Raw genomic sequence first — 57,671 nt, forward strand, 5'->3', positions numbered from 1 at the left:
GTATGCAGCTCAATTAAACCCGGCAGCAGCCAGCCGCCTTCGCCATCCAGCGCCTCAGGGTGACGGCTCTGACTTTCCGCAAAGGCGCGGATAATCCCATCCTGCATTTCCAGCGATCCCTGCACCACTTCGTCTTCCAGCACCAGCTTTACGTTGTTGATAATCATGATGTGGTTCCCATCAGATGCAAACGATCCGCTACGCGATCGCGTACGGTTTGATCGTGAAAAATGCCGACAATCGCCGCGCCGCGCGCTTTGGCTTCTTCAATCAGCGCGACCACGGCGGCGCTGTTTTTGGCGTCCAGCGAGGCGGTGGGTTCATCAAGCAGCAGGATCGGGTAATCGACGATAAACCCGCGCGCGATATTCACGCGCTGCTGCTCGCCGCCGGAAAAGGTGGAGGGAGCGAGATGCCATAGCCGTTCCGGGACGTTCAGGCGCGTCAGCAGGTTCGAGGCTTTCGCGGCGCACGTTTCGCGGGCGACGCCCAGATCCAGCAGCGGCTGCATCACCACATCCAGCGCGGAGATCCGGGGGATCACGCGCAGAAACTGGCTCACCCAGCCGATCGTCGAGCGACGCACTTCCAGCACCTTGCGCGCCGGGGCCTGCACCAGATCGATCCACTCATCGCTATGACGAATGTGGATGTGCCCTTCGTCCGGCAGATAGTTGGCATATAGCGAGCGCAACAGCGTCGATTTACCGCTCCCGGAGTGGCCGTGCAGCACCACGCATTCACCGTTTTGTACCTCCAGAGAGGCGTTTTGCAGCACCGGCAGGCGCACGCCATTTTGCTGGTGCAGCACAAAGGTTTTACTGACGTTTTCTACGCGAATCATTTTGGCCTCTTAATTCTGATTGCCGGATGGCGGCTTCGCCTTATCCGGCCTACAGGTGCGCTTTTTGTAGGCCGGGTAAGCAAAGCGCCACCCGGCAAAACAAAAAATCAGCAAAACAAAAAATCAGTTCTGCAATACCGACGACACCAGCAACTGGGTATACGGATGATGTGGATCGTCGAGCACGCGGTCGGTTAATCCACTTTCCACCACCTGACCCTGCTTCATCACCAGCAGACGGTCTGCTAACAGGCGCGCCACGCCCAAATCGTGGGTGACAATCACCACAGCCAGATCCAGTTCCACCACCAGGCCGCGCAGCAGGTCCAGCAGCTTTGCTTGTACGGAAACGTCCAGCCCGCCGGTGGGTTCGTCCATAAACACCAGCTTCGGGTGAGTGACCAGGTTGCGGGCGATCTGCAAACGCTGCTGCATCCCGCCGGAAAAGGTGGTCGGCAGGTCGTCGATGCGCGAGGCCGGAATTTCCACCTCCTCCAGCCAGCGCTTCGCCGTGGCGCGAATTTCACCATAGTGACGCGCGCCGGTGGCCATCAGGCGTTCGCCGATATTGCCGCCCGCCGAGACCTGGCGGCGCAGTCCGTCCATCGGATGCTGATGCACCACGCCCCATTCCGTGCGCAGCAGGCGGCGGCGGTCGGCTTCGCTCATGCCGTACAGTGAACGGTTCTGGTACAAAATGTCGCCGGACTGCGGCGTCAGGCGCGAGGAGATGGATTTCAGCAGGGTGGTTTTGCCGGAACCGGACTCCCCGACAATGCCCAGCACTTCACCAGGCCACAGGTCAAAAGAAACATCGCTGAAGCCTTTGCCCGGCGCGTAGAGATGGGTCAGATTATTGACTGAAAGCAGCGGTTGCGTCATTTGCTGAGTGCCTCGCTCTGTTGGCGGCAATAATCGGTGTCGGAGCAGACAAACATCCGTTTGCCGCTGTCATCCAGCACCACTTCGTCGAGATAGCTGTGCGTTGAACCGCAGATGGCGCAGGGCTCATCCCAGGTTTGTACGGTGAACGGGTGATCGTCGAAATCGAGGCTTTCCACGCGGGTCCAGGGCGGCACGGCATAGATGCGTTTTTCGCGCCCCGCGCCGAACAGTTGCAGCGCGGGCATCATATTCATCTTCGGGTTGTCGAATTTCGGGATCGGCGACGGGTCCATGACGTAGCGGTCATTGACCTTCACCGGGTAGGCGTAGGTGGTGGCGATATGGCCGAAGCGGGCGATATCTTCGTACAGCTTCACCTGCATGACGCCGTACTCTTCCAGTGCGTGCATGGTGCGGGTTTCGGTTTCGCGCGGCTCGATAAAACGCAGCGGTTCAGGGATCGGCACCTGGAAGATAATGATCTGATCTTCGGTCAGCGGCGTTTCCGGGATCCGATGACGGGTCTGGATCAGCGTTGCGTCTTCGGTGCGTTCGGTGGTGTTCACGCCGGTCACGCGCTTAAAGAAGTTGCGGATCGACACGGCGTTGGTGGTGTCATCCGCCCCCTGGTCGATCACTTTCAGAATGTCCGGCTCGCCAATCACGCTGGCGGTAAGCTGAATGCCGCCCGTACCCCAGCCGTAGGGCATCGGCATTTCACGCCCGCCGAACGGCACCTGATAACCGGGGATCGCCACCGCTTTTAAAATAGCGCGGCGGATCATGCGTTTGGTTTGCTCGTCGAGATAAGCAAAGTTGTAGCCGGAGAGGTTAGTCGTCACGGGCGGCCTCCTGTTGCAGGCGTTTGAGCAGTTCCAGTTCAGCCTGGAAATCGACGTAGTGGGGGAGTTTGAGGTGCGAAACAAAACCCGCCGCCTCGACGTTATCCGCATGCGCCAGCACGAACTCTTCGTCCTGCGCTGGTCCCGTGACCGTTTCATCGTATTCGGGTGCCTGTAGGGCTCTTTCCACCAGCGCCATCGCCATTGCTTTACGTTCGCTCATGCCGAACACCAGTCCGTAGCCGCGGGTAAAGTGCGGCGCGTCGTTTTCCGGTGCGACAAAACCGTTGACCATTTCGCATTCCGTCATCAGCAGTTCGCCGACGTTCACGGCAAATCCCAGCTCCTCCGGCACCGTTTCCAGCCCGACGTAGCCGCTGCGGATCTCACCGGCAAACGGGTGGTTGCGCCCGTAGCCGCGTTGCGTGGAATACGCCAGCGCCAGCAGATACCCTTCGTCGCCGCGCATCAGCTGTTGCAGGCGTGAGGAGCGCGAACAAGGGTAAACCGGCGGCGTGCGGGTGATGTCATCCGGCACGGCGCCGCTGTCTTCTTCACGCTTCGCCAGCCCCTGGTTCGCCAGCAGAGAAAAAACGTGCGGCGCGGCGTCCTGCATGGCGTCAGCGGTACGCAACGGCGGCGTTTCGCCGTTCGCCAGCAGGGTAAAATCGAGCAGGCGATGGGTGTAATCGTAGGTCGGCCCCAGCAACTGCCCGCCGGGAATATCCTTGTAAACGGCGGAGATACGGCGCTCTAAACGCATCTCTGCGGTGTTCAGCGGCTCACTGACCGCCAGTTTTGCCAGCGTGGTGCGGTATGCGCGCAGCAGGAAAATGGCTTCAATGTTATCGCCGCTGGCCTGTTTTAAGGCGAGCGCGGCCAGTTCGCGGTCGGCGATGCCTCCTTCGGTCATCACGCGGTCCACGGCCAGGTTCAACTGTTGCTCGATTTGCGCCACGCTCAGCTCGGCGAGGGTGTCGTCGCCCCGGCGTCGGTTTTCCTGCAACGCGTGGGCGTTGGCTATCGCCTTTTCGCCCCCTTTGACGGCTACGTACATCAGCACACCTCCACATGGGTGGTTCGCGGAATCGCCAGCAGTCGCTCGCCGCAGGTGAGGATGAGATCGACCCCCAGCGGGAACGGGTGCGGGCGCTCAGTCAGTTCATGGATGAGGCACTCCGGCAGCTGCGGGGCAATCATGCGTTCTTCGGCGATACCCGCCCCGGTCAGGCGCAGCATACGTCCACCGCTCAGGCTGGCGACCTGGACGATCAGGGTGGCGCTGGTTTCCGGCGCGACGGCGCTTCCGGCGGAAAGGGCGTTTAGCTGCTCGCTGCTGATACGTTCATCGGCGACGGCAAAGGCGGCCTGCTGCGGCTGTTCAACCAGCGGCGCGCTGGTGTGAAAGCGCAGGTTCTGACTGGCAATGTCGTTGTTGATGGACGGCGCGAGCCATACCGGCGTGTCGCCGTCGACCAGAGTGAGCAATACGCTGGTGGTGGCCAGATTCAGCGGCTGCCAGCCGTGCTTCAGTTGATGCAGGGCGACAATCACCCCCGGCTCGCTCATCGCCTTCAGCAGGCGACGAAAACTCTGTTGCGCGTCCTGAACGGGCAGGGTAAAGGCGGTTTGTAGGGTCATGCGTTATCTCCGCGTACCAGCGTAAAGAAGTCGACCCGGCTGGCGTTTACTTCGGCGCGGCGAGCGGTAATGTGTGCGTCGCGTTCCGCCTCCAGCGGGGCAATTAAGGTTTCCATTAAGGTCTGGAAGTGAGTGTGCTCCTGCAACAGCGCGTCGATGACGGCGCACTGCTCGGCGTGGTGTTTGTTGCGCCCCAGCAGGTAGCTGTAGCCCAGCGTGCCGCTCTTAAGACGCACCACCGCACGGGTCAGCGTGGTATCTCCGGCGAAAAAGCGGTTGCCGGTGCCGCCCATGCGGGCCTGAATCTGCATCAGCCCGGTTTCCGGGGCGCGAATCAGTTCGTATTCCGGCGTGAGTTTCAGCGCCTGCATTTTCACGTTAAGCGCGTCGGCGTTGCTGTAAGCCAGCGCGCGCATCCAGCGCTGGCGAGTGGCGGTATCGAAGTGCATTCCGTCAGTGCTCCATAGTGAATTCGATCATGTCGGCGCGGGTCAGGCTGACGGAGTACTCCGTCGCGTTTTCCTCGCCGTCACGGTGGTTCAGCGTGCGCACGCACAGCAGCGGCGCCATGTTGGGAATTTCCAGCACCTTGCTCTCTTTGGCCTGCGCACGGCGGGCGCTGATGCGCGTCTGGGTGCGCTGTAGCGCCAGACCGCACTGCTCGCGCAGGTAGTCATGCAGTGAACCGTGGTTAAAGCCCTGCAACAGCGGCCAGAGGGCGAGGTCGGAAAAGTAATGGTCGATCAGGCACAGGGCGATGCCATTTACCCGGCGCAGGGTGCGCAGGTGGATGACGTTATCGCCCTCTTTGACGCTCAGCGCATCGGCGATGTGGCTGGATGCCGGGCGCAGCACCGCCAGCAGTTTTTCGCTGGTGGGATGACTGCCTTGTTCCAGTAGATTCTGGCTAAAGCGCGCCTGGGCATTGAGCGGGTAATCGAACGGGCGCATCAGCACCAGCACGCCGACGCCCTGGCGACGCTGCACCCAACCGCGCTCCACGAGCTGGTCGATGGCGCGGCGCAGCGTGTGGCGGTTCACCTCATAGCGGGCGGCAAGCTGATGTTCCGCCGGAAGGTAATCGCCGCAGCGGTAATGTTGGCGAAGCTCCTGCTCAAGTCTCGCGGCAATCTCCTGATAGCGCGTTGGATAACTGGTCGGATGTGTAGACAAGTGCATAGCCATCAATGCCTCGCTAATCAGATAAAGTGCTTACGCAAACGCTGGGAGAGGAAATCCAGCAGGCTGACGGTAATGATGATTAACACCATCAGGGCGCAGGTCTGCGGGAACTGAAAGCCGCGAATCGCTTCCCACAGCGTGACGCCGATGCCGCCTGCGCCCACCATGCCGACCACCGTGGCGGAGCGGACGTTGGACTCAAAACGGTACAGCGAGTAGGAGATGAGCAGCGGCATAACCTGCGGTAGCACGCCGTAGAGGATCTCTTCAATTTTGTTGGCGCCGGTGGCGCGAATGCCTTCAACCGGGCCGGGTTCAATGGCTTCCACCGCTTCGGAAAGCAGCTTGGAGAGCACGCCGGTGGTGTGGATAAACAGCGCCATTACCCCGGCAAACGGCCCGAGACCAACGGCGACCACGAACAGCATGGCGAAAACCATTTCGTTAATCGCGCGGCAGGCGTCCATCAGGCGACGCATCGGCTGGTAAATCCACCACGGCACGAGGTTATCGGCGCACATCAGGCCGCAGGGAATCGACAGAATGACCGCCAGCGCAGTGCCCCAGACGGCGATTTGCAGGGTGACGGCCATTTCGCCCAGATAGTGCTGCCACTGGCTGAAGTCCGGCGGGAAGAAGTCGGCGGCGAAGGTCGCCATGTTGCCGGAATCCTGAATTAGCGTGAGTGGGGCCATTTCGGCGCCCTTCCACGAAACGACCAGGACGGCGAGAAGGATGGCCCAGCTCAGGAGCGAGAACCAGCTACGCTTTGGCGGGGCGACGGTGATGCTTTGCATGTTTAGCTCCGTGCGTCGGTTATTGCCGGATGGCGGCGCAAGCGCCTTATCTGGCCTACAGAACATCGTAGGCCCGGTAAGCGAAGCGCCACCGGGTATCAGGTTTACTGCACCGCTTTGGTGACGCTGGTCATCGCGCCCAGCGCGGCGGTCAGGCGGTCGAGATCGTCCAGCTGCGCTTTAATCGCGGAGGTTTTGCTGGTTTTTTCGCTCTCGTTCAGCCCTTTGTTGTCCTTCACGCCCTGCATTTCTTTAAACAGCGCCAGCTGGCGAATCGGCACCAGTTGCAGGTCGCTGGAGGGGCGGAATGGCGCCCAGCCCAGGCGTTCCAGCACGGTTTTCTCTTCCGCTGTTTTGCCGTAATTCATAAAGAAGTCGTACACCTTGTCCTTGGTGGTTTCGGAGAGATTTTTACGCCAGACGATCGGATCGCCTGGGATCAGCGGCGACTTCCAGACAACCTTCAGTGCTTTCAGCTTGTCTGGCGCGGAGGTTTTCAGTTTGTCGAGGTTTTCGGTGTTATTGGTTGCGACATCCACCTGCTTGTTGGCGACGGCCAGCGCGTTGGTTTCGTGGCTGGCGTTAACGGTGCGTTTGAAGTCGCTGGCGGAGATGCCGTTTTTGGCGAAGACGTAATAACCGGGGACGAGGAAGCCAGAGGTAGAGTTCGGATCGCCATTGCCGAAGGTGAGATCTTTACGTTTGGCGATCAGATCGTCCAGGTTATTGATCGGGCTGTCTTTGTTGACGATCAACACGCTCCAGTAGCCCGGCGATCCGTCTGCGGCGACGGTCTGGGCAAATACCTGACCGTTAGCGCGATCCACGGCTTCCATCGCCGAGAGGTTGCCGTACCAGGCGATATCCACTTTGTTGAAGCGCATTCCCTGAATGATGCCCGCATAGTCAGGCGCGAAGAAGGCGTTCACTTTGACGCCCAGTTTCTTTTCCATATCCTTCAGGAACGGGTCCCACTGCGGCTTCAGGTTTTGCTGTGATTCGGTCGAAATAATGCCAAAGTTCAGTGCTTTTTCCTGTTCTTCCGCATGTGCCGGGCTTAACAAGGTGCTGATGCTGAACATGCTGGTGAACGCCAGCGCGGCAACGGCTTTGTAGCTCATTTCCATTCCTCATTGTGGGGATGTTAAGCAGCCTGCGCGTTCTGTTCGACGCGGTTCATGCTGCGGTAGAGATGGTCAAAACGATCGTTATCAAAGTGCTGGCTGCTGCCGTCATAGAACACATGCCCCTGACGCAACGCCACAATGCGTTCGCAGTAGCGCAGGGCGTAATCCACCTGATGCAGCGTGACGACCACGGTGATGCCGTCGGTCTGGTTAATGTCGCGCAGGGTGTCCATCACAATGCGTGCCGACTCCGGGTCCAGCGAAGCGATCGGCTCATCGGCGAGGATCACTTTCGCCTGCTGCATCAATGCCCTGGCGATAGCAACGCGCTGCTGCTGTCCGCCGGAAAGCGTCGATACGCGCTGATGCGCGAAGTGCGCCATCCCGACGCGGGTCAGCGCCTGTAACGCGCGCTGCTTCTGCGCCTGGGTGAACCAGCTAAAACAGGTACGCCAGAACGGCGTGCTGCCGAGCGCGCCAATCAGCACGTTCTCCAGTACGGTCAGACGGTTCACGAGGTTGAACTGCTGGAAGATGTAGCCGGTGTGAGCGCGGCTTTTGCGGATGTCCCGCGCCAGTTTGCCCTCACGCTGTACCGTGCGGCCCAGCAGCTCGACATGGCAGCCCGGCGCTTTATCGCCGGTAATCAAACCGCTTAAGTGACGTAAAAGGGTGGATTTGCCGGAACCGGAAGGCCCAAGCAGAGCCACCATCTCACCGGAAGAGATGTTCAGATCAACCGCATGCAGCGCCTGATGCTGATTGAACGTTTTGGAGAGTTTCTCGACGCGAATAACCGTTTGCATGATGCGGCCTCCCTAAAAAAGTGGCCCCATCGTGGCGGATTAATGTGACGTTTTAGTTAAGGGATGGTTACTTGACGATGAAGAATTGAAGGGGCTTCGATGACAGCACGGGAGGGCGCGCCTCCCGTCGGTTTACTCTGTCGGCTGCGGCTGTTTCACCACATTGATCATCCACGGTACGCCATATTGATCGGTCACTTTCCCGAAACCGTGCGCCCAGAAGGTTTCCTGCCAGTCCATTTCGATTTGTCCCTGTGCGGCCAGGTTATCAAACCAGCGTTTCCCTTCGGCGACATCCTGCGTGTCGAGCACCAGCGTAAAGCCGGAGTAACTCGCGTTCCCCGACGCGACGGCGTCGCTCATCATGATGTCGCTGCCTGCAATGCGCACGTTGGCGTGGGCGATGGAGGTATCAGGGAATTGTATGCCTGACGGGCAACCGTCTTCGCTGCCCTGCTCTGGCGGGGGCATTTCACCGAAGGTGATTTTATAGAGGAGTTCCGCGCCTAACGTTTTGTGGTAGTACGCGATAGCGTCGGCACAGTGACCGGCAAAAGAGATGTAGGGACTTAACGGCATAATCGTGACCTCAGGTAAGAGAAGCCAGTTAAGTGTAGTTATCGTAGGCCCGGTAAGCGAAGCGCCACCGGGCAATAAATGCCGGATGGCGGCGTAAACGCCTTACCGGGCCTGGAAAAATCAGTTCTTTTTCACGAACTCAGATTTCAGCTTCATCGGGCCAAAGCCATCGATCTTGCAATCAATGTTGTGGTCGCCTTCAACCAGACGGATGTTCTTCACTTTGGTGCCAATTTTCAGCATGGAAGAACTGCCTTTTACTTTCAGATCTTTAACAACGGTCACGCTGTCGCCGTCTGCCAGCAGGTTGCCGTTGGCATCTTTTACGATCAGCTCGTCGCTGTCCTGCGCCGGTTCTGCGTCGTTCCATTCATGGGCGCATTCCGGGCAGATGAACATGCCGTTATCTTCGTAGGTATATTCGGAGTTGCATTGTGGGCAATGGGGTAATGACATGTCGATTTCCTCAAAAAAAGTCAGCAGGGGCAAAAGCGCCCAAAAAATGGCAGATTGCCGAAAAAGGCCGCAATTATACACAAAATCCTTAACGTTGTCGGGACTACTCGCAATTTAAGGATACGACAACCTGTGGCTGAAGGTTGCCGCCAGGGTAAGAAAAATGTCATGACTATTTTTTTAAGGGAAATTGCTACGTTTTACTATTTAAGATAAGGTGAGAGGAACGACCAGACGCGTTATAAATCTTTAACCCTCTTACTTTTACACAGTAAGAGAGACAGGTGTGGTTGATAAAAATACCTCTAATATTAACAATAAGTTATTTTAATAAAATTATTTCCACACGTAATTATAAAAGCCGAAAAGCAAACAAATAAAATCATCCGGCTAAATAAAAGTAATAAAGTTTGCGTTAAGGAAAGATTTTCCATGTACACACAGACAATATATGAATTAAGCCAGGAAGCGGAAAGATTGTTGCTGCTTTCTCTGGAACATCTCCGGTTATTGCAACAACTGCCTGTGGCTTCGCTGGATGGCGTCGCTCAGGAAGATGGGGAAGGGAATGAAAATACCCGGCCTCAGCATGTTAGCGGGCGTGACGTGGAGGCTCAGCACGGCACGCTCAATAATGAGCTACGTAAAATAACGCGCCTGGAGATGGTGCTGGCGATTGTCGGGACGATGAAGGCTGGGAAGTCGACGACAATTAACGCCATTGTCGGAACCGAAGTCCTGCCCAACCGTAATCGGCCGATGACGGCGTTACCGACGCTGATTCGCCATACGCCAGGGCAGAAAGAGCCGGTGCTGCATTTTTCTCACGTCGCGCCGATTGATACGCTCATGCAAACGCTGCAACAGCGTATGCAGGCGTGCGATCGCCAGCATCTGACCCAGGTGCTGGAAATCGATAAAGACATGAATGCGCTACTCCAGCGAATTGAAAAGGGCGTGGCTTTTGAGCGTCATTACCTGGGCGCGCAGCCCATCTTCCACTGTCTGAAAAGCCTGAACGATCTGGTGCGCTTGTCAAAAGCGCTGGGGGTCGATTTTCCTTTTGCGGCGTATGCCGCGATTGAACATATTCCGGTGATTGAGGTGGAGTTTGTGCATCTGGCGGGGCTGGAGAACTATCCGGGGCAACTGACGCTACTGGATACGCCCGGCCCTAATGAAGCCGGGCAACCGCACCTGCAAAAGATGCTTAATGAACAGCTGGCGCGCGCTTCTGCCGTACTGGCGGTGATGGATTACACCCAACTGAAATCCATTTCGGATGAAGAGGTGCGCCAGGCCATTGCGGCGGTGGGGAAATCCGTGCCGCTGTACGCACTGGTGAATAAGTTCGATCAGAAAGACCGCAACAGCGACGATGAAGAACAGGTTCGCGCGCTGATTTCCGGCACGCTGATGAATGGCAGCATTACGCCCGGGCAAATTTTTCCGGTCTCTTCCATGTGGGGATATCTGGCGAACCGTGCGCGTCACGAACTGCGGGTGCACGGGCGGTTGCCGGATCATCAGGAACAGCGCTGGGTGCAGGATTTTGCCGAGGCCGCGCTCGGCAGGCGCTGGCGGAGCGCCGATCTTGATGATATCGAACATATTCGTCATGCCGCCGATCTGCTGTGGGAAGATTCGCTATTTGAACAGCCCGTACAGCGACTGATTCACGCCGCTTACGCCAACGCCTCACTGTATGCGCTCCGGTCGGCGTCGCATAAGTTATTGAATTACGCACAGCGCGCGCGTGAATATCTGGATTTTCGCTATCACGGGCTGACGGTGGCGCATGACGCGTTGCAGGTCAATATTTCCCGCGTCGAAGAAGATATGCGGCAGCTTCAGGTGAGCCAGGATCGCGTGAGCGATGAGGTTGGCCATGAAGTTGAACGGATGATGGAGGCGGCGAACACGTTCCTGAGCCAGCAGCAGGCCGATATTTTGCACCGTATCGCGCCGCTTTTTCGCGAAGAGAGCGTGGTGGCGTGGCTGCCGCGCGATCCCCTTTCCCCTGAGCAGGAGGCGGTGGTCGAGGGTGAAACGCTGGTGCTGCATAACGAAAGGCAGGCGCAGGTCGTTTTAAGCAAAATGCGTGCGTCATGCGAAGCGGTATTACTGGCGGCGCAGGAGAACATTAGCCGCGATCTGGCGCTGCGCTTCGAACAGCTCGAATCGACGCTAAGCCGGGTGTTAAATGACGCGATGCGGCCAATTGAGGCGCGGGTAAAAGACGATCTAAGCCAGGCGGGGTTCCGGGCGCGAATCAGCTTCCCGACGTTTCATGCCAGTATGTTTAACTTCAATACTCAACCGTTGTTTAGCGAGGCGGTCGCTCAGGAGAACCCGCCGGAAGGCGCCGCGCCTCGCGCGGGCGGCGTGCGCGACACCTTTGCGCGCTGGCTGAATCAACCGAATTGGGGATGGAATGATTATGTGGAAGCCAGGACACGCTATGTCATTGATATAACGGCATTGCATAACACTCTGATCCAGCATGTCAGCCATTTCTTCCAACAAATTCATAAAGCTTTAGATGCCCAGGTCGATGTTTCTGTTACGGCAGGTATGGCGACCTTTTTTGCCGATTTTTCGTTGTGTCTGTCGGGATTGCAGGAGAGCTTGCGCGAGAGTCTGGTGACGCGCCAGCAACATGAATCGGTTGTGAACAGACTGAGCCAACAGTTACAGCACAGTATCTCCGCCACCCGGTGGATTCATGAAGATTCCCGCCTGTTACGTGATGATATCCAGACCCTTTTTGCAGCCGAGCACTCATGACGAACGTGTTACTGGAAGGCCCGGGACGGATGCTGGAATGCATCCACCCGAAGTTTATGGTCGATCTGGTTCAGGGAGAAGAGCCGAAGCGACCTGGCGGCAACCTGCAACAGCAGCAGCGTTTTCGCGAACGCCTGACGCAAGAAATTCTGAGCCAGACGCAGCTTCGCGCCTGGGTCATGGCGGGCGTATTCAATGAGCATCTGATGATGCGTCTTAAGCTGGTGGAAAAACTGGCGGGGATGCTCGATCCCGGCCATCTGGCGCTGACGCGCATTTCCCGGCAATTGACCCTTCTGCAACAGACGGAAAGCCCCAGAGGGCAAGCTATTCCTGGCATCACGCAGCAGTTAGCGGCGCTGAGCGACGGGTTTGCCCGGCGCAGCGAACATAAAGAGAAGGCGCTGACCCGGCGTGGATTGACGGTGCAGGCGGGCGAACACAGCGAGCAGATTTTTACCCGCTGGCGCGCCGGAGCCTATGACGGCTGGTCATTACCGGGGCGCTGTTTTGTCGCGCTGGAGGAGCTGCGCTGGGGGCCGTTTGGCGATGCCTGTCGGTTGGGCAATATGGAAGTGGTCGCGATGCTGAAAGATAATTTGCGCGCGATGGCTACCGATTATCTGGCGCACAGTATTCACGCCGCGCCCACCACGCGTCATTATTACCATCAGTGGCTTCATTCGCCCGCCGTGGCCGGCGCGGGGGAGCACAATGACATGTTGAGCTGGATTGGCGACTGGTGCGATCCCGATAAACATCCGGTGTGCTGGTCAGTGACCCAGCGCTGGCAGACGGTGGCGTTGGGGATGCCAAGGCTGTGTTCGGCACAGCGCCTGGTGGATGCGATGATTGAGGAGATTTTTGCGCCGTCCCCTCTCGTGGGCTGAGAGGGGACGTATGACGTTTAGTGATGGAGGGATTCCGTTGGGTTTGCCTCCGCGTTGCCCGGCGCCGGGACGTTGCCGAAACGTTTTGCATACAGGGCGGTGATAATCGGAACCAGAATCGCCGTCACAATCACGCTGGCGGCAACCAGCGCCGTGGCGGACGCGGCGACGGGTTCAAACGCCGGGTTAATCTGCGCGATGATCACCGGGTTCGCTACCGCAGCGCCTGCCGCAGAGGAGGCCGCGACGCCCGCAGTGCCGTTACCGCCGCCAATGACGCGGTCTGCGATAATCAACGGGATACCGGTAATAATGATAACCGCGACACCCAGCAGGATACCCAGCAGGCCGGTATCGACAATCACGCTCAGGTTAATGGTGTTACCCAGCGCAAAGCCGAAGAACGGGATCAGCACCGGCGTAGCTTTGCTGAAGAACGCGCGCAGGTCGTGGTCCAGGTTGCCTAATGTGAAGCCAATCAGGAACGGCAGCACGGCGCCGACAAAGTGATGCGGTTCGAAGGAGGCGAGGCCTGCGGAACCCAGAATCACCATCGTCATCAGCGGGCCAGATTCCAGAGACATCAGGACGAACGCGCCGGACTCTTCTTTGGTGCCGTACTGGTTCATCAGGCTGGCGTACAGGCCGCCGTTGGTCATGTCCATTGCGGAGACGATCGCCAGTACGGACAAACCGGCGAAGAAGCCGGTTTGAATACCGGTATCCGGGATAAACGAGGCGGCAATCATCGCGACCACCCACGCCACGGCTATTTTAGTAATAACCAACGTACCCGATTTACGTAATACCGTCCCGGTAGCGCGCAAATCAATCGAGGCGCCAATACAGAAGAACCAGACGGCCAGAATCGGCACGGTGCCGCTGATCATGCCTTTTGTAAATGAACCAAAATAGGCGCCGGTATCCGGGGCCAGGGTATTTAAAATTGCGCCGAGCAGCAGAGGGATCAACATCATCCCGCCAGGGATGCGTTCAATCGTGGCTTTAATTTTCATAAAAGTCCTCACATCTTGTCGCGCGGAACTAACGGACAAGTCGATAAATATTATTTGATTTCAATTTGTTATTTCACAAAGAGAACGGCGGGAAACCCTCTTTCTCCCTGCGTGATACATAATCGAATGTGGCATACGTCTGTTTGTCACAATCCTCAGGGATGTTGCGTCGGGTGTTATCTTGCATTCAGTGGAATATTGATTCAATCAAAATAAAACACTGTTTTAGTTATCTTCATCACATATTTTGCGTAAAGGCCCAGGAACGCGATGATTATTAAAAATGCTGTAAATTGTTTGTGAAGAGTTATGGCGGATTTTTTGCTAGCAGCATAATAGTGACGGACGTGATATTTCGGAAAGAATAACGAAATCGCCTCTCATTTATTGTCAATAATGCGCTTTGCTGACAATGTAAAAATACAGATAAAAATGCCCTTATTTACGCTCGCTGACGAAACGGCAATATATGTGTGAAGTTGATCACAAATTTAAACACTGGTAGGGTAAAGAGGTCATTAACCGCCCAATCAGGCGTCAACAGGTTCGGTTGTACAGACCTTGACCAGTCAGTGTAAGTAAACCTGCTACGCTTGTTCTACGAGGAATTGTGCCCGCACGATTCCAACGCTCGACGGTGACGTTAGCGCTTTGTGCGCCAATGAATGCAGTATGTAGCGAGACAGGGCTTAGTCTACGAGGACAGCTATGCTGAAAAGGAAAAAAGTAAAACCGATTACGCTTCGCGATGTGACCATTATTGATGATGGTAAACTGCGTAAAGCGATTACCGCAGCCTCGCTGGGTAATGCGATGGAGTGGTTTGATTTTGGTGTTTATGGGTTTGTCGCCTACGCGTTAGGTAAAGTGTTTTTCCCGGGGGCTGACCCCAGCGTGCAGATGATTGCCGCACTTGCCACCTTCTCCGTTCCCTTCCTGATTCGACCGCTTGGCGGCTTATTCTTCGGTATGCTCGGCGATAAATATGGTCGCCAGAAGATTCTTGCCATCACGATTGTGATTATGTCGATCAGTACGTTCTGTATCGGGTTGATCCCCTCTTATGCCTCTATCGGCATCTGGGCGCCGATACTGTTGCTGCTGTGTAAGATGGCGCAGGGCTTCTCGGTCGGCGGCGAATATACCGGCGCGTCGATCTTTGTCGCCGAATACTCGCCAGACCGTAAACGCGGCTTTATGGGAAGCTGGCTGGACTTCGGCTCCATTGCGGGCTTCGTGCTGGGCGCGGGCGTGGTGGTGCTGATCTCCACCGTTGTCGGCGAGGAGAACTTCCTCGACTGGGGCTGGCGTATTCCGTTCTTCATCGCACTGCCGCTAGGGATCATTGGTCTTTATCTGCGCCATGCGCTGGAAGAGACCCCGGCCTTCCAGCAGCATGTGGATAAGCTGGAGCAGGGCGATCGTGAAGGTTTGCAGGAAGGGCCAAAAGTCTCCTTTAAAGAGATTGCAACCAAACACTGGCGCAGCCTGCTGGCGTGTATCGGCCTGGTGATTGCCACCAACGTGACCTACTACATGCTGCTCACCTATATGCCGAGCTACCTGTCGCATAACCTGCACTACTCGGAAGACCACGGCGTGCTGATTATTATCGCCATCATGATCGGGATGCTGTTTGTGCAGCCGGTGATGGGGCTGCTCAGTGACCGTTTCGGTCGTCGTCCGTTTGTGATTATGGGCAGTATCGCGCTGTTTGCGCTGGCTATTCCGGCCTTTATTCTGATCAACAGTAATATTATCGGCCTGATTTTTGCCGGTCTGCTGATGCTGGCGGTGATCCTGAACTGCTTTACCGGGGTGATGGCCTCTTCTCTGCCAGCGATGTTCCCGACGCACATCCGTTACAGCGCGCTGGCGGCGGCGTTTAATATCTCGGTGCTGATTGCAGGTCTGACGCCGACCCTGGCCGCCTGGCTGGTGGAAAGCTCGCAGAACCTGATGATGCCAGCCTATTACCTGATGGCGATTGCGGTCGTCGGTTTTATTACCGGTATTACCATGAAAGAGACCGCTAACCGTCCGCTGAAAGGGGCGACGCCAGCGGCCTCGGATATCCAGGAAGCGAAAGAAATCCTTGGCGAGCACTACGATAATATCGAGCAGAAAATCGAAGATATCGATCAGGAGATTGAGGAGTTGCAGGCTAAACGTTCGCGGTTAGTGCAGCAGCATCCGCGTATTGACGAGTAAGCTTTAGCGCACCGCCTGATGGCGCTGCGCTTATCAGGCCTACAGACGGCGCAACACCTTTGCCTGATGGCGCTACGCTTATCAGGCCTACAGACGGTGCAACACCTTTGCCTGATGGCGCTGCGCTTATCAGGCCTACAGACTGCGTTTATCAGGCCGACAAATCTTAATGTTCGCTTAATCTTCGTCAGGCATACTCTCCTCCAGACCATCGGAGGAGAGTGTGATGAAAACGCGAATGTATGAAAGTCTGACAGCCCTGTTCAGTATGCTGATTGTCAGCAGTTTCCTGTATGTCTGGGTTACGACTTACTGATCTCTTTTCAACAGCACCCACGCGCGGGTTCCCGTCGTTCCCACACGGTTTTGCAAAAAGAATTGCCCGTGGTGCAGCTGCGTGATGCGGGAGACGATGCTCAATCCCAGCCCGATACCGCCATAGCGGCTGTCCATGCGGACAAACGCTTCACTTAACTCCCCGCATTTACTTTCATCAATTCCCGGCCCTTCGTCTTCGACGGCCATCATCGCGTCGCTTTCCGCATTATTGAGGATAATGGTGATGGTTGACCCTTTCGGACTGTAGCGGTGCGCATTTTCCACAAGATTACGCAACAGCATACGCAGTAGCGTGGCATCGCCGCGCACGGTGGCGTCTGCTGTGCTTTCCGGCAGTTGCAGCGTCTGCTGGCGTGTTTCCAGCATGGTGTTCAGTTCATCGTAAGAGGGCAGGATCACGTCATCCAGCAGCTTCACCGACTGGTAATTACCGGATGAGAACGACTGCCCCACGCGTGCTAATTGCAGCAGCTGCGAAACGCTGTCCATCATTTGATCAAGACGCGCAATCAACGGCGTGACGTTAACGTTGTGCGCTTTCGCCAGCAGTTCCAGATGCAGACGCACGCCCGCCAGCGGCGTGCGTAGCTCGTGGGCGACGTCGGCGGTGAACAGGCGTTCATTCTCCAGCGTCGTCGTCAGGCGAGTGACCAGTTGGTTAAGCGCCGAGACGACGGCTTCAATTTCAATCGTCGAGCTGTGAATATCGATGGGCGTCAGGTTATCGGCCGTGCGGGCTTCCAGCTCTTTTTGCAGGTCGGCAAGCGGGCGGGTGATGCGCCGGACGGCCTGATAGCAGATCAGCAGCGTCAGGCTGACCATAAATACGGCGGGAACGATCAGGCTGGCGACCGCTTCGCGAACCTCATGCCTGATGTGCCGATCGTTATTCCTGTCCTCCAGCAGCGCCTGCTCGAAAAGCTCAATCTGCTCGGTGCTCTCGTGCCATAGCCAGAAGGTGCTGATCAGTTGCAGCACCAGCAGGATAGAGCCAATGGTCAGCATCAGACGCTGACGAAGGGTCATCGGTCTGTGCAGAAAACGCGTAAGGTTCACTTAGTTTTCCTCAACGGCAACCAGCATATAACCAAACCCGCGCACCGTGCGGATACGTGATTTCCCCACTTTGTCGCGCAGGTTGTGAATATGCACTTCCAGGGTATTGGTTGACGGTTCGTTATCCCAGTTATAGATGTCGTTATACAAGATTTCACGGTGTACCGGGCTGCCTGCTTTGAGCATCAGCCGCGACAGCAGCGCATACTCTTTGGGCGTTAAGATAAGCTCTTGCCCGGCCAGCCACACCTGACGACGCCCCAGATTCAGCATCAGATTGCCGACGGTCAATTCGCTTTCACCCTGATTGTGATGACGACGCAGCAGCGCGCGAATACGCGCATGTAACTCCTCCAGCGCAAACGGCTTCACCAGATAATCATCCGCCCCGACATCCAGCCCGGTGATGCGGTCGTTGAGCGTGTCGCGGGCGGTGAGGATCAATACCGGAAGGGTGTATTTTTTCTGTCTTATTCGCGTCAGAAAGTGCAGACCGTCCTCATCAGGCAACCCAAGATCCAGCACGACCAGGCTGTAATGCCCTGTTTCCAGACAGTGTTCCGCCGCCCGGGCGGTAGAAACGCCGTCGCAGGCGTAACCCTCCGTTTGTGCAGCGAGTATCAGTCCCTGTAATAACAGCGTATCGTCTTCAACAATCAGAATTTTCATTCAGTTAGCCTCCTGCAAGGTTGCAGAATATCGTCTGCGGCCTGGTAGTTCCTGGTCTGTACGCCCGTTAATCCGAGCATGGTTGAGAAAAGATTGTCCTGCGAGAAATCCTCCTGGGCTGCCCGCTTTTGCAAACATGTCAGGTCTGTCCGGTAACGTTTCTGATAATCCTCCGAGAGCCAGAGGAGCATCGGGATATGCTTTTGCGCATCCGGCGCAATGGCGTATGGCAGCCCATGCAAATAGACGCCATTTTCTCCTAAAGATTCACCGTGGTCGGAAAGATAGACCAGGCTGGTGGTGAATTTATCCTGATGCGCTTTTAATATATTGATTGCCTTATCAACAATATAGTCCACGTACAGTACGGTATTATCGTAAGTATTCACTAACTGTTGCTGTGAACAGGTCTGAATTTCATTGGTGTCGCAGGTCGGGGTAAATTGCGCAAACTGCGGCGGATAACGGTGATAATAGGTCGGACCGTGGCTGCCGATGGTGTGCAGCACAATGACGCCGTCGCCCTGGAGTTTATCGATGTATTCCTCCAGCCCGTGAAAGAGCACTTCGTCGTAACATTCGCCGTTAATGCACTGACCCGGCAATTTCAGCGCGGTCATATCCTGATGCGGCACGCGATCGCAGGCGCCTTTACAGCCGCCGTCGTTATCGTTCCACAGCACGCTAACTCCGGCTCGTTGAATGATGTCCAGCAACCCTTCCTGATGGTGCGCCAGCCCTTCGTTGTAGTGTTTACGCTGCATACCGGAAAACATGCAGGGAACCGAGATCGCCGTTGCGGTGCCGCAGGAGGTGGTGTGCGGGAAGTAGACCACATTATCCTGCGCCAGACGCGGGTTGGTTTGCCGTGAATAGCCAGACAGCGAGAAGTTATCCCCACGCGAGGTTTCGCCGACGATCAGGATGGTCAGATTATGTCGTTTTTCTTTCAGCATCGCGGGATTGCGATGCGCATCTTCGCCAATGCGTACCAAAGGCAGGTTGGCGAGTCGCTCATGTGAATACCACGACCAACTGGCGACCAGGCTGTTCGACGGGCTGAGAGACTTGATCAGCTCTTTGTTATTGCGAAAAAGCGAGGCGTAATCTTTGTAGAAGCAGGCGGCGACCAGCACGATCAGCAGAAGCGAAGCCAGCACGTTGAGGGCGCGATACGCGCCGCTGCGTAATGTCAGAGAGGTCGGTTTGATTTTGATGCTACAGGCGATTACCGCCGCCAGAAGGCCGCTTAATCCCAGCGTAAGCGCCATTTGTGGCGTGACCAGCGCGAACGTTTCTGCCGGTGTGGTATCCATCATGTTGGCGATCATGGAGCGGTCCATGACGATGCCGTAGGTCATGATGAAGTATTGCGCGGCGGCGCCCGTCAGAATAAAGAGGCAGGCCAGCGGGCGGTTAAGCCACAGGAACGACGCCAGCGTCAGTACGATATTGATGACGCTAAACGCGACAAGCGGCATGGATAAAAACACCAGCACGTTGTGCATTGAATCCAGCGGCAGGGCTTGCATCACCTGCTTGTAGAAAGCGATGTTCAGACAGACGGCGATGTAGAATGAGAGGAGTAACAGCCAGGTAATGTGTCCGAGGGTCGGTCTTTTTAAAACGCGCTTCAGCATTATGGTATGTCCATCAACTAAGTGCGCCGATCCTCGCAAAGCAACATTAAGCCAACCTTAAGTTTTTAAGGTTGTGGGGCGACCTGCGATCGTCGCCACAGGACTGATAAACGTAGCGCCATCGGGGGGTAAACGGCGTATCCGCCATGCTGTAAATAAAGGGAAAAACGGCCCGACAGGATCGCCGGGCCGGGCAGGTTATTTCGCGCAGTTCGCGCACTGTTTGCTGACAATCTGCTGGAAGAAATCGTTGCCTTTGTCATCCACCAGGATAAACGCCGGGAAGTCTTCCACTTCGATTTTCCAGATCGCTTCCATACCCAGTTCCGGGTACTCCACGCACTCCAGATGCTTGATACTCTGTTGCGCCAGCACCGCAGCCGGGCCGCCAATGCTGCCCAGATAGAAGCCGCCGTATTTGTGGCAGGCGTCGGTGACCTGCTGGCTACGGTTGCCTTTCGCCAGCATGATCATGCTGCCGCCGTGAGATTGCAGCAGGTCAACGTAGGAGTCCATGCGTCCTGCGGTGGTTGGCCCCAGGGAGCCGGACGGGTAGCCTGCTGGCGTTTTCGCCGGGCCTGCGTAGTAGATGGGGTGATCTTTAATGTACTGCGGCAGACCTTCGCCGGATTCGATGCGCTCTTTCAACTTCGCATGGGCGATATCGCGACCGACGATGATGGTGCCGCTCAGCGACAGGCGGGTTGATACCGGGTACTGTGAAAGCTGGGCGAGGATCTCTTTCATCGGCCGGTTGAGGTCAACTTTCACCACTTCGCCTTCACCGGCCTGACGCAGGGATTCCGGGATGTACTGCGCGGGATTGTGCTCCAGTTTTTCGATCCAGATCCCTTCACGGTTGATTTTGGCTTTGATGTTGCGGTCAGCCGAGCAGGAGACGCCCATGCCGACCGGGCAGGACGCGCCGTGACGCGGCAGGCGGATTACCCGGATATCGTGCGCGAAGTATTTACCGCCAAACTGTGCGCCGAGGCCGAGCTTCTGCGCCTCTTCCAGCAGTTCCTGTTCCAGTTGAATATCGCGAAAGGCCTGGCCGTGTTCGTTACCTTCAGTCGGCAGACCGTCGTAATAATGCGTACTGGCCAGCTTCACGGTTTTCAGCGTGCTTTCCGCCGATGTCCCGCCAATCACAAACGCGATGTGGTATGGCGGGCAGGCTGCGGTGCCCAGAGTGCGCATTTTCTCAACGAGGAAGTTTTTCAGCTTGCCGGGCGTCAGCAGCGCTTTGGTTTCCTGATACAGATAGGTTTTGTTCGCCGAGCCGCCGCCTTTTGCCACGCAGAGGAACTTGTATTCATCGCCATCAACCGTGTAGAGGTCGATTTGCGCGGGCAGGTTGGTGCCGGTGTTGACCTCTTTGTACATATCCAGCGCGGCGTTCTGCGAATAGCGCAGGTTGTCTTCGATATAGGTGTTGAACACGCCTTTGGAGAGCGCGGCTTCATCGCCGCCGCCCGTCCAGACGCGCTGGCCCTTTTTACCGACGATAATCGCCGTGCCGGTATCCTGGCAGGTCGGCAGAACGCCTTTAGCGGCAATTTCGGAGTTGCGTAAAAATTGCAGCGCGACGTACTTATCGTTTTCGCTGGCTTCGGGGTCATGGAGAATGGAGGCGACTTGTTGCTGGTGCTCCGGGCGGAGCATAAAGGAGGCATCGTGGAAGGCTTGCTGGGCCAGGAGTGTCAGGGCCTGTGGCTCAACCTTCAGTATCGACTCTCCTTCAAATTCGCCAACGCTAACGTGATCGGAGGTCAGGAGATAATACTCCGTTTTGTCTTCCCCCATCGGGAAAGGCGCCTGATATATAAATTCTTTATTCGACATATGCTTCCAGCCTTTTTAATTATCCTGAATTATTTGAATTGTATAGATGGCGTGCCGCGCGATAACGGGCGGCACGCAAGGTGCTGTTACAGGAACCCGTACATGGCGGCGAAGATCCAGCCAAATACACAGGAGACGCTTACGCCAATCAAACCGGGCAGAATAAAGCTGTGGTTAATGACGAAGCGACCAATGTGGGTGGTGCCGGAACGGTCGAACTGAATCGCGGCCAGATCGCTCGGGTAGGTCGGCAGAATGTAGTAGCCATAGCACGCTGGTGCTGACGCCACGATGTAAGCCGGGTCTACGCCGATAGCCAGTGCCAACGGAACAATCGCCGCCAGCGCCGCCGCCTGGGAGTTTACAAACTTGGAGACCAGCAGCAGAACAATTGCATAGGCCCACGGATACTCTTTCACCATTTCGCCCAGCACGCTTTCGATTTCAGTCATGTGCGCGCCGAACATGGTTTCCGCCATCCAGGCAATACCGTACACCGCCACAATCGCGATCATACCTGAACGGAAGACTTCATTTTTTGAGATAGAAGCAGGATTGGTTTTTGTCAGGATAATAATCAGCGCGCCGGTCAGCAGCATGAACATCTGAATGACCAGCACCATCGACAGCGGTTTGCCGCCGAAGACCGGACGCAGTTCAGAGAAGGCGCCTAACAGAGCGACAACGGCGATGGCCGACAGGAAGATCCACATGGCCAGCCAGTTGCTTTTCGGCAGTTTTTTATCCAGCAGCGTGGCGGTGTCGCCATACACGTAGTGGTAGTTTTCCGGGACGGAGATGAACTTCTGGAACTCTTCGTCTTTATCCAGATCTTTACCACGGAACCAGCTGAAAATACCGATAGCCAGGATACCCAGCAGGGTCGATGGAATGGTGATGGAAAGCAGGTCAAGGAACTCCAGATGCTTACCGTTAAAGGTGAAGTTACCCAGCATCGCGACCAGCGAAACGACCGCCACAGAAACCGGGCTGGCGATGATCCCCATCTGCGCGCCGATAGAACTGGCTGCCATAGGACGTTCCGGGCGAATATTGTTCTTAATCGCGACGTCGTAGATGATGGGCAGAATGGTGTACACCACATGGCCCGTACCGCACAGGATGGTCAGCGTGCAGGTTACAAACGGGGCGACGATGGAGACGTATTTGGGGTTGCGACGCAGCAGCTTCTCGGCAATCTGCAACATCACATCCAGGCCGCCGGAGGCCTGTAGCGTGGCGGAGGCGGCGACCACGGCGATGATCACCAGCATCACGTCGACGGGCGGTTTACCCGGCTGGAGGTGGAAAACAAAGACCAGAATGACCAGACCGATACCGCCTAATAAACCCAGCGCGATACCGCCTTTTCTGGCGCCATAAAACAAACACACTAATATTATGATAAGTTGTATACTAAATAACATTTATCTACCCTCGCGATAAACCTGTTTAATTTTTGATAAATAGATCACAGTCATGTTCTGTTTTTTGTGAATTGTCCTCAGAGCCTGACGAATATTCGCTTTGTCTGTATTGATGATTAATCTCTAAACATGAAATAAGAATTTTTCAGTAAATCATGAGTCATTCTTGGCTTCTGTTTATGGCGTATTCAGAGAACGAAGCTCCCTGGCGATGGGCTGGTTGACAAAGAAGAGCAGGGCAGGTTGTGTGTTTTGTATTCTATGTTACTGAATTTCAGGAACATATCGTCTGCTCACAAAAATAGCGTTATTTTAATTTTTTTTATGTGTCCGGTGAATCCCAGACTACTCCTTTATAGTTAAAAATACACACTCTACGAGTCACATAATACTTAATTAACTTTTGTTACCGTTTTTGAAATTAAAAACAATGTGACGCTTCTGAATAATAAGCTGATGAATTAAAACATATTTGTGTTCATATTTGATCTGGCACAAATTCTCTATTTTTGAGGGTGTAACTTGTGCCTTTGTTATTTTTCATTATTGTAATAATTGTTACCTTTATATAACGCATAATGCGAAGCGGCTTCTTTTCTACTGGCAATATTGCTTAAGTAAAGAATAATGTTCGGCCTGAATACGATAACGGTAAACCGGTCTGCCGGTCACGCCATAATGGATGCTGGTAAACAGAATATGGCAATTGACCAGCCAGATAAGATATTTACGGCAGGAAACGCGGGAAATATTGACCTCATTCGCCAGCTCGTCAGTTGAAAATTCCTGGTCCTGGTGCGCATCGATCCACTGACACAGGGTGCGCAGCGTTTGCGGCGTCAGCCCTTTAGGCAGGCGTCGGGTATCCGGCTCATTGGATGAACTGCCGTGAATCAGCCGATCCAGCTCTGATTGTTCATAATACTGGTGCTTCTCCATCGCCGTTTTCTTTTGCAGCCAGCCGGTCAGCGCCTCTTCAAAGCGGGAAGCCTGAAACGGTTTGATCAAATAATCGACCACGCCGTAATGGAGCGAATCTTTGATGGTGGTGGCGTCGGCGGCGGAGGAGATAACGATGACGTCACATTTGCATCCGGCGCTGTGCAGGACGGGCAGCAGGTCCAGCCCGTTCTCCTTCTGCATGTAAATATCCAGTAAAATCAGATCAATATGGTTTTCGCCATCGAAGATAAACGCTTTTGCTTTCTCCAGCGTAGACGCGGTGCCGCAGCAGTGAAAGCCAGCGATCTGCGCAACATAGCGGCGGTTTAACTCTGCTACCATCGCATCGTCATCGACAATTAAAACATTGATCATATGCTGGTCCTCTCCCCGTCCCAGGGTATTTGAACAAAAAATTGTGTGAAGATCCCGGGTTCCGATTCGACGGTAATATTGCCGCCGATACTCTCAACTTGCTGTTTTACTATCGCCAGACCGACGCCACGCTCCGTTCCTTTTGACGAGACGCCTTTGTCAAAAATTTGCTCTATGCGTTCGGGGTCAATTCCCGGCCCGTCATCGTTGACTTCACAATGCAGCCAGCCATGCCGATAATGCAAGGATACGCTGATTTCACCGCCGGGTTGTTGACCTAGCGCCTCCAGCGCGTTTTCAATTAAATTGCCCAGAATGGTAATCAATACGGTGATTTGATCTTCATTACGGCTGTCCGGTAATCGACTTTCATTGCTAATCACTAGGCTGTGCCCTAAATCGGAGGTGCGATTAATCTTACTGAGCAAAAAGCCTGCGATAACGGGCGACTTTATTTTCCCCAACAGTGAGCCGATCTCTTCCTGATAGTTATTAGCCGTCTTAATAATATAATCTTCAAGCTGCTTATAACTCTTCAGATGCAATAATCCCAGAATGACATGTAATTTGTTCATAAATTCGTGGGATCGTTCACGGAGTGCATCCGCGTAGTTGACCATTCCGTCCAGACGCTGCATGAGCTGGCGGACTTCTGTTTTGTCCCTGAACGTGGAGATCGCGCCGATGATTTTTCCATTGCTGCGCACCGGAACGGTGTTGATAAGCAGCAGACGATCTTTAACGGTAATCTCTTCATCCCGGCGCGGCGTACCGTCGCGGAGCACGTCGTTCAGATTCACTACCTGCGACCAGGCGTGGCTAAGCGAGGATAAGTGCGCGTCATCCTGCGATTTGCGGTAATCAAGAAGTTCCTGCGCCGCCTGGTTGATTAATGTCACCTCGCCGCTGTCGTCAACGGCGACTACCCCCTCTTTGATGGATTGCAGCATCGCCTGGCGCTGCTCAAACAGCGTGGAAATTTCATACGGCTCCAGGCCGAACAGGATGCGTTTGAGCACCTTCACCAGCACGTAAGTGCCCAGCAGCCCCACCAGCGCGCCGAACAGAATCGACCAGATGATGCTCCAGCGGCTGTTGTTGATCTGCTCCGTTACTCTGCTGAGCTCAAGGCCAATCGCCACGACGCCGATCTGCTGATGATTGTCGTCATAAATGGGCGTGAAAACCCGCAGCGCTTTGGCAAGAAAACCGCGATTGATGGCGACGTTTTCATGCCCCTGTAGCGCCAGCAGGATGTCGTCGCCTTTAAACGGCTGGCCGATTCGCTGCGCTTCCGGGTGCGAATAGCGAATGCTCTTCATATCGGTAATCACGATAAATAACATATCGTTGCGTTTGCGAACCGCCTCGGCGATCGCCTGAATGCCGCTCTCTGTCGGCTTTTGCTTCATACGCTGGCGAATTTCCGGGGAGTCCGCCAGCGTACGGGCGACCGCCAGCGCTTTGTCTGCCAGCGCGTCGCGCGTCATGTGGCTGATCTGTGAGAAATAAATCAGATGGACGACGAGCAGCACGGAGAACAACACGGCGCTGACCATCAATATCACGGTCGTGCCGAGTTTCATCTGGCGTTTTCGTCCAGCGCGGCGTTGCAGAGAATGTTTCATCGCGATCCTGAGATTACACATTGTGTGGGTATTATCCCTGATGGGACGGGTAATTCAAAGGAGGTAGGGAAAGACAGGGACATAAGCACGCTATCGCCCGGCAAACAGGTTAACACCCCGCCGCAATATAATCACCGTTCGCACTGATGGGGATCACCGTCAGAAACAGAATGAGGGCAAACAGCACCAGCGCCAGCCCGCCGATGATACGGATAACCGGCCCCAGCCAGCGCAGGGGGGCATGGTTCCCGGCAAACAGCGCCTGGGTCTGGTTGCGTGCGTAACGTACCGCCAGCGACAGCCCCATAATCGACAGCGCCGTGCCGAAGGACATGGTCATGACGGCGGCAATCCCCCAACTGACAATGCCGAGCGCGTTGGAGAACAGTAAAATCATGATTGCCCCGCTACAGGGGCGGGCGCCTGTCGCCAGAATCACGCCGAGGCGTGTTTTCCAGTTGCCGTCGGTGAGTTCTGCGCCCACGCCGTGATGCCCGCAGCCACAGTGTTCGTCGTGGCTGTGCGGCTGGGAGAAACGCGAGAAAATGGGCTTTGGACGCAGGGTTTTTAACGCCTGGTAGATGATAAGTAGCCCGAACGCGCCAATCAGGACGGCGCTGATTTTCTCGACGTACCAGCGGCTGGTGCTGAGATCGCCGGCGGCCAGGTTGAAGCCGACCGCCAGAATAAACACGAACAGTATGGCGCTGACGCCCTGCATCAGGCTGCCAATAAAGGGTACGACCCGCGCGGCAAGCAGGCTCTCTTTCGTCGTGCTCAGCCAGGTGGTGACGATAAATTTCCCATGCCCCGGCCCAATCGCATGCAGTACGCCATAGAAGAACGCGCCGGTCAGCAGCCATAGCCCGCCGGTGTACTGGTGGTTATTGAGTTGCAGCAAATACATGACCAGATAGCGGTGCAGGGTGATCTGGGCGGCGAGACACCACTGGATAAACGCTTCCCAATGGCTGTGCACGGTGAAACCTGCCCACAGCAGCGTCAACATCAGGAGTCCTGCCAGCGGTAAACGCAGGGAGGGAAGCTGTTTTGGTGCGATCATGATTCCGCCTGGTGATGAGTTTTGCGGAAAGTATAGCCTGAGGAAAGCGATTCTCCGCAGAATTGTCTGCCGGATAAGGCGAAGCCGCTATCCGGCATTTTCCGGTTAAGGCGCGAGGAAGATCTGCGGCCCGCCGCTTGTCGGGTGTGTTCCGACGTGAACTTCCGCGCCGTACCAGCGGGTTAGCGTATCGGCTTGCAGAACCTCGGCGGATGCGCCTTCGGCAACGATGTTGCCGCCATGCAGCAGCACGATTCGATCCGCCCACAGGGCCGCCAGGTTGAGATCGTGCAGCACGATGCAAACATGCAGATGGCCCTTACGGGTCAGCGTTTTCAGCAACCGCAGTAAATGCTGCTGATGGAACAGATCCAGCGCGGAGGTGGGCTCATCAAGAAAAAGCCAGCCGCGTGGGGAGCCGTCGCACCATAGCTGCGCCAGCGCGCGCGCCAGCTGTACGCGCTGCTGTTCGCCGCCGGACAAGGAGGCGTAACGTCTTCCCGCCAGCGACAAACATTCGGTAAGCTGCATCACCTGATGAATCACCGCCGCTTCGGGCTGCTGCGTCCAGGGCATTCGCCCCATGCCGATTACGGCCCCAACGGGCCAGTCAAACCCCATTCGCGTTTGCTGAAGCATGACCGCGCGGTAGCGGGACAGCGTCTGCGCAGACCATTGCTCAAGCGGTTTGCCGGCCAGCAGGCAACGCCCGTCTGCCGGAGTGAGATAACCGGTGAGCAGCCTTAACAGCGTCGATTTCCCGGCACCGTTGGGGCCAATTAATGCCAGCAGTTCTCCCTGGGTCAGGGAGAGCGAGATATCGCGAATAATTGTTCTGCCCGCAGCGGCGTAGCTGACGCTGTCAGCGAGAAAACGTTCAGCCATACTGACCTCCCCGGCGGAAAATAAGCCACAGGAACCACGGCGCGCCCAGAATACTGGTCAGCAGCCCGACCGGCATTTCAGCCGGGGCAACCAGCGTTCGGGCGATGGTATCGGCAATCAGCAGCAGAAAGGCGCCCGCCAGCACGGAGCCGGGGATAACCGCACGATGGTCTGCCCCTAACCACATTCGTATCAGATGCGGCACGACCAGACCGATAAAACCGATCACGCCGCTGACGGCGACAGCCGCCGCCACCAGCAACGCGCTACAGATCAGCAGGATTCGCTGAACAACCCGGACATCGACGCCCAGGTAATGCGCCTCTTCCTCTCCCAGTTGCAGCAGGTTAAGCGCGCCAGCAAGACGCCAGATGAGAAATACCGTTGGGATCATCAAAGAGGCGACCGCCAGCAGCGTTGACCACTGCGCCTGGCCAAGGCTGCCCATTCCCCATAGCGAGAGCTGGCGTAGCTGGGTGTCATTGCTGATCCACGACAACACGCCCACCGCCGCGCCGCATAGCGCATTAATGGCGATGCCGACCAGCAGCAGCCGGGAGAGCGAACTGTCCCGCTGTCGGCTGAGCAGGAAAATAACGACTGTTGCGATGAGCGCGCCAATGAATGCCGCCAGCATCGGCGCATACAGCATAATCAGGGGAGGCAGCGTGAGCGGAAGGACGACCCACAGCGCAACGGCTAACGCCGCGCCGCTGCTGATGCCGAGCAGTCCCGGATCGGCGAGGGGGTTGCGAAAGAGCCCCTGCATCACGCACCCGGCCAGCGCCAGCGAGCCGCCAATTACCAGCGCGAGCAGAACCCGGGGCAGACGAATGTTGAACCAGATCTGGCGTAACGCGTCGTCGCCGTCATGCCAGAGCAGGCTGAGCGGCAGGCGTAATGCGCCAAAACCGCTTGCCACGACCGTCACCACTGCCAGCATCAGCGCCAGCGTATACAGAGAAAGCGTGATCCGCCGTGGCATCAGGGCAATGACTCCGCTTTCGCGCGTAGCTGCTGAATCGCCTGAGGCGTACGCACGCTAAAACCGAGCAGCGCCATATCATCGACCGCGAACACCTGCTTATTGCGCCCGGCAGGGGTCTGCGCCAGTCCCGGTAACTTCCAGAGATTCTCTTCGCCGCCCATCGCCGTTAATCCCTCCTGGGGAAGCACCACCAGATCGGGCTGGCTGGCGATCACGCCTTCCTGTGAGAGCGGCTGATAGCGGGAGACGCCCTGCATCGCATTTTGTAGCCCTGCCGCGCGAATGGCGGCATCCGCTCCCGTTTGCTGTCCGGCGGCCATCGCGCTCATTCCGCCGTGGTTAAGAATAAACAGCACCCGCTTATTGAGCGGCGTGGTCGGCAGCGCGGAAATCTCTTTATTCAGCGTCTGGCGCAGCGCCTCGCCTTCAGCCACCCGGTCGGTGGCGTTGGCGATGACCTGCACTTTCTCGTCGATGACGCGCAGGTCGTTGCGGCTCGGTACGGTAATGACCCGAACATGACTTTGCTCGACCTGTTTGAGTACCAGCGAGGGCTGAGCCTGGCTGCTTGCCAGCACAAGATCGGGACGCGTGGCGAGGATACCTTCGGCATTTAGCTGGCGCAGATACCCCACATCCGGCAGGGCAGTGGCCTCCGGCGGCCACTGGCTGGTGCTGTCGCGGGCGACCAGCGAAGACTGTGCGCCGAGCGCGTACACGATCTCGGTGACATCTCCGCCGAGCGCGACGATCCTATCCTGTTTCGCGGCAAGAACCGTCAGCGGCAGGGCGGCAATCAGGGCAAGCAGTTTTTTCATGCCGCCAGCCCTTTTGGCATCAGCGCCTCAATCTGTTTGCGCCACTGTGTCTGTTCTGGTTCGCCTTCCGTACGCTGACCGTAAAGCTGAGCGATTTGCGTGCCGTCATGCGCAAAGAGTTCCAGACTGGTGACGTGGCCGTCTGCGGTAGGTTTGCGGGTTATCCAGGTCTCGGCAATCGTCTCTTCCAGCAGGTGCAGCGTAAACGTCGGGTTGAAAATATTCAGCCAGCCTTTCATCGGCACGACTTTTTCGACCACGCCGGTGAAAATTTGCACGCAGCCTCTGTTGCCGACGAACACCATGATTTCATTGCCGTCTTTAAGGGCGGCGTCGAGGAGCTGCGCCAGCGCGCCATTCGGCACCTTGCAGGCCAGATCGTCAGCGACCCGTTCAAAAGCCTGCTGGCGGGTCAGGTTATGGCGCTTGAGCAGCGTGAAGAACTGGTGAACGTCGGTCATCGCGCGCCACTCTCTGTCGACGGTCACGGCATCGGCAGCCGTTTCGTTAACAGGGGTTTCAGCCGCTTTCAGCGCCAGCGGCGCATTCTCGGTCACGATAAAATGTTGCAGAAGCTCGTCCCAGGCGGCGGTGTCGGTGTTGTCCGTGGCATACACCTTCAGGAGCGCATCGCCCTGATGATCAAAGAACTGAATGCTCTGGCGCTCGCCGCGGGCGGTCGCTTCCTTAATGTGGAACACGCTGGCCCATTGATTTAAAAATAAGCGCAGATCGAGCGCGCGTGGGTTCAGTACCAGCCCGGCGTGACCGCTCAGGTGTTGATTGGTGAATGCGCCGACCTGCTCGTGTACCGCATACTCGTTGCGGCAGATGCATTTTGTTTCGCCAACGGATTCCAGCGCCGCGAAAATTTCACGCGTGTCGCCGCGCAGCCGCCATGCGTCATGACCGACGCGGGCAAACGTCAGCTCCGCCTCGCTGATCCCCAGTAAACCAGCGATGTCACGCGCGTACTTACCAGGATGTTGTTCTTTTAGCTCAAGCCAGCGTGTGTAGTGGTTCATTGTCTCTTCCTTCCAGTGTTTGCCCCGGCGAACCGGGGCGGGTGATTACCATTGATAGCTCACGAAAATCTTGCCGTTGCGCCCGTCCTGCGGGATGCCCTGCGGCGACCAGTACTCTTTATCGAAGGCGTTACCCAACACCAGCGTGGTGGTCATGCCTTTCAGCGCCTGCTGTCCCTGGTAGCTAACGTAAAAGTCGTTGACGGCATAACCCGGCTGTTTGCTGTATTCGCTGCTGATATGCGTTGAGCGATCGGCAAACGTTCCTACCCAGCCAACGGAGAAGCCGCTCTGCGCGACGGGAATATTCAGCTTGCTGGTGACGGTATCCGGGTTAATGCTGGAGATATACTCTCCGGTATCCTTGTCTTTCCCACGGGTGCGGTTGTAGGCCACGTCGAGGCTGAACAGATCAGCGGTATATTTCGTCATCACATCCCAGCCCCAGATTTTGGCGTTCGGGACGTTGTAAGACATGGTGGTCGCGGCGGCGAAATCGACGGTCGTGGAGATGTAATCTTTTGCTTTGGTATCAAAGTAGCTGGCTTTGAACTCCAGCGCATCGTTGGACAGCATCAGATTGTCGAAACGCAGACCAAAACCGTACTCCTGCGTTTCGTTGGTTTCCGGGCGCAGGTTAGGGTTTGGCACCCAATAGTTAGTGTAGAAGCTGCCAATGGAGAAGTGTTTTGCGTCGTTATACATTTCACCCATTGTCGGCGCGCGGAATGCCTGGGCGTAAGAGCCAAACAGCATCAGCCAGTCTGTCGGGCTGACGGTTAACCCGGCGCGGGATGACCATTTATCGGCATCAACATCGTCATAGCCGTCGCTGCTGCCGCGGTAGTTGTCGTAACGCGTGCCGCCCAGCAGGGTGACGGGCAGGTCGCGAAGGGTGATTTCATCCTGCAACCAGCCGGAGCTGAAGTCGATTTTTGCTTCCGGGAAGCCGGTTGTCACGCCGCCGGGTTTTTGCTCCTGACGGTAATACTCTCCGCCATACGTCAGCAGGTGAGAGGCGAAAGCGTCGCTGAAGAGGCGCGTGCGGTTTTCAACTTTTCCGCCTTTGGTGGTTTGTTTGCGAAATTCGCCCGTGTTATCGACGTTCTGGGCGTTGATGCGCGCTTCAGACCAGTACACTTTGGCATCGGCATTCAGCCAGTCGTTGCCCTGCGGCGCGATCCTGTAAGAGAGCTGCATGTCGCGCTGGATGGTCGAGCGATCCACAAGAGGGTTGCTGGTGGAGGCATCAATCGTTTGTGGGTTCTTCGGCTCTTGCGCGTCGTTGTTGTAGTAACGTAATGACCCACTCAGCGCCTGCGCATCGTTAATATACCAGGTGCCTTTTGCCAGCATGTTATTGATCGATTCATCATTTGGCGCCGTGGAGCCGTCGCCCTGGCGCAGGTCGCCACGATCGCGGCTGGACCATGCCACCAGTCCATCAAGGTTATCGGTTCGGCCAAAGGCGCTGGCGCCCATTCCCAGACTGTGATCGCCGGTGCCGCCAGTACCAAAGACGCGGAAACCGCTGTTCTGGCCCTCCTGAAGCAGATCTTTCGCATCGGTGGTTTCATAAGAGATCACGCCGCCCAGCGCGCCGCTGCCGTACAGCAGTGCGGAAGGGCCGCGAACGATCTCAATACGTTTGATCAACGCCGGATCGAGGAAGGTGCTGTTGAGGTGCCCGGTATCGGTTCCCTGACGAACGCCGTCCACCAGAATCAGTACGCCGCGACGATCATAGCCACGCATACTGATATCCTGGCCGTTGGTTCGCCCGCTTCCGCTCAGGGTGATCCCTGGAACAGGACGCAGCAGATCGGCTGCCGAGCTGGCGGTCTGGTTTTCGGGATCAGACGTATCGATAACGCTCACCATCATGGGGGCTTCAAAGGTGCTGCGCGCATTACCGGTCGCAGTGACGGTGATATCGTCTGTGGTCGCGTAAGCCGCCCCTGGCAGGGTGCTAACGATTGCCAGCGCCAGCAGAGATGGGCGCAAAGAGGCAGATTGCAGGCGTAACATAACAACTCTCCATAAGGAAATTGAAAAGTGCTGGCTGCCTGGGGGGAGACCTGGGTGGCTGGCGAAATTGGTTATTTATTTAGTCAGGATCAGTTTCCCGGATTGCGTCTGGCGGAGCAGATAATGTTCACCCTTATGCTCAATCAGTACCCAGCCTTCTTCGCCGAGCAATACTTTGCTGTCTATCTGGCGTTTGGTGCCTGAAGGAGAAAGCGGAGCGTTGTTTTTTATTATTGCAGCCATAGTGTTATGCATAGCGGGCGCATCCGTTATGAAAATGATAATAAACATGATAACAAGAATGATTATCATCAAGATCAATTTTTGCATCAAGCGTTTTTTCGTAAAATAGCGTCTGGATCAACTTTGGTGAGAAAAGCGGTGATATTGAGGGGTACGGCAAGTAAAAACCCGCAAAATGGCGGGTTTTTTATCTCGTTACATCGTGATTCACAACGGACTTTATTTTTTCTCCAGCGCTTCCCAGAGACCTGACAGGTAAGTGACGCCGAGCGCGCGGTCGTAAAGACCATAGCCTGGGCGTCCCGTTTCTCCCCAGATAAAGCGACCGTGATCCGGGCGGATATAGCCATCAAAGCCGTTATCGTGGAGCGCCTGCATTACGCGGTACATGTCCAGCGAACCGTACTGCGAAGGGTGAGCCGACTCGTAGAAGTCTTTATCTTTGATCAGCTTAATGTTGCGTACGTGCGCAAAATGGAGGCGCTTGCGACGCGTGAATTCAGCCAGGATTTCATAGACGTTATTTTCTGGATCTTCCGCGATCGAACCGGTACAGAGGGTGATGCCATTCGCCGGAGAGTCAACGGCATCGCAAATCATCGCCAGGTCGGCGTGGTTTTTGACCACGCGCGGAAGGCCGAAAATAGAATACGGCGGATCGTCCGGGTGAATGGCCATTTTCACGCCCACTTCTTCGCACACGGGAATAATCTCCCGGAGGAAATAAAACAGGTTTTCCCGCAGCTTGTCGTCATCCACCCCACTGTAGCGCGCGAATAATTCCTGCACTTTAGCCAGGCGCTCAGGTTCCCATCCCGGTAATGCGAAACCGTTGGAGTTATCCAGAACCTCTTTTACGACCTCTTCCAGCGTCTTATCAATGCCATGTTTTTCAAAGGCCATCGTCAGAGAACCGTCCGGCAGGACGTAGTTCATGTCCGTTTTCATCCAGTCGAAGACCGGCATGAAGTTATAACAGATGACCTTTATGCCAAAGCCCGCCAGGTTGCGGATCGTCTGCTTGTAATTCTCAATATAGCGATCGCGTTCCGGGGTGCCGATTTTGATGTCATCGTGGATATTGACGCTTTCGATGACTTCCATCTTCAGGCCCGCAGCGTGCGCCTGCTCAACCAGCGCCTTAATTTTTTCAACCGGCCACACTTCTCCAGGGGCGACATCATAGAGCGCCCCGACGACGCCTTCTACACCCGGCACCTGGCGAATGTATTCCAACGGGATTTTGTCTTCCTGTGGCCCAAACCAGCGCATTGTCATCTGCATTCTTTGTCCGCCTTTCTTATCTTATTGCGTATTTCGTATATTTGACTTCATACCATACTAGTATTGACTAGCATATTCAGTAATGACAATTTGATCAACCTTACCGTAGAAAAAAGATTAAATGCCGCCAGGAATATACATTTCCGTTAAGGGGAAGCTTTTACTGGAAAGCTTATTTCCGGTAAGTGTTTTAATTTTGTAAAATATAATGATCAGTTTGTTCTTATTTGTCGTTTATCGTGAAAATAACCGCTATAGCACAGGGATTAATACACGCCATTACGACTGAAAGTGATTTTTTTATTGAAAGTTGCATAACATGATTTAAGTCACAAATTTCTTAATTACACTTGTATGGTAGTAGACTTTAAATGGGCGGGAGGGGTAATGTCGGGGCTATTAAGTACCTGTCATACACCGATTTTAGCCTCAACCTGGGGACGTTTTAGCAAAAGCCATCCCCTTGTGCGGAGTAATTATGTCCATGATAAATCAAAGTTTTATGATAAATAACGAACCGGGTCAGCGGTTGTATTCTGAGCTGGCTAAGACGTTACCTATTATTGACTATCACTGCCATCTTGAAGCGAAAGCGATTTGGGAAAACAAACCTTTTGCCGATATTACCCAGCTTTGGCTGGAAGGGGACCATTATAAATGGCGGGCGATGCGCGCCAATGGCATACCCGAGCGGAAAATTACCGGCGATGCCTCTTCAGAGGAAAAATTTGAAGCGTGGGCGCAAACCGTTGAGGCCAGTTTTGGTAATCCGCTGTATCACTGGACTCATCTTGAACTGAAATATTATTTCGCGATTGAGGAAACGCTAAACAGTAAGAACTGGCGCACGATTATGGCGCAGTGTAATGAACAATTACGTCGCGATGATTTTTTACCGCAGGCGTTAATTACCCGTTCAAATGTTGAAGCGCTTTGCACAACCGATGGGCCGCTTGACGATCTGGAATATCATCAGCGACTGGCGGAAAAGCGTGATTTTTCAACGCTCGTGCTGCCGACCTTCCGTCCCGATGAACTGTTTGAAACGCATCCCGATCGCTTCCTGACGTTTGTTTCTCGCCTGTCGCAGAAAACCGGAAAAACCATTACCACTCTGAATGAGTTTCTCGCGGCGCTTGAAGCGCGCGTCGATTTTTTCCACAGCACGGGTTGCCGGGTGTCGGATCATGGGCCGCTGGCCGTTCGTTTTCGCCCGCTTGATGCTGCCGGGCAGGCCGCGCTGTTCCAGCGCCGACTGGCAGGTGATGCGCTGACTGAAGATGAACTTCAGGCCTGGGATAGCCTTATTTTTGTCGCCTTAGCCAAAATGTACAAACAGCGCGACTGGGCAATGCAGATTCACTTTGGCGCGATTCGCAACAACAACACGCCAATGTTCGAAAAAATCGGCATTAACTGTGGCTTTGATTCTATTGGCGATCAGACGCACCTTGCGGAAAGCCTGAATGGTCTGCTGAACGCAATGGCGGAAAACAACGGTCTGCCGAAAACGATCCTCTATAACCTCAACGCCAGCTATAACGATGTGGTTGCCTCCACCATCGCTAATTTCCAGAGCGGTGAAGATGGTGTGAAATCCCCGCTGCAATTTGGCTCCGGCTGGTGGTTTAACGATACGCGACGCGGCATGGTGAATCAGCTCAATGCGCTTGCCGATCAGGGATTACTCTCTAACTTTATTGGTATGCTGACGGATTCCCGCAGCTTTGTCTCCTATACCCGACACGATTATTTCCGCCGAATCCTCTGTGATTTGATTGGCGGGTGGGTCGAAAGAGGGGAAGTGCCGGAGGACGATGCGATCCTCAATAACATGATTCGTGGCATCTGCGTGGATAACGCCCGCCGCTATTTCCGTTTTCGATAAGACTGATGCAGGAATAAACGATGACCCGTAAGAACAGAAAAGTCACCATTCCCGTCAGTATCGGCTACGGCCTGACGGATATCATGGGGGGCGGCGCATTTACCGTTATCGGTGCCTGGCTGCTTTTCTTCTATACCACCTTTGTTGGTCTGTCGCCGATTGAAGCGGCATCTATTGTGGCGATCGCGCGTATTGTCGATGCGATCGTGAGCCTGTTTATGGGCAGCTTCACGGACCATTTCTATAAGCATTATTTGGGCAAGAAATTTGGCCGCCGCCGTTTCTTCCTGCTCATTGGCGCGCCACTCATGCTGGTTTACATCCTGTTATGGATGAACGGCATGAACTTCTGGTTCTATCTCGCTGTGTACCTGGCCTTTGAGATTATCGCCGCTATGGTGCTGATCCCGTGGGAAACGCTGCCGTCTGAGATGACCAAAGACTTCAATGACCGTACCAAACTGTCAACGTGCCGCATGTTCCTGTCGGCATCCGGGACGTTCCTTGCCACCTTTATTCCGGGCCTGCTGATCGGCTGGCTGGGTGAAAACAACGCGGATGCATATCTGATCAACGGCGTTGTATTTGCCGTGCTGTTTACGGTCTGTGTGTTTATCTCCTGGAAAGTGACCTGGGAACGTGAACTGACGCCGGAAATGCTGGCGGAAATGGAAAAAGAGCGTCAGCCGATGACCGCTGGCGAAAAACTGGCGGCGTTTGGCAACCTGTTCAAAGAGTATGCCTCAACGTTAAAAGTGCGCGCGTTCCGTAAACATCTGGCGATCTATCTCTTCTCCTTTACCGCCAAGGATGTCTACAACACCGTATTCGTCTTTTTCTGCGTCTACTGCCTGAATGTTTCATCCTCGCTGGCGGGAACATTGCTGTCGATGAGTATCGTCGGCTTGCCGGTCACGCTGGCGGCGGGCGTGGCGATTATTAAATATGGCCCTTCTCGCCTCTATGTCTTCTCCTACAGCCTGATGATGCTGTGCCTGGGCGGGTTCTTCCTGGTTTACCAGTTCCCGACCGACAACAAAATCGTATTGTTGGTGATTCTCGCCGGGGTTTACCAGGTCGGGCGCTGCATTCTGGAGTTCACGCCGTGGAACGTGTTCCCGTTCATCCCGGACATTGACGAAATGATCACCCGTCAGCGCCGTGAAGGGCTGTTTGCCGCCGTCATGACGTTCTCCCGTAAGACAACGGTAGCTATTGCGACCTTTGCCGTGGGCCTGCTTCTGCAAAGCGGCGGCTTCGTGAAAGGCAGCCAGACGCAGCCGCAGGAAGCGATCACGACTATTGCCATGCTGCTGTTCGTTGGTACGGCCGGGCTTCTGATCATTGCACTGTGGCAAGCGCTGACCTTCCATCTGAATAAGCGCACGCACAAAATTTTCGTGGACGAAATTGAACGCCTCAAAGCGGACGGTCTTAAACAGGATGTGACGCCGGAAGCCCGCCATATTGTGGAAGACCTGACGGGCTACAGCTATGACTCGCTCTGGTGTCAAAGCGCGCCTGAACGGGTAAAGCCCGCTGAACCCACCTCCATACTGAGCTGATACAGCCTGGCGGCAGCAAGGGCGCAATAGGCCTGCTGCCGCCAATCCCTCTTTTTATACAGTGAGTAGAAAGATGCAAAATAAGCTATTACACGCGAAAGCCACCGTTCCGAACTGGGATCGCAACGCGCTGGTTCCGCGAATTGTTCACCTGGGATTCGGCGCGTTTCATCGTGCGCATCAGGCCGTTTATGCGGATATTCTGGCTGCGGAACACGGCAGCGACTGGGGCTACACCGAAGTTAACCTGATTGGCGGCGAGCAGCAGATCGCCGATCTGAAAAATCAGGATCGCCTCTATACGGTGGCGGAAATGTCGGCCGATGCCTGGACCGCCCGCGTGGTTGGCGTAGTGAAGAACGCGCTGCATGCGCAGGTGGATGGCCTGGAAACGGTGCTGGCTGCTATGTGCGAGCCGCAGATTGCCATTGTATCGTTGACGATCACGGAAAAAGGCTACTGCCACTCTCCGGCTACCGGCCAGTTGATGCTCGATCACCCGGCTATCGTTGCCGATCTGCAAAACCCTCAGCAGCCAAAATCAGCGCCGGGCGTTATTGTCGCCGCGCTGGCGCGCCGCAGAGCGGCGGGTCTCCCGGCGTTTACCGTGATGTCCTGCGACAATATGCCGGAAAACGGTCATGTCATGCGCAACGTAATATGCGCCTATGCGCAAGCCGTTGATGCCGGGCTGGCTGCCTGGATTGCGCAGAACGTGACGTTCCCCTCCACGATGGTGGATCGTATCGTCCCGGCGATGACGGCGGAAACGCTGGATAAGATTGAACAGCTTACCGGCGTGCGCGACCCGGCAGGCGTGGCCTGCGAGCCATTCCGCCAGTGGGTTATCGAGGATAACTTTGTCGCAGGCCGCCCGGAATGGGAAAAGGCCGGAGCCGAACTGGTGGCTGACGTGCTGCCGTTTGAAGAGATGAAGCTGCGTATGCTTAATGGCAGCCACTCTTTCCTCGCTTATCTGGGTTATCTTTCCGGCTATCAGCACATTAATGAGTGTATGGAAGATGAGCACTTCCGACACGCCGCGAGGGCGCTGATGCTGGAAGAGCAGGCGCCGACGCTGAACGTGACGGGGGTGGATCTCACCCGCTATGCCGATATGCTGATTGCGCGCTACAGCAACACGGGACTGCGTCACCGTACCTGGCAGATTGCGATGGACGGCAGCCAGAAACTGCCGCAGCGCATGCTGGATTCCGTTCGCTGGCACCTGGTTCACCACCATCGTTTCGATCTGCTGGCGCTGGGCGTTGCGGGCTGGATGCGTTACGTCGGCGGGGTGGATGAACAGGGAAACCGTATTGACGTCAGCGATCCGCTGTTGCCGGTCTTGCAGAATGCGGTGATGCAGAGCGCGGAAGGCGAGGCGCGGGTAAAAGCGCTGCTGGGCGTGGAGGCCATTTTCGGGAACGAATTACCGCATGAGCCGCTGTTTGTGGCGCAGGTAACGCAGGCTTACCTGTCGCTGCTGGAAAACGGCGCGAAAGCGACGGTCGCCCGCTATATCTCTGAACGGTAAAGCGTAAAGGAGTGCCGCCAGATAACGACGGCACTCCTGCGTTATTCACCAACCCTTTTCCTCTTTTTTTCTCCCGTCGCTTTCTTCTGCGCTAAACAGTGACTAAACAGCGATGATGTCGTTTTAACGATGTAACGCACCTGCGCGAATTAGCGATGTCCGCCACAAAATTCACATATCACTCCCACTGATGAAAGGAAGCGACTTGCTTTTGTACAGGGAGGCGGATAGTTTCTGTAACGTTACACTAAAACGTTACAGAAGAAACATACAGCAGTTTTTCTCATTTACTCTCCTGGCGATTTAGCGGTGCCAGACGGCGTTATCGCTACCCTAATGGTATGTGGAAGGACAATCATGATGGAAATAAAACAGCTTCGTTCGACCAGACGTTTTTTAGCTTTAGCTTGCTTAAGTACCGCGCTGATAGCGGGCAGTGTGGTGACTTCTTTTGCTCAGGCAGCGCTTAATTTTCGCGTTTACTCCTCTTTGCCCGGGGATGATTCCTCCGCGCACTATATCTGGTTTACCCGTTTTCAGGAGAACCTGAACAAAAACGAAAAATTGAAAGGGCAAATTAAGCTCAACTATTTTGCCAACGGGATGTTAGGAAAAGAGGCCGATGCCACGCAGCAGGTACGCATTGGCGCAATCAATATGATGATCTCCGGCACCTCGATTTGGGCCACGCTGGTGCCTGAAATCGGCGTTCTGGATCTGGGGTATCTGTTTAAAGATTACGACCAGGTTGGCAAAACGCTGGACGGAAAAGCGGGCGAGCAGCTTTCTGCGTTAATGCTGAATAAAGCCAACGTTATGGTGCTGGGTTATGGCTATAACTTAGGCGCGCGTAATGTGTATACCAAAAAGGCTATTGAAAAACCTGAAGATTTAAAGAATCTGAAAATCCGCGTTCTGCCAGTGCCTAACTTTATCGCCACGCTGAATCATATGGGCGCGGTGGCGATTCCGATGCCGGGCGGCGAGGTCTATTCCAGTCTGCAAATGGGCGTTATCGACGGCGTTGAACATGATGCGCCGACCATCTACTCCAGCAAATATTATGAAATTATCAAGAATGGCACCCTGACCCGCCATAGCTTTAACCCGCTGATGATTGCCATGAATAAGAAGAGCTTCGAGCAAATTCCAGAAGCGCTGCGGGCCGATGTCCTTGCGGCGGCGCAGGAAGCCACAGAGTACGAGCGCCAGCAGGCAAGCCAGAAAGAGCAGGAAGCGATTAAAAACCTGGAAGCCAAAGGGGTGACATTCCGCGAGACCGATCGCGCGTACTTTGCGCAGCAGGTGCAGCCGGTCTGGAAGGCATTCCTCGATCAATATCCTGATATGAAACCGATTGTTGATGAGATTACCGCCGCGGCGCCAGGCGATAAGTCGTAATACGTGAGCCGCCGATTCAGCCGGTTTTGGGGCGGGTCGGCGGTATCACCCGGTAAGCCCATGAAAGGAGTCCAACATGGCAGATATCTCTATGAAAGCAAAGGATGAAAATGCTTTGCTGATGCTGTTAGGCCGACTGAGCAGAGGCTTAACGACCTTAACATCCTGGGCCGGGGCACTGGTGCTGTTTATCAACGTACTGGTGGTATTCGCATCCGTTATCTGGCGCTACGCATTGCATTCACCGATTCACTGGGCGGAAGAGGTGGCGCGTGCGCTGATGATTGCCCTCGTCTTTTTTGGCGTGGCCACGTCCACAGGCAGAGGCGGGCATATTGGCGTCGATCTGTTCCTGCGTTTTTTGCCCGAGCAGGTGCGCCCTTATGTTATCCATGCCAGTCGTTGGGTGCTGTTTCTGGTGTCGGTGGGGCTGGTGATTTCCAGCTATGACCTGGTGCAGGCCGCGCGGGTACAAACGACCGAGACCGGCCTGCCGCAGACGATTTACGTTATCCCGGTGTTGATCGGTTCCGTGGTAATGATGGTGGCCGCGCTGGAACATGCGCTGCATGAACGCGCGCGGGTTGTTCTGCTCAGCGGCGGCGGAATCCTGGTGCTGGCGGCGCTGGGGTATCTGAAACTCTCGCTGATGGCCGATCCGGCCAGCGCGGCGGCGGGACTGATGCTGATCTGTTTTGCGCTGGGTATCCTGGCCGGTGTGCCTATCGCGTTTACGCTGGGCATGTCCGCAATGGTGTTCTTTATTTGCGATCCGTCGTTACCGTTTGTCTTTTTCTCTCAGCAGGTTGCCGCCGGGGTAGACCACTTCGTTCTGCTGGCGATTCCGTTCTTTTTACTTGCCGGGGCGGCAATGGAAATCAACGGGATGTCGACGCGTCTGGTTGAGCTGATTGTGCGCGGGATGGGGCGCTTTCGCGGCGGGTTAAACATGACGACCGTGCTGTCGATGGCCTTCTTCTCCGGGATTTCCGGTTCCAAACTGGCGGATGTCGCCGCGGTGGGCGGTGTCTTGATGCCTGCGGTGCGTCGCGCTAAGCAGGACAGCGAAGAGGCCGCAGGGGTGTTCGCCGCATCGGCGGTGATGGCGGAGACCATTCCTCCGTGCGTAAACCTGATCGTCATGGGGTTTGTGGCGAATATCTCCATCGGCGCGTTGTTTATCGCCGGCCTGGTTCCCGCCGTCTGCCTGCTGATACTGCTGATGATCGCGGCCAATCGTTTTGGCGGAAAAATTAACGTCAGCGAGGCTTACCCGGTTTTACGCCCGCGTGCGCAGCTCTACCTTGGCGCCGCCGTGGGGCTGGTCATGATCTTTATGATTGGCCGTGGGGTGATGATGGGGATTGCCACCTCGACAGAAATCTCCGCCTTTGCGGTGATTTACGCCATCGTTGTCGGTCGCCTGGCGTTTCGCGAGCTGACGCTGAAAGCGACGGTAAAAATGTTTATTGATATCGCGGCCATGTCCGGCGTACTGCTGTTCATCGTCGCCTGCGCGACCAGCCTTTCTTATGCGCTGACGATACAGATGATTCCGCAGCAAATCGCTGAACTGCTGGTGGGGATTGGGATGGAACAGGGCGCCTGGCTGTTCCTGCTGTTGACCATTGTGATTCTGATTATCTTTGGCGCGGTTCTGGAAGGTGCGCCAGCGTTGATCATTTTCGCCCCTATCCTGGTGCCAATCGCCATTCAGCTTGGGTTTAACCCGCTGCATTTCGGTATTGTCATGATTCTGGCGATGGGCTTTGGCTTATTTTCACCGCCGATTGGATTAGGGCTGTATACCACCTGCGCCATCTGCGGCGTGGAGATGAAACATGTTATTCGGCCAATGGCGAAATATCTGGCGGTTGTTTTCGTCGGCATCATCATTGTGGCGATGGCACCGCCATTAACCACCTGGTTGCCTGGACTGGCAGGCTACTGATTATTCATTACGGATATTCGCCACGCTCAGTGGCGGGGATGTCCGCGCGCTGAAAATAGCAGTAACGCGACAGGTTATCGCCTGGCGATGTTTAAATCTGAATAAGTGGAGTATGAAATGGGATCATTAGTGGGTAAAAAAGTTTTTATTACCGGTGCGGAACAGGGTATTGGTAAAGAAACGGCCAGAAAATTAATTGAGGCCGGATGTGATATCTATATTCATTATTTCAGCGGCGAAGAAGGCCCACGAGAATTAATGGCCATTGCGGAGCAAAAGGGAGGCCGGGCGGCTTGCGGTTATGCTGATTTAACGAATGAGGAAGATGCCGCGCGGTGCGTTGCACAGGGCGCGGCGTTTCTTGGCGGCATTGATATTCTGGTGAATAACGTCGGTGGAATTATCGCCCGAAAATGGCTCGGCGAGATCGAACCACAGTTCTGGCGTACCGTTATTGACGTGAATATGACCACGATGCTCAATGTCACCCAGCAGGCGTTGCCCTGGCTGAAAGCCTCGCCAGATGGGGCGAGCATTGTGAATCTGGCGTCATTAGCCGGTCGTTCCGGCGGCCATGCGGGCTCTCTGGTTTATTCCACCACGAAAGGCGCCGTCTTGACCTGGACGCGCTCACTTGCCGCCGAACTGGGCGAATCTGGCATTCGGGTGAACGCCGTGGCCCCAGGATTGATTCTGGGCACCCGTTTTCATAATCAGCATACGACGCAGGCGTCTGCCGACCAGACGATTCAGGCTATTCCTTTGGGGCGCGCCGGTACGCCTGAAGATGTCGCCCGGGTAATCTGTTTCCTCGCCTCTGAATATGATGGTTTCGTCTCCGGTGCGACGATTGATATTAATGGCGGTATTTATCGGGCGTAAAAGCGGGCGGGTTGTAAAACCCGCCTGAGTTAAAAGGGACTCTTTATGATAAAGTCAGATATTATTCATCCCGATTTATTACAGGCATTGGCGCAGTGCGGTCATAAAGCCAATATTCTGATCGCGGATGCGAATTACTCTTTCCTGACCAACTCGTCACCGCAGGCACGTATTATCTGGCTTAACTTTTCTCCCGGCTTAATTGGCAGCGTGATGATTCTGGAGAAAATTCTTGGCTATATTAACGTAGAGAAAGCGACGTTAATGACGAGCCCGGCTGAATTTGATAACACGATTGAGCGTGAATACCGTGGTCTGCTTTCAGAAATGACGGAACTTTCTCATGTTGAGCGAAATGCGTTTTACGCGCTGGCAAAATCATCGGATACGCTGCTGGTGATTGCGTCAGGCGAAACCCGCCGTTTTGCCAATATTCTCCTCACCGTCGGCCCGACATTACTCTGAGAAGACGAGAATAACGCGACGTTCTTCTCGCGTTATTCTCATCGTATATTTTCCGCTTCCCGCACCGATTGTCGGCATACCAGAGAAGGGGGAAACAAAAACTCGTCGGGAGGGATTGCCGGAGTCTCTATTCGGGCGATCAGGCGCTCAACCATCACGTCCGCCATCTCCGTGAGCGGCGGCATAATAGAGGTCAGGCCGGGGTAAACCAGGCCAGAGAGTGAAATATTGTCGATACCGACGAGAGAGATCTCTTCCGGCACGCGGATACGGGCTTCGTGCAAACCACTCATCAAACCAATGCCAAGCGCATCGTTAATGGCGACGATGCCGTCAGGACGAAGGGATTGCTGGCAGAGGGTTTGCGCCAGAGAACGGCCCAGTTCGGTCATTTCGGTATCTCCGTAGGCGGCCATCGCTTTTCCTTCGATGATCATCCCTTCACGATACATGTTGTGCTGGCGTACCGCGCTGAGAAAGCCTTCTATTTTATGCGCGCGGCTGGGGGTCATCCCTGCGACGGTCGCAAACGCGAGGCGGCGACACCCGCGCGCGATAAGATGCTCTGCCGCCATTCGGCCCGCCTCAACGTTATCCATCGACACGCTGTCCAGCGCGAAACCGCCAGAGTCAACGCTTGCGGGCATACGGCCATCGTAGTTCACCATTATCATGCCCTGCGCCGCCGCGCGGGCGAAATGCGGCTTTTCGATATCACAGGCGGCCACAATAATCCCGCGAACGCCATGAGCAAACATATCTTCCAGAAACGCTTCTTCTTCTTCGATTTGGCGATAGGTGTTGCCGATCAGCACGCGGTAGAGGTGTTTTTTGGCGGCCAGATCCACTTCACGCGCCAGTGCCGCAAAGCTGGGGTTCACGATGGATGGCACCAGCAACCCGATCATTTTTGCCTGCCCCGTTTTGAGTTGCTGGGCGACCCGGTTGGGGAAATAGTTGAGCGTTTGCATGCTTTGCTGAATGCGCGCCAGCGTTTCCGGGCGCATTTGATCGGCGCGGCCGTTAAGCACATTGGACACCGTGCTGACGGAAACGCCCGCATGCTTTGCGACATCTCGAATGTTTGCCATACATCTCCTTTGCAGCAATCGGTGAATGGCGGCTCATTCAGTATCGCCATCTGGATAGCAGAGTATAAACTACAACGGTTTAGTGTAACGTTACAGCTAATCGTGTCAATGCCATAAATCCCGTAACCGTTGTTCACACAATGAAAAATCTAAATAACATTGATAATGAGTTTTACTCTCATTATCATGTTGGCTGTGCGGGTTTCGGTGATTATTCTTCGTATCAAGGATGGACACAGAACATATATATGGAAAACCCTTCCCATACATAAAACGAGCATTTTTGTTCGGGTTTCATTCAATAAAACCCCATTTTAAACGGGTTTTTTCGTGTCCTTGTATTCATGAGATTAATGATGAAAAGCAGCGCAAAAAATAATTATTCTCTGCAAAAATCCTTGCTGGCATTCGCGATTGGTGCCGCCGCTCACGGTGTTTACGCAGCAGAAGACACTACCGGGAAAGAAGATACGATGGTCGTTGAGGCCAAATCCGCAGACAGTGGTTTTAAAGCCGGTGGCGACGCGCAGGTGCCCGCGTTCCTGGAGGGGCAGGTTGCCCACGGAGGACGACTGGGGGTTCTGGGCGAACAAAAAGCGATGGATGTGCCGTTTAACGTTATCGGTTACACCTCAAAACTGGTGGAAGACCAGCAGGCGAAGACCATCGGCGAGGTGCTGAAAAACGACGCCGCAGTACAGCCCGTACAGGGATACGGGAACTTCTCAGAAAACTATCGTATTCGCGGCTTTGAGCTGGCGGGGGATGACGTGACCTGGGGCGGTCTGGCTGGCGTGCTGCCGCGTCAGGTCGTGGATGCTTCGCTGTTTGAGCGCGTGGAAGTGTTTAAAGGCGCCAGCTCTTTCGTGAACGGCGCGGCAAGTTCCGGCGTGGGCGGTATGGTCAACATGGAGCCGAAACATGCTGATGACCTGCCGCTGACGCGCCTGGGAGTGGATTACACCTCTTCAACTCAGGTAGGCACCACGCTGGATGCCGGTCGTCGTTTTGGCGATAACAATCAGTTTGGCGCGCGAGTAAACATTCTGCATCGTGAAGGCGAAACCGCCGTTGATAACGAGAAAAAGCGCACGACGCTGGCCGCCCTCGGGCTGGATTATCGCGGCGATAAACTGCGCTCCTCGCTGGATGTCGCCGCCCAGAAAAAGACGTTCCACGGCGGGACGATGGGAATTAACTTAAGCGGCGTCGATTTCGTGCCGGATGTACCGAACAACACGGATAACTACAGCCAGAAGTGGGGCTACAGTGATATCACTAACCAGTTCGGTATGGCGCGCGCTGAATACGACATCCTGAATAACTGGACGGTCTACGGCGGCGCCGGGGCGCAACATGCGCATGAAACCGGGATTTATACCGCGCCAAAATTACTGGACAGATCGGGTGATGCTGTCGTCAATGTGCTGTATACCAACCGTATTATTGACGCGTTCAGCAGTATGGCGGGTATTCGCGGCGAATTTGATACCTGGTCGGTCAGCCATAAGGTGAACCTGGGCTATTCGGCGGTGATCAAACGCGATAAAACGGCATGGCGTATGAACTGGGCCAACCCTGGCTCCATGACCAATATCTATGACAACCATGACGTGCCGATGCCGCAGTGGGATCTCGCCGGCGGCAACTATCACGATCCGCTGACAACCTCCCGAAACCGTACTCAGGGTTATCTCCTCAGCGATACGCTGGGATTCTTTGATGACCAGGTGCTGCTGACTGTCGCCGCGCGTAATCAGAAAGTGGTGGTGCGTAACTACAGCAATGCGACCGGTGAAGAAGACACTGACTCTCGCTATACGGAAAGTCGATGGATGCCGACCTACGGTATTGTATATAAGCCGTGGGACACGGTGTCACTGTATGCCAACCACACCGAGGCATTACAGCCGGGTGAAAACATTACCGATCAGGAGTCGCCGGATTACGGTAAAAGCATCGGTATTCTGCACTCTAAGCAAAATGAAGTGGGCGTGAAAATTGATTTCGGCACCGTCGGCGGTAGCCTGGCGCTGTTTGAGATTAAGAAACCGTCCGTGATTAAGAACGAGACGACGCAGGAATATTCGACCGATGGCGAGCAGCGTAACCGGGGTGTGGAAGTTAACCTGTTTGGTGAGCCGGTCTACGGTCTGCGTCTGAACAGCAGTGCGACCTGGTTACAGCCGAAACTGACCAAAACGCAGGATGGCGTCAACCAGGGGAATGATGCTTCCGGTACTCCACGTTTCACCGCCGTTCTCGGTGCTGAATATGATATCCGGCAGGTTGATGGGCTGACCGCTACCGCGCGACTGAATCACACCGGCTCGCAGTATGACGGCGCCGCTAATGAGAAGAAGCTGGACAGTTACACCACGCTTAACCTCGGCGTTCGTTACCGGATGCGCGTAAACCAGGAGCAGAATGAGATGGTATGGCGTTTAGGGGTGGATAACGTCACCAACGAGCAATACTGGTCTGGCGTATCCGACTACGATGGCGTGTATGTGTTCCGTGGCGAACCGCGTACCCTGAAGCTGTCTGTTAATTACGACTTCTGAGTTAAAAACGGGCAGGGATGCCCGGTAGTAATGCCGGATGACGGCTTCGCCTTATCCGGCCTACGGTATTACGGTGTGGTGCGGGTAATGCCGGATGGTGGCTTTGCCTTATCCGGCCTACGGTATTACGGCGTGGTGTGGGTAATGCCGGATGGTGGCTTCGCCTTATCCGGCCTACGGTATTACGGTGTGGTGCGGATAATGCCGGATGGCGGCTTCGCCTTATCCGGCCTACGGTATTACGGCGTGGTGCGGGTAATGCCGGATGGCGGCTTCGCCTTATCCGGCCTACGGTATTACGGTGTGGTGCGGGTAATGCCGGATGGTGGCTTCGCCTTATCCGGCCTACGGTATTACGGTGTGGTGCGGATAATGCCGGATGGCGGCTTCGCCTTATCCGGCCTACGGTATTACGGTGTGGTGCGGATAATGCCGGATGGCGGCTTTGCCTTATCCGGCCTACGGTACTACGGTGTGGTGAGATTGTAGGCCCGATAAGCTTGCGCCATCGGGCAACCGAACCGGCTATGATGATTTCTGAAACTCGCTGACGGTTTCCCACGCAATCTGCTGCAATGCTTTTGCGGTGGCTGGGGTCATATCTGTGTCTACGGGCAGCGCTCCGCCCACTGGCGACTGGTTATACAGCGTGGCAAAGAACACACAGGCGGCTAAATAGGTTCCTGCGATGGAAGGGTGTACGCCATCGTGGTAATAAAGATTAATTTCCGGGTGTGCTTTACGCGCTTTTTCAAAAGCCAGACCGACCGGCGCGACATAGCCGCCAGTTTTCTGCGCAATGGAAACATAGGCGTCAGCAAGTTTCTGTATATCCTCTGGTTGATCCCGCTTTGCCCAGGTCATGAAGTACACGACTTTTGAACCTGCCTGATGCGCCATATCCGCCATTTTTGTCGCGGATTCGATGAAGTTCTGCCGGGTGCTCTCTTTCTGCGAGATCGTCTCCGTGGAGTTGCCTTGCAAGATGACAACGTCCCATTTTTGCAATGTATTCTGATAGGCGAGATTATGAATTTGCCAGCCTAAATGACCGCTTGAGATGGTGATCCCCCGATATTTATACCCTTTCGCGTGATTCGGCAGTAAAGAGCGCGTCAGATCTCGCAACCGGGTATTAATATTGTTGTTATAGAACGTAAAAGAGTTGCCATACAGCGCGACAATTTTATTATCCCCCTCTATTTTTGCATAGGGTGAGGGCGCTAATAGCGCATCAGCATGCACACATAAACTGCCAAATAAAAAAGTTGATGCAAGGGATAACTGCATTATTCTTTTCATAAATCACCTGTCAGAAGTCATAGCGGAGTCCAACGATGAGCGCGTCATCATTGACTTTTTGGTTTTTATTGGCGAAGGCTTTATCGTAAGTAAATGATAACCAGGTATCATCGGCTAATGTTATTTGTGTTTCGACACGCCAGTCCTCTTTTTCATAGACGGATTTATCTTTCTCATCCAGGAAACTGTAACCGGTAAGGAATTTAAATTTACCGTATTTCCAGGACAGTAATGAATCCATGCCTTTAAAGTCATTGTCGCTTTTATTATCGCGCGCAATGGATGTGCGTAATGCGGTGACGGCGGCTTCAACGTTCTTATAGCTGAGCTGCAAGCCTGCCATGATCTGGTCGTTTTGATTCCGGCCATCGGTGGTTTTTACGCCATCCTGGCGTTTATAACGGCTGGCGGCAATCGCCGGTGTGAGTCTGAAATCCCCCAGTCTGAGCGTGTTTCTGTAACTGGCCATTGCGCCATAATCCAGAGCTTCATTACTGCTGCCATTGCCCGCGACCCACGCCAGCTGTATCTCATTGCCTGCAAATTTAGCATTCCATTGTACGGTGCCGTCCTGGCGGTTGAACTGGTAGGAGTCATCAATGGTGGTGATGCCGTAGCTGTAAATATTCGGCGTAAAGTTTTTATATTTATCAGTCATTTTCATGACCTGATACAACGGGTTTTTGGTCCTGCCTACAATCAGTTCGCCCCAGGTTTTATTGGACAAACCAATATAGGAGTAGCGCGCTTTTAAATCGCTATCCCCGGTATTGCTGTCGTTTTTTTCGGTTCGCACCTGCCATTCCAGACGGCCCACGATCTTTGTCTCGGGGATAAAATCCAAATCCCGGGTAAGGTAAATCCCCAGACGGCCACCCAGATTCGTTCGTGTTTCGCTTCCGGCATAAGAGTTTTCTCCGCTGGCAATTTTACCTTCTACACGGCCATAAATATCCAGCGTATTTCCATCTTTATTATAGATACTCATCGCATATGAGGAGGTTGTCATCCCCGTCAGTAGAATGAGTGAAATCATTTTTATTTTCATAGCATCCCCAGAAAACAATAGTTAGCTTATTTATCTGTTCGAGTGAGCGGTTTATCGCAGGGGGGATTGTTCTGGAAAAAAGGAAGTTCATGATATGGGAATTATTTTTTCTCATTACAAAATGTGATTTTTAGCGCATAACGATGTCCTGTTTTATCGTGTTGCTAAATTTAATGGTGATTATTTGCGAAAAGTTAAAGCAAAGCGAAATACGCGTTGCACTAACAAGGCAACTCATTGTGATAGCTATCTCATTTTTGTGTTTTTCGGGTGTTAAAAAGGGAAAACAAAATTCTCATGACGTATTTTATGAATGGGAATTTTATTTTCCCCTGTTAATCAGTTGGCCGATCCCGCAAGATTCATTCACGACCTTTTATATTAATATGCTTTATATTGCCGGAGAGTCGCAGTATGTACGGTAAGCAAACAACAGTATTTGATTCTGACCTCTATTCATCGCTCTTTACCGAGAGTCGGATGCGGGAAATCTGGTCTGACGACAATCTGCTTCGCTGCTGGTTGACGTTTGAAGCAACGGTAGCGCGCGTGCAAAGCGAGCTGGGCATTATTCCTGAACAGGCGGCGATTGAAATCGAGCAGGCATGTCAGAACATCGAGATAAACTGGCCTGCCTTAGCCCAGGGAACGCAAACGGTAGGCATGGCGATTAAGCCCTTGATCGACCAGATTTCGGCTGCTGGCTCTCCGTTGGTTAGCCGCTATCTCCACTGGGGATGCACCACCCAGGATCTGCTGGACTCCGGCGTGGCGATGCGATTACAGCAGACGCTGCAACGGGTATATCAGCAACTGATTGAGGTAGGGGAAGAGATGAAGGGCATGGCCTTAAAGCATGCCCGCACCGTTATGGTTGCGCGCACCAATTCGGTTGATGCCTCCGCCACGACCTGGGGGCTGCATGTCTCCGGCTATCTGGCGGAGGTGAATCGGCATCTGAACCGGCTGCAACAGCTCTATCCCCGGGCGATTACGGGTCTGTTTGGCGGCGCGGTGGGGAATCTTGCCTCCGTCGGCTCTCAGGGAATGGCGACGCGTGAGCGGTTGATGCGGGCGCTGGGGCTAAACGTCCCCTGTGGTATAAACAATGCCAGCCAGGATGCAATTGTTGAAGTGGTTCAATGCTTTGCGCTGATTCACGGTACGCTCTGCCGCCTGGCGAATGACGTGGAAACTCTGGGACGCACCCCCATCGCGGAAGTGCTTGAAGGCGAGGGCGGCGGGGGCTCCAGCACCATGCCGCACAAGGCTAATCCGCGCGCCAGCAATATGATTCAGACGCTGGCGAGGATGGGCTGGATGTACGCCTCCGGCGCGCCTGCGATGCTGGATCAGCAGGATGTGCGCGCGGCGTCGATGAGAGTATTGAACTGGACGATTCTACCCGAGGCGTCGAACGCCTTATCGGTCAGCCTTAGCCGGGCCAAAAAGCTGCTTTCCCACCTTATTGTGAATGAAGACCGAATGCGCGCTAATTTTGACTGCTCGAAATCTTTCATTATGTCGGAATCGATTACGATGAGTCTGGCGAACAAAATAGGGCGAGAACCCGCTTATAATTTAGTTAAAGCGCTGCTCAGTCAGGCGAATGGTGAGCAAAGTCTTATCGACATTGTCCACGCCAGCCCGGAAATTCGGGCGTCGTTATCCGCAGAAGAAATTGCCGATGCCTGCGAGCCGTTGTCTTATATTGGTTGCAACGATGCGCTGATTGCCGAGACCCTCGCGCGGTTTGATGAAATGAAAGTCATCGATATTGCGTAGCGCTTTATGTCGGGAGCGTCCCTCCCGACTCTGCTGGTCAGGTATTATGTGAAGAAGCGGAAAATGTCTCAAAGAAGAGAAACAACTCTTCCAGTTGGGCAAAGTTGCCTTCATTGTCACTCTTCTCATAAGCCAGATGCAGAATCAGTTCGATAAAAAAGAAACCGAGAATTCGGCTTTGAAAAATGGACTCCACGTCGCTTGGCAGGACAAACTGAAGATCGCAGAATTTACCGTAAGGATTGGCATCAGAATTGGTGATCAGCACGACGGTCGCATTTTTCTTTCTGAACCATTTCGCGATATTGAGTGCGACCCGGTTAAAGCGATAGTAGGAGAATACGATCAGAACATCATCTGGTTCGATGTTTATCAGGCACTTGGGCAACTCGCTGATGTCGGTAGGCAGAAGAGTGATGTTGCTGCGAAAGTACTTTAACAACGTACAAAAATGCAGCGCCATCGCATGGGAGGAGGAAGGGCCGACCACATAAATATGGCGCTGGCTGTTGAGTACCAGTTCGATGAATTTATTCAGGCTATCGATGCTGATGGTCTGTTTAAAACCATTAAATAATGAAGTGACTTTATTATTAAAGGTCTCAACAATCTGTTCTGTTTTGGTGGTGTTTTTAGGCCGCTGGCGACTGTTTTTCTCAAAAGGCGCGGCGATTTTGTTTTTTGACAGCGTGGTATCCAGCGCTCTTCTGAAAGCCGCATAGCCAGTAAAACCAACTTTATTCAGAAAGCGCCCGATGGTTGCTTTGCTCACGGCGGCATTCTGGGAAAGATCGACAATCCCATGATAAGGTAATTCGCTGAAGTGTTTATTAATATAGTCATTAAGCCGACATTCAGACTCGGTCAGGTCACCAATATTTTGGGTGAGTGAATTATACTCATCCAGACTTAATGTGTTTTTTCTGTACATGTGCAGTACCCGGTGACGTTTTATATTGAGATTGTTATATGAAAAGATACCTCTGCCGTCAATCATTCCGTGGCTGGCAATTTAGTAAAAAGTCTTATTTTCTGCGGAATCGCGCCCCATGTAGATAAGATGCGATCTTACTCACAAAAAAATATGGGAAAAGCCCTTTCCCATATTTTATAGCACGGTGGTTTATTACGATTAAATCGACAGTACAATTATTTAATACCGTGAACTGACGGACATATTCTCATGGCAATATGTATGAGCAGGTTTTTAGCTGTTGGTGAAAACGCTGCTTGCATAAGGCTGACATCTCTGATTTGTATGGTATAGGGATTGTTGTTATGACTGCATTTATTATAGCAATAGTGATAACAGTAATTGCCGCGTGGTTAATTGTGAAAAATTACCAGCCGCAAACTGTGTTATTATTCGCGGGGCTGGCGTTATTAACAGTTACCGTTCTGTTTTACCCAGAGAATAGTATTCTTTATGGTAAAGCAAAATCTACCGGGTCAACCTGGCTGGATATCTTCAGTTTTGCAAAAGAGTCTTTGACCACGCAAATCGCGGGTATCGGCTTAATTATTATGGCGGCGGGGGGATTCGCCAGTTATATGGATCACATCAAAGCCTCGAATGCGATGGTGAATATGTGTATTCGTCCCTTGCAGGTAATTAGGGCGCCTTATCTTATTCTTGCGCTGGGCTACATTTGTGCGCAGCTTCTGCATGTGGCGATCTCCAGCGCAGCCGGGCTGGCGATGTTATTACTGGTGACGTTCTTTCCCGTTCTGGTGCGGCTGGGCGTCAGTAAAGCGTCCGCTGCCGCGATGATCGGCCTGTGCGCGTTTATGGATCTTGGCCCGGCGGTTGGAACGGCGAATCTTGCGGCCAAACATGCCGGAATGGAAAGCGCGATTTACTTTGCGCACTATCAGATGCCGGTGGCGGTTGTGGTCATGCTGGCCGTCGCGGTGGTGATTTTCTTTACCGCCAAATATTTCGATAAAAAAGATGGGTTTGTTCCGGGGACGGAAGAGGTTGCCGAAGCGGAAGAAGAAGGACGCAAAGTGCCCGCCATTTATGCGCTGCTGCCTGTATTGCCCGTCATTCTGGTTCTGGTTTTCAGCCCGTTGGCGATCGCATCCATCAAAATTGACGTTGTGACGGCGATGATCCTCGGGGCGGTGGTCGCTTTTTTCTTCGAGCTGTTCACCACGCGTGATTTCCGCGCCTGTTGCAAAGGGTTGCAGGTATTTTTCAAAGGAATGGGAAGCATGTTTACCAGTATCGTTTCTTTACTGGTCTGTGCGGATATCTATGCCCAGGGGCTACAGAAAATCGGCGCAGTGGACTATCTCCTTCAGTCTGTACAAAGCGCCGGTCTGGGCTTTACCAGTATGACGCTGGTGATGACGGCGCTGGTAGGCGTTACTGCGGTATTAACCGGTTCTGGCGTGGCGGCATTCTTCTCCTTTTCCGGGCTGGCGCCCTCTATCGCGGCGAAGTTTGGTGAAAGCGCGGTCAATATGATTCTGCCTATGCAACTGATGGCGGGAATGGGGCGCTCTATTTCTCCGGTTGCAGGCATCATTATCGCCGTGAGCAAAGCGGGCGAATGCTCACCGTTTATGATCGTCAGAAGAACGCTGCTCCCGGCGCTGGCGGGGATTGCCGCGATGTTGATTGCCAACTATGTGCTGATTTAACGCTTTCTTATTACCGGATTTAACTCATGGACAGCAACGTGACACACGATGTTTTATACGTCCCGTTTACGGGGAAACTGTTACTGGAATCGCCGTTATTGAATAAGGGGAGCAGTTTTACTCAGCAAGAGCGGAATGATTTTAATCTTAATGGATTGCTGCCCTGCGCTATCGAAAATATTGATGAGCAAGCGGAACGCGCTTACCAACAATATCTGGAGGCGGAGTCTGATAACGCGCGGCATATTTATTTGCGTAATATCCAGGATACGAATGAGACGCTATTTTATTACCTGCTGAAAAAACATCTCCCGGAAATGCTGCCGATTGTTTATACCCCGGTTGTTGGCGCGGCCTGTGAAAAGTTTTCCGGGATTTACCGTCGCGCCAGAGGGGTCTTTATTTCGTGGCCCGATCGCGAACGTATTGACGATATTCTGCATGATATCCCGAGACACGATATCAAAGTGATTGTGGTGACGGACGGGGAACGTATTCTGGGACTGGGCGATCAGGGCGTCGGGGGAATGGGGATACCGATTGGCAAACTGTCGCTGTATACCGTTTGCGGCGGGGTAAATCCGGCGCATACGTTGCCCGTTATGCTGGATGTCGGGACAAACAATCCGCGATTATTAGACGATCCCCGCTATATGGGCTGGCGGCATCCGCGCATCACCGGTGAAGACTACTTTGCGTTTATCGGTATGTTCATCGCTGCGGTGAAACGTCGCTGGCCGGATGTATTGCTGCAATTTGAGGACTTTGCCCAGCATACTGCGGTTCCTTTGCTGCATCGTTATCGTGATGAGCTGTGCTGTTTTAATGATGATATTCAGGGAACGGCGTCGGTCGCGCTGGCGACAATTTTAGCGGCCTGCCGCGCCAGCCAGCGTGATTTTAATCAGCAGACGATGGTCATCGTTGGCGCAGGGGCGGCGGGTTGCGGCATTGCCCGCCATATCATCGCCTGCCGGGTGGCCGAAGGTATGGACGCCGCAGAAGCCAGCAAAACGATTTTCATGGTGGATCGCGACGGCCTGGTGATGACCACCGCCTCGTCGCTGGCTGATTTTCAGGTTCCGCTGGCGCAGCCTCCTGAAATGCTATCTGGATGGGCATACGCTGGCGCGACGCCATCCTTGCTGGAGGTCATTCATAACGCGAAACCTGGCGTGATGTTGGGCGTTTCAGGACAGGCGGGACTGTTCACTGAAGAGGTGGTGCGTACGATGTATCGCCACTGCGAACGCCCGATTATTATGCCGTTGTCTAACCCGACCTCCAGAATGGAGGCCCGGCCGCAGGATCTTATCCGCTGGACTGATGGACAGGCGATTATCGCAACGGGAAGCTCTTGTGAGCCGGTAGATTTTGCCGGACGTACGATACCGGTATCGCAGTGTAATAACGTGTATATCTTTCCTGCCATCGGTCTTGGCGCAATTGCCAGCGGCGCCAGGAGGATCACGGAAACGATGCTGATGGCGGCGAGCCGCGCGCTTGCCGACGCCTCGCCTTCGGTGCGTCATCATGGCGGAGGATTGCTGCCGGAAATCAACATGATATGCGACGTAACCCGCCGTATTGCCTTTGAAGTGGGGAAGGCGGCGCAGCTGTCTGGCGTAGCGGATGCGCTGGATGATGCTGTGCTAACACAGCGCATTACGGCGCATTTTTGGCTACCGCACTATCGTCCTTATAAACGCCGTGCTATCTAGTTTTTGGCTATGAATGCCCCGCTTCGGCAGTCGCGCCGGAGCGGGGCCGGGCGTATTAATAAAAAATACAAGGCGATAAAAAATAAAGGTAAGGAATAAAACTGACATCATAAGTTGAAAAATAAAACTTCATTAGCCTGCGATGCATTGCGCGGATTGTGCAACTTCATGATATGTATTTAATTATTTTTGAAAGCGGATGTGCGGCCTTATACAAGGTCAGATGGACGACGGTTAATTAAAATGCTGTTTTTATTTTATGTGGGGAAAACCTTATTCAGAGCGATCGAAATAAGTAAAGAATTGCGGATAAATGTCGTTATAACACTTATCCAAACCGATCGAGACCCTACCCCATGATGTGGAAAACAACTCAAGCCCGAGTGACACTCCTGCTTATAAGTTTTTTTGTTATATTACTGTTGGTTACGTTTGTTGTTATCAAACAATTTGTCTCTCCGCAGATTATTGCAACGGAAACCAGAAATATAAGAGCCACGGTCGAGCTGCAAAGTGACGCGATAAAAGAGCAAATGAACCGCGTTAAAGCGCAGCAGCGCACGATCACCGAACTGGTTTCCGGGCTTCAGAGCGATCAAATTGACGCGCTCTTGCCGCTGTTTGTGAACCAGTATGGCGATCTGAACGTTTTTGGCGGCGGCATTTGGCCATTACCCGGGCTGCGCGAGCCGGGCCGCGACAAATTCAGCACTTTTTATGCGCGCGATGCCGGTGGCGTGCTCCAGCTTAATACGGTCTGGAACCAGCCGGAGTCAGAAAAATACTGGGAACAGCCGTGGTATAAAGACGGTATGGCTGCGCCAAAAGGTGAGTGTGCATGGGCCAAAGCCTACCAGGATTCGGCCAGCCCGCAGCCGAGAACCAACTGCGCGATGACAATCTGGAAAGAGGGAAAGGCCTGGGGTGTCGCCACTATCGATGTGACGTTGGGCTTTTTTAACCAACTGGCAAAAGAGATGGGGAAGGCGGTCGAGGGAACCGTATTAATTGTTGAGTCTGATGGCAAAATTGTTGGGAACGGCGCGCCGACTCAAGGTAATACCGCATTGATGAATGTGCGCGATTTGAATATTCCGTCAGCTTTACCGCTGCTCAATCTGCTGAGCCAGGGGCAAAAAGCGGAATATGAGGGCGGCTATGACGGCGAAGACGGCGCCCATTCGCTGTTTGTTTTGTCGATAGAAGGCAGCCCGTGGTATCTGGTGATTGATACGCCCAGCAGCAACCTGGTGCGCCAGTCTAATGCGATACTGACAACACTCACGCTCGTGCAGACGGTGATCGGCCTTATCATTGTTCTTGTCCTGATGCTGATTGTGCGCAACATTTTCAGGAATGTGACGCTGCTGAACAGGAACATAGAGGCGCTATCCGGCGGCGGCGCCGATCTCACGCAACGGCTTGTGGAAAGTAAAAGCCCGGAATTTAATGCCATCATCAACAACTTTAATAAATTCATCGCGTTCCTTCAGGATTTGATGCAGCA

General features: G+C 54.3%; 51 protein-coding genes (2 of these 51 cut by a window edge). 17 read left to right on the forward strand and 34 right to left on the reverse strand.

Features of this window, described 5'->3' with window-relative positions:
• The 13 genes from phnM to OGX81_RS21645 all read right to left on the reverse strand — a co-directional run.
• Positions 1–167: the start of an alpha-D-ribose 1-methylphosphonate 5-triphosphate diphosphatase gene (gene phnM, locus OGX81_RS21585; RefSeq protein ID WP_286487641.1), read on the reverse strand. The gene continues 970 nt to the left of window position 1, outside the view; only the first 167 of its 1,137 coding nucleotides appear in the window; it begins with the start codon at positions 165–167; its stop codon lies off the left edge, out of view.
• Positions 164–844, reverse strand: coding sequence for a phosphonate C-P lyase system protein PhnL (gene phnL, locus OGX81_RS21590; protein ID WP_104867885.1), 681 nt, complete (start codon positions 842–844; stop codon positions 164–166). The genes phnM and phnL overlap by 4 nt, the downstream gene beginning before the upstream one ends.
• 123 nt (positions 845–967) lie before the next feature.
• Positions 968–1,726, reverse strand: coding sequence for a phosphonate C-P lyase system protein PhnK (gene phnK, locus OGX81_RS21595; RefSeq protein ID WP_047459591.1), 759 nt, complete (start codon positions 1,724–1,726; stop codon positions 968–970).
• Positions 1,723–2,514: an alpha-D-ribose 1-methylphosphonate 5-phosphate C-P-lyase PhnJ gene (gene phnJ / locus OGX81_RS21600; RefSeq protein ID WP_232103867.1), complete on the reverse strand. Its 792-nt coding sequence runs from the start codon at positions 2,512–2,514 to the stop codon at positions 1,723–1,725. The genes phnK and phnJ overlap by 4 nt, the downstream gene beginning before the upstream one ends.
• Before the next feature lie 46 nt (positions 2,515–2,560).
• Entirely contained in the window at positions 2,561–3,628 is a 1,068-nt protein-coding gene (locus OGX81_RS21605; RefSeq protein WP_012134543.1) for a carbon-phosphorus lyase complex subunit, read from the reverse strand.
• Positions 3,628–4,212 (reverse strand): phosphonate C-P lyase system protein PhnH, encoded by a 585-nt coding sequence (gene phnH / locus OGX81_RS21610; RefSeq protein ID WP_012134542.1) that lies wholly within the window; start codon positions 4,210–4,212, stop codon positions 3,628–3,630. Before phnH ends, OGX81_RS21605 begins: the two co-directional genes overlap by 1 nt.
• Positions 4,209–4,661, reverse strand: a complete 453-nt coding sequence (gene phnG / locus OGX81_RS21615; RefSeq protein WP_012134541.1) for a phosphonate C-P lyase system protein PhnG — start codon at positions 4,659–4,661, stop codon at positions 4,209–4,211. Before phnG ends, phnH begins: the two co-directional genes overlap by 4 nt.
• 4 nt (positions 4,662–4,665) lie before the next feature.
• Positions 4,666–5,391, reverse strand: a complete 726-nt coding sequence (phnF, locus tag OGX81_RS21620) for a phosphonate metabolism transcriptional regulator PhnF (protein ID WP_024130818.1) — start codon at positions 5,389–5,391, stop codon at positions 4,666–4,668.
• Between the two features lie 20 nt (positions 5,392–5,411).
• Positions 5,412–6,191, reverse strand: a complete 780-nt coding sequence (gene phnE / locus OGX81_RS21625) for a phosphonate ABC transporter, permease protein PhnE (protein WP_012134539.1) — start codon at positions 6,189–6,191, stop codon at positions 5,412–5,414.
• Between the two features lie 104 nt (positions 6,192–6,295).
• Positions 6,296–7,312 (reverse strand): phosphonate ABC transporter substrate-binding protein, encoded by a 1,017-nt coding sequence (gene phnD / locus OGX81_RS21630; RefSeq protein ID WP_024130817.1) that lies wholly within the window; start codon positions 7,310–7,312, stop codon positions 6,296–6,298.
• 23 nt (positions 7,313–7,335) lie between these two features.
• The gene (gene phnC, locus OGX81_RS21635; RefSeq protein WP_012134537.1) at positions 7,336–8,124 is read right to left on the reverse strand and encodes a phosphonate ABC transporter ATP-binding protein; all 789 of its coding nucleotides are present in this window, start codon (positions 8,122–8,124) and stop codon (positions 7,336–7,338) included.
• A 132-nt stretch (positions 8,125–8,256) separates the two neighbouring features.
• The gene (gene yjdN / locus OGX81_RS21640) at positions 8,257–8,703 is read right to left on the reverse strand and encodes a VOC family metalloprotein YjdN (protein ID WP_104867883.1); all 447 of its coding nucleotides are present in this window, start codon (positions 8,701–8,703) and stop codon (positions 8,257–8,259) included.
• A gap of 120 nt (positions 8,704–8,823) precedes the next feature.
• Positions 8,824–9,159: a zinc ribbon domain-containing protein YjdM gene (locus tag OGX81_RS21645; RefSeq protein WP_003031835.1), complete on the reverse strand. Its 336-nt coding sequence runs from the start codon at positions 9,157–9,159 to the stop codon at positions 8,824–8,826.
• A 432-nt stretch (positions 9,160–9,591) separates the two neighbouring features.
• Between OGX81_RS21645 and crfC the strand changes: the two genes are divergently transcribed.
• Both crfC and OGX81_RS21655 read left to right on the forward strand, forming a co-directional pair.
• Positions 9,592–11,946: a clamp-binding protein CrfC gene (gene crfC, locus OGX81_RS21650; protein ID WP_104867882.1), complete on the forward strand. Its 2,355-nt coding sequence runs from the start codon at positions 9,592–9,594 to the stop codon at positions 11,944–11,946.
• Positions 11,943–12,836 (forward strand): diguanylate cyclase regulator RdcB family protein, encoded by an 894-nt coding sequence (locus tag OGX81_RS21655; protein ID WP_012134530.1) that lies wholly within the window; start codon positions 11,943–11,945, stop codon positions 12,834–12,836. Before crfC ends, OGX81_RS21655 begins: the two co-directional genes overlap by 4 nt.
• Before the next feature lie 17 nt (positions 12,837–12,853).
• Here OGX81_RS21655 and kdgT read toward each other — a convergent pair whose 3' ends face one another.
• A complete protein-coding gene (kdgT, locus tag OGX81_RS21660) occupies positions 12,854–13,852 on the reverse strand; it encodes a 2-keto-3-deoxygluconate transporter (protein ID WP_012134529.1) in 999 nt (332 codons plus the stop codon).
• Between the two features lie 708 nt (positions 13,853–14,560).
• Between kdgT and proP the strand changes: the two genes are divergently transcribed.
• Complete coding sequence (gene proP, locus OGX81_RS21665) at positions 14,561–16,063, forward strand: glycine betaine/L-proline transporter ProP (RefSeq protein WP_047459579.1); 1,503 nt, start codon at positions 14,561–14,563, stop codon at positions 16,061–16,063.
• Here the strand turns inward: proP and OGX81_RS22075 are convergent.
• Positions 15,994–16,275, reverse strand: coding sequence for a hypothetical protein (locus OGX81_RS22075; protein ID WP_353622039.1), 282 nt, complete (start codon positions 16,273–16,275; stop codon positions 15,994–15,996). The two genes, proP and OGX81_RS22075, sit on opposite strands and share 70 nt — an antisense overlap.
• Before the next feature lie 14 nt (positions 16,276–16,289).
• Here OGX81_RS22075 and pmrR point away from each other — a divergent pair, with 14 nt between their 5' ends.
• Positions 16,290–16,379: an LpxT activity modulator PmrR gene (gene pmrR, locus OGX81_RS21670; RefSeq protein ID WP_052303351.1), complete on the forward strand. Its 90-nt coding sequence runs from the start codon at positions 16,290–16,292 to the stop codon at positions 16,377–16,379.
• Here the strand turns inward: pmrR and pmrB are convergent.
• The 15 genes from pmrB to uxuA form a co-directional block, all read right to left on the reverse strand.
• Positions 16,373–17,458: a two-component system sensor histidine kinase PmrB gene (gene pmrB / locus OGX81_RS21675; protein ID WP_024130816.1), complete on the reverse strand. Its 1,086-nt coding sequence runs from the start codon at positions 17,456–17,458 to the stop codon at positions 16,373–16,375. The genes pmrR and pmrB overlap by 7 nt on opposite strands.
• On the reverse strand, positions 17,459–18,127 hold the full coding sequence (gene pmrA, locus OGX81_RS21680) for a two-component system response regulator PmrA (protein WP_012134524.1): 669 nt from the start codon (positions 18,125–18,127) through the stop codon (positions 17,459–17,461).
• Positions 18,124–19,767, reverse strand: coding sequence for a phosphoethanolamine transferase EptA (eptA, locus tag OGX81_RS21685; protein WP_104867881.1), 1,644 nt, complete (start codon positions 19,765–19,767; stop codon positions 18,124–18,126). Before eptA ends, pmrA begins: the two co-directional genes overlap by 4 nt.
• A gap of 198 nt (positions 19,768–19,965) precedes the next feature.
• Entirely contained in the window at positions 19,966–21,612 is a 1,647-nt protein-coding gene (fumA, locus tag OGX81_RS21690; RefSeq protein WP_058668435.1) for a class I fumarate hydratase FumA, read from the reverse strand.
• 86 nt (positions 21,613–21,698) lie between these two features.
• On the reverse strand, positions 21,699–23,039 hold the full coding sequence (gene dcuB, locus OGX81_RS21695; RefSeq protein ID WP_012134520.1) for an anaerobic C4-dicarboxylate transporter DcuB: 1,341 nt from the start codon (positions 23,037–23,039) through the stop codon (positions 21,699–21,701).
• A gap of 597 nt (positions 23,040–23,636) precedes the next feature.
• Complete coding sequence (dcuR, locus tag OGX81_RS21700; protein WP_049011800.1) at positions 23,637–24,356, reverse strand: two-component system response regulator DcuR; 720 nt, start codon at positions 24,354–24,356, stop codon at positions 23,637–23,639.
• Positions 24,353–25,984 (reverse strand): sensor histidine kinase, encoded by a 1,632-nt coding sequence (locus OGX81_RS21705; RefSeq protein WP_047459570.1) that lies wholly within the window; start codon positions 25,982–25,984, stop codon positions 24,353–24,355. Before OGX81_RS21705 ends, dcuR begins: the two co-directional genes overlap by 4 nt.
• A gap of 109 nt (positions 25,985–26,093) precedes the next feature.
• A complete protein-coding gene (locus OGX81_RS21710; RefSeq protein WP_104867879.1) occupies positions 26,094–27,047 on the reverse strand; it encodes a nickel/cobalt transporter in 954 nt (317 codons plus the stop codon).
• Between the two features lie 105 nt (positions 27,048–27,152).
• Positions 27,153–27,932, reverse strand: a complete 780-nt coding sequence (locus OGX81_RS21715; protein ID WP_286487642.1) for a heme ABC transporter ATP-binding protein — start codon at positions 27,930–27,932, stop codon at positions 27,153–27,155.
• Entirely contained in the window at positions 27,925–28,917 is a 993-nt protein-coding gene (locus tag OGX81_RS21720) for a FecCD family ABC transporter permease (RefSeq protein WP_047459566.1), read from the reverse strand. The genes OGX81_RS21715 and OGX81_RS21720 overlap by 8 nt, the downstream gene beginning before the upstream one ends.
• Positions 28,917–29,738 carry a heme/hemin ABC transporter substrate-binding protein gene (locus OGX81_RS21725; RefSeq protein ID WP_104867877.1) on the reverse strand — a complete coding sequence of 274 codons (822 nt, stop codon included), beginning with the start codon at positions 29,736–29,738 and terminating at the stop codon, positions 28,917–28,919. Before OGX81_RS21725 ends, OGX81_RS21720 begins: the two co-directional genes overlap by 1 nt.
• Positions 29,735–30,763, reverse strand: coding sequence for a hematinate-forming heme oxygenase ChuS (chuS, locus tag OGX81_RS21730; RefSeq protein ID WP_012134512.1), 1,029 nt, complete (start codon positions 30,761–30,763; stop codon positions 29,735–29,737). The genes OGX81_RS21725 and chuS overlap by 4 nt, the downstream gene beginning before the upstream one ends.
• Positions 30,764–30,808: 45 nt before the next feature.
• Positions 30,809–32,791 (reverse strand): TonB-dependent hemoglobin/transferrin/lactoferrin family receptor, encoded by a 1,983-nt coding sequence (locus OGX81_RS21735; protein ID WP_104867876.1) that lies wholly within the window; start codon positions 32,789–32,791, stop codon positions 30,809–30,811.
• A gap of 75 nt (positions 32,792–32,866) precedes the next feature.
• The gene (gene hemP / locus OGX81_RS21740) at positions 32,867–33,103 is read right to left on the reverse strand and encodes a hemin uptake protein HemP (RefSeq protein ID WP_077956852.1); all 237 of its coding nucleotides are present in this window, start codon (positions 33,101–33,103) and stop codon (positions 32,867–32,869) included.
• Positions 33,104–33,253: 150 nt separating this feature from the next.
• Complete coding sequence (gene uxuA, locus OGX81_RS21745; protein WP_012134508.1) at positions 33,254–34,318, reverse strand: mannonate dehydratase; 1,065 nt, start codon at positions 34,316–34,318, stop codon at positions 33,254–33,256.
• Between the two features lie 478 nt (positions 34,319–34,796).
• On the opposite strand from uxuA, the gene uxaC reads away from it, so the two are divergent.
• From uxaC to OGX81_RS21780, 7 genes are all read left to right on the forward strand, one after another.
• Positions 34,797–36,206 carry a glucuronate isomerase gene (gene uxaC, locus OGX81_RS21750; RefSeq protein WP_104867875.1) on the forward strand — a complete coding sequence of 470 codons (1,410 nt, stop codon included), beginning with the start codon at positions 34,797–34,799 and terminating at the stop codon, positions 36,204–36,206.
• Between the two features lie 20 nt (positions 36,207–36,226).
• Positions 36,227–37,771 carry an MFS transporter gene (locus OGX81_RS21755; protein WP_047459551.1) on the forward strand — a complete coding sequence of 515 codons (1,545 nt, stop codon included), beginning with the start codon at positions 36,227–36,229 and terminating at the stop codon, positions 37,769–37,771.
• A 73-nt stretch (positions 37,772–37,844) separates the two neighbouring features.
• Complete coding sequence (locus OGX81_RS21760; protein ID WP_104867874.1) at positions 37,845–39,308, forward strand: mannitol dehydrogenase family protein; 1,464 nt, start codon at positions 37,845–37,847, stop codon at positions 39,306–39,308.
• 357 nt (positions 39,309–39,665) lie between these two features.
• Complete coding sequence (locus OGX81_RS21765; protein ID WP_012134504.1) at positions 39,666–40,709, forward strand: TRAP transporter substrate-binding protein; 1,044 nt, start codon at positions 39,666–39,668, stop codon at positions 40,707–40,709.
• Positions 40,710–40,785: 76 nt separating this feature from the next.
• Positions 40,786–42,660 (forward strand): TRAP transporter large permease, encoded by a 1,875-nt coding sequence (locus OGX81_RS21770; RefSeq protein WP_058668440.1) that lies wholly within the window; start codon positions 40,786–40,788, stop codon positions 42,658–42,660.
• A gap of 117 nt (positions 42,661–42,777) precedes the next feature.
• Complete coding sequence (locus tag OGX81_RS21775; RefSeq protein WP_012134502.1) at positions 42,778–43,542, forward strand: SDR family NAD(P)-dependent oxidoreductase; 765 nt, start codon at positions 42,778–42,780, stop codon at positions 43,540–43,542.
• 45 nt (positions 43,543–43,587) lie between these two features.
• Positions 43,588–44,007, forward strand: a complete 420-nt coding sequence (locus OGX81_RS21780) for an RbsD/FucU family protein (RefSeq protein ID WP_049011918.1) — start codon at positions 43,588–43,590, stop codon at positions 44,005–44,007.
• Between the two features lie 38 nt (positions 44,008–44,045).
• Here OGX81_RS21780 and OGX81_RS21785 read toward each other — a convergent pair whose 3' ends face one another.
• Positions 44,046–45,113 (reverse strand): LacI family DNA-binding transcriptional regulator, encoded by a 1,068-nt coding sequence (locus OGX81_RS21785; RefSeq protein WP_326999281.1) that lies wholly within the window; start codon positions 45,111–45,113, stop codon positions 44,046–44,048.
• Positions 45,114–45,454: 341 nt separating this feature from the next.
• On the opposite strand from OGX81_RS21785, the gene OGX81_RS21790 reads away from it, so the two are divergent.
• Positions 45,455–47,662: a TonB-dependent receptor gene (locus OGX81_RS21790; RefSeq protein ID WP_181397022.1), complete on the forward strand. Its 2,208-nt coding sequence runs from the start codon at positions 45,455–45,457 to the stop codon at positions 47,660–47,662.
• A gap of 30 nt (positions 47,663–47,692) precedes the next feature.
• Complete coding sequence (locus OGX81_RS21795; protein WP_104867872.1) at positions 47,693–48,151, forward strand: hypothetical protein; 459 nt, start codon at positions 47,693–47,695, stop codon at positions 48,149–48,151.
• 36 nt (positions 48,152–48,187) lie between these two features.
• Here the strand turns inward: OGX81_RS21795 and OGX81_RS21800 are convergent, their stop codons facing one another.
• Both OGX81_RS21800 and OGX81_RS21805 read right to left on the reverse strand, forming a co-directional pair.
• Positions 48,188–48,964, reverse strand: a complete 777-nt coding sequence (locus OGX81_RS21800; protein WP_012134496.1) for an SGNH/GDSL hydrolase family protein — start codon at positions 48,962–48,964, stop codon at positions 48,188–48,190.
• A gap of 10 nt (positions 48,965–48,974) precedes the next feature.
• Positions 48,975–50,012, reverse strand: coding sequence for a porin (locus OGX81_RS21805; RefSeq protein WP_012134495.1), 1,038 nt, complete (start codon positions 50,010–50,012; stop codon positions 48,975–48,977).
• 414 nt (positions 50,013–50,426) lie between these two features.
• On the opposite strand from OGX81_RS21805, the gene OGX81_RS21810 reads away from it, so the two are divergent.
• Positions 50,427–51,797 carry a class-II fumarase/aspartase family protein gene (locus OGX81_RS21810; protein ID WP_012134493.1) on the forward strand — a complete coding sequence of 457 codons (1,371 nt, stop codon included), beginning with the start codon at positions 50,427–50,429 and terminating at the stop codon, positions 51,795–51,797.
• A gap of 37 nt (positions 51,798–51,834) precedes the next feature.
• Here the strand turns inward: OGX81_RS21810 and OGX81_RS21815 are convergent, their stop codons facing one another.
• On the reverse strand, positions 51,835–52,728 hold the full coding sequence (locus tag OGX81_RS21815; protein ID WP_047463819.1) for a MurR/RpiR family transcriptional regulator: 894 nt from the start codon (positions 52,726–52,728) through the stop codon (positions 51,835–51,837).
• A 347-nt stretch (positions 52,729–53,075) separates the two neighbouring features.
• Between OGX81_RS21815 and dcuC the strand changes: the two genes are divergently transcribed.
• The 3 genes from dcuC to OGX81_RS21830 form a co-directional block, all read left to right on the forward strand.
• On the forward strand, positions 53,076–54,443 hold the full coding sequence (dcuC, locus tag OGX81_RS21820; protein ID WP_058668443.1) for a C4-dicarboxylate transporter DcuC: 1,368 nt from the start codon (positions 53,076–53,078) through the stop codon (positions 54,441–54,443).
• Positions 54,444–54,469: 26 nt separating this feature from the next.
• Positions 54,470–56,164, forward strand: coding sequence for an NAD-dependent malic enzyme (locus OGX81_RS21825; protein ID WP_286487643.1), 1,695 nt, complete (start codon positions 54,470–54,472; stop codon positions 56,162–56,164).
• A 356-nt stretch (positions 56,165–56,520) separates the two neighbouring features.
• A protein-coding gene (locus OGX81_RS21830; protein WP_080750339.1) for a methyl-accepting chemotaxis protein crosses the window boundary here: on the forward strand, positions 56,521–57,671 show its 5' portion. The gene runs 748 nt beyond the window's last position; only the first 1,151 of its 1,899 coding nucleotides appear in the window; its start codon is at positions 56,521–56,523; its stop codon lies off the right edge, out of view.

The sequence above is a fragment of the Citrobacter sp. CK206 genome (genome assembly GCF_030333125.1).
GTDB lineage: Bacteria > Pseudomonadota > Gammaproteobacteria > Enterobacterales > Enterobacteriaceae > Citrobacter_B > Citrobacter_B koseri.

Excerpts from the sequence above, each read along its gene's own strand:
- phnL (WP_104867885.1), bottom strand. The coding sequence starts at position 844 with ATGATTCGCGTAGAAAACGTCAGTAAAACCTTTGTGCTGCACCAGCAA.
- phnK (WP_047459591.1), bottom strand. The coding sequence starts at position 1,726 with ATGACGCAACCGCTGCTTTCAGTCAATAATCTGACCCATCTCTACGCG.
- phnJ (WP_232103867.1), bottom strand. The coding sequence starts at position 2,514 with ATGATCCGCCGCGCTATTTTAAAAGCGGTGGCGATCCCCGGTTATCAG.
- OGX81_RS21605 (WP_012134543.1), bottom strand. The coding sequence starts at position 3,628 with ATGTACGTAGCCGTCAAAGGGGGCGAAAAGGCGATAGCCAACGCCCAC.
- phnH (WP_012134542.1), bottom strand. The coding sequence starts at position 4,212 with ATGACCCTACAAACCGCCTTTACCCTGCCCGTTCAGGACGCGCAACAG.
- phnG (WP_012134541.1), bottom strand. The coding sequence starts at position 4,661 with ATGCACTTCGATACCGCCACTCGCCAGCGCTGGATGCGCGCGCTGGCT.
- phnF (WP_024130818.1), bottom strand. The coding sequence starts at position 5,391 with ATGCACTTGTCTACACATCCGACCAGTTATCCAACGCGCTATCAGGAG.
- phnE (WP_012134539.1), bottom strand. The coding sequence starts at position 6,191 with ATGCAAAGCATCACCGTCGCCCCGCCAAAGCGTAGCTGGTTCTCGCTC.
- phnD (WP_024130817.1), bottom strand. The coding sequence starts at position 7,312 with ATGAGCTACAAAGCCGTTGCCGCGCTGGCGTTCACCAGCATGTTCAGC.
- phnC (WP_012134537.1), bottom strand. The coding sequence starts at position 8,124 with ATGCAAACGGTTATTCGCGTCGAGAAACTCTCCAAAACGTTCAATCAG.
- yjdN (WP_104867883.1), bottom strand. The coding sequence starts at position 8,703 with ATGCCGTTAAGTCCCTACATCTCTTTTGCCGGTCACTGTGCCGACGCT.
- OGX81_RS21645 (WP_003031835.1), bottom strand. The coding sequence starts at position 9,159 with ATGTCATTACCCCATTGCCCACAATGCAACTCCGAATATACCTACGAA.
- crfC (WP_104867882.1), top strand. The coding sequence starts at position 9,592 with ATGTACACACAGACAATATATGAATTAAGCCAGGAAGCGGAAAGATTG.
- OGX81_RS21655 (WP_012134530.1), top strand. The coding sequence starts at position 11,943 with ATGACGAACGTGTTACTGGAAGGCCCGGGACGGATGCTGGAATGCATC.
- kdgT (WP_012134529.1), bottom strand. The coding sequence starts at position 13,852 with ATGAAAATTAAAGCCACGATTGAACGCATCCCTGGCGGGATGATGTTG.
- proP (WP_047459579.1), top strand. The coding sequence starts at position 14,561 with ATGCTGAAAAGGAAAAAAGTAAAACCGATTACGCTTCGCGATGTGACC.
- OGX81_RS22075 (WP_353622039.1), bottom strand. The coding sequence starts at position 16,275 with ATGGTCTGGAGGAGAGTATGCCTGACGAAGATTAAGCGAACATTAAGA.
- pmrR (WP_052303351.1), top strand. The coding sequence starts at position 16,290 with ATGAAAACGCGAATGTATGAAAGTCTGACAGCCCTGTTCAGTATGCTG.
- pmrA (WP_012134524.1), bottom strand. The coding sequence starts at position 18,127 with ATGAAAATTCTGATTGTTGAAGACGATACGCTGTTATTACAGGGACTG.
- eptA (WP_104867881.1), bottom strand. The coding sequence starts at position 19,767 with ATGCTGAAGCGCGTTTTAAAAAGACCGACCCTCGGACACATTACCTGG.
- fumA (WP_058668435.1), bottom strand. The coding sequence starts at position 21,612 with ATGTCGAATAAAGAATTTATATATCAGGCGCCTTTCCCGATGGGGGAA.
- dcuB (WP_012134520.1), bottom strand. The coding sequence starts at position 23,039 with ATGTTATTTAGTATACAACTTATCATAATATTAGTGTGTTTGTTTTAT.
- dcuR (WP_049011800.1), bottom strand. The coding sequence starts at position 24,356 with ATGATCAATGTTTTAATTGTCGATGACGATGCGATGGTAGCAGAGTTA.
- OGX81_RS21705 (WP_047459570.1), bottom strand. The coding sequence starts at position 25,984 with ATGAAACATTCTCTGCAACGCCGCGCTGGACGAAAACGCCAGATGAAA.
- OGX81_RS21710 (WP_104867879.1), bottom strand. The coding sequence starts at position 27,047 with ATGATCGCACCAAAACAGCTTCCCTCCCTGCGTTTACCGCTGGCAGGA.
- OGX81_RS21715 (WP_286487642.1), bottom strand. The coding sequence starts at position 27,932 with ATGGCTGAACGTTTTCTCGCTGACAGCGTCAGCTACGCCGCTGCGGGC.
- OGX81_RS21720 (WP_047459566.1), bottom strand. The coding sequence starts at position 28,917 with ATGCCACGGCGGATCACGCTTTCTCTGTATACGCTGGCGCTGATGCTG.
- OGX81_RS21725 (WP_104867877.1), bottom strand. The coding sequence starts at position 29,738 with ATGAAAAAACTGCTTGCCCTGATTGCCGCCCTGCCGCTGACGGTTCTT.
- chuS (WP_012134512.1), bottom strand. The coding sequence starts at position 30,763 with ATGAACCACTACACACGCTGGCTTGAGCTAAAAGAACAACATCCTGGT.
- OGX81_RS21735 (WP_104867876.1), bottom strand. The coding sequence starts at position 32,791 with ATGTTACGCCTGCAATCTGCCTCTTTGCGCCCATCTCTGCTGGCGCTG.
- hemP (WP_077956852.1), bottom strand. The coding sequence starts at position 33,103 with ATGATAATCATTCTTGTTATCATGTTTATTATCATTTTCATAACGGAT.
- uxuA (WP_012134508.1), bottom strand. The coding sequence starts at position 34,318 with ATGCAGATGACAATGCGCTGGTTTGGGCCACAGGAAGACAAAATCCCG.
- uxaC (WP_104867875.1), top strand. The coding sequence starts at position 34,797 with ATGTCCATGATAAATCAAAGTTTTATGATAAATAACGAACCGGGTCAG.
- OGX81_RS21755 (WP_047459551.1), top strand. The coding sequence starts at position 36,227 with ATGACCCGTAAGAACAGAAAAGTCACCATTCCCGTCAGTATCGGCTAC.
- OGX81_RS21760 (WP_104867874.1), top strand. The coding sequence starts at position 37,845 with ATGCAAAATAAGCTATTACACGCGAAAGCCACCGTTCCGAACTGGGAT.
- OGX81_RS21765 (WP_012134504.1), top strand. The coding sequence starts at position 39,666 with ATGATGGAAATAAAACAGCTTCGTTCGACCAGACGTTTTTTAGCTTTA.
- OGX81_RS21770 (WP_058668440.1), top strand. The coding sequence starts at position 40,786 with ATGGCAGATATCTCTATGAAAGCAAAGGATGAAAATGCTTTGCTGATG.
- OGX81_RS21775 (WP_012134502.1), top strand. The coding sequence starts at position 42,778 with ATGGGATCATTAGTGGGTAAAAAAGTTTTTATTACCGGTGCGGAACAG.
- OGX81_RS21780 (WP_049011918.1), top strand. The coding sequence starts at position 43,588 with ATGATAAAGTCAGATATTATTCATCCCGATTTATTACAGGCATTGGCG.
- OGX81_RS21790 (WP_181397022.1), top strand. The coding sequence starts at position 45,455 with ATGAAAAGCAGCGCAAAAAATAATTATTCTCTGCAAAAATCCTTGCTG.
- OGX81_RS21795 (WP_104867872.1), top strand. The coding sequence starts at position 47,693 with ATGCCGGATGACGGCTTCGCCTTATCCGGCCTACGGTATTACGGTGTG.
- OGX81_RS21800 (WP_012134496.1), bottom strand. The coding sequence starts at position 48,964 with ATGAAAAGAATAATGCAGTTATCCCTTGCATCAACTTTTTTATTTGGC.
- OGX81_RS21805 (WP_012134495.1), bottom strand. The coding sequence starts at position 50,012 with ATGAAAATAAAAATGATTTCACTCATTCTACTGACGGGGATGACAACC.
- OGX81_RS21810 (WP_012134493.1), top strand. The coding sequence starts at position 50,427 with ATGTACGGTAAGCAAACAACAGTATTTGATTCTGACCTCTATTCATCG.
- OGX81_RS21815 (WP_047463819.1), bottom strand. The coding sequence starts at position 52,728 with ATGTACAGAAAAAACACATTAAGTCTGGATGAGTATAATTCACTCACC.
- dcuC (WP_058668443.1), top strand. The coding sequence starts at position 53,076 with ATGACTGCATTTATTATAGCAATAGTGATAACAGTAATTGCCGCGTGG.
- OGX81_RS21825 (WP_286487643.1), top strand. The coding sequence starts at position 54,470 with ATGGACAGCAACGTGACACACGATGTTTTATACGTCCCGTTTACGGGG.